A 44,316-nucleotide genomic window follows, 5' to 3' on the forward strand; every position below is an offset into this window, starting at 1 on the left:
GTGTGAATACCTATTGGCTCAGTGTGCCGCTGCGCACCGGTTTTACCCACAAGCACAATGTATATGCTGAGGGTGGAGAAGGTAACGTGAGATATGGTATTGGATTGAACTACGGAAAAGTGAACGGTGTGATGAAGGGTTCCGACCGACAGACTTTGGGCGGTAACCTCGACCTGATCTACCGTACAGGCAAGTTCCAGTTTAGCAACAAACTCTCCATCGACTATCTGGAGACCAACAATCCTACGGTAAGTTTCGCTGAATATGCCCAGGCTAACCCTTATTACAAGAAGTATGGGGAAAATGGAAAGATCAACAAATATCTCTATTATCCGGAAGATGGATTGAACGACTATCCTGTATCAAACCCTCTCTGGAATGCCCATCTCAACAATTATGACAAGGGACAGCGCTTCGGCTTTACCAACAATTTCATCGCCGAGTGGTTTGCCACAGATGACCTCCGTGTGCGTGGCAAGTTTGGTATCACCAAGTATGATGATACCCAGGATCAGCGACTCTCTCCAGAGCATACAGACTTCGATGATAAGGAAGCAACCCAGAAGGGACTGTTCAAGCACAGCCTGCAGAAATATCTCTATTACGAGGGAGACCTTTCTGCAACTTATGGTAAACTGATAGCCGAAAAGCATCAGATTAACGCCGTTTTGGGATTCAACTTCAGCAATACCAGCAGCAAGACAAATGGCTATTCGGCTACAGGTTTTACGGACGACCAATTTGACGCTCCATCCTTTGCCAACAACTACCCTACTGGTGGCAAGCCAAGTTACCGTGAGAACATCAAGCATGCATCCAGTTTCTATCTGAATGGCGGATATGCTTACGACAACCGCTATCTGCTGGATTTCAACCTGCGTAACGACGGCGCCTCTATGTTTGGCACCGACAACCGTTTCCGCACCACCTGGTCTGTGGGTCTGGGTTGGAATATCCACAATGAGAAGTGGATGCAGGAGAATGATATCTTCCAGATGCTGAAGCTGCGTGCCTCTGTGGGTAACCCAGGTAACCAGAACTTCTCGGCTTATCAGGCTTACACCACCTATATGTTCAACAGTCTGATGACTAACGTATTCGGTACCGGTGTCATCATCAATGGCTTGGGTAATAACGACCTGGCTTGGCAGGAGACCATCAACTACAACATTGGAGCTGATATCACCACCTTAGGCAACCGTCTGAACCTGACGCTTGATTACTATATCAAGAATACAGACCCATTGCTCGCCATCATTACGACACCAGGTTCTATGGGCGTAACCAGCGAAGCTCTGAATGCCGGTAAGCAGAAAACCAACGGTTGGGAAGCCACCATCAAGTTCTCTCCTATCTACATGCCACACGAGCGCATCAACTGGAACATCTCCGTGAGCGCCACTCATTCCAAGTCGAAGTATGCCAACATCGGCAATGCCTTCAGTGCTTTGAATGAGAGCGGAAAGACGGGTCTTCACAACACTACCCGCTATTACGACGGAGGAAGTCCTACCGCCATCTGGGCAGTGCGTTCTGCGGGCATCGATCCAGCCACAGGTAAGGAGCTCTTCATCAAGCGCGACGGAACCTATTCGTTCACCTATGATGCCAACGACGAGGTGGTATGCGGTGATACCGAACCGGATGTAGAGGGTCTGTTGGGAACCACCTTCTATTATAAGGGATTCTCATTCAGCTGCTACTTCCGCTATCAGTATGGCGGCCAGCTCTTCAACAGTTCGCTCTTCGACAAGGTGGAGAACATCGGAACAGCTGATGTATATAACAACCAGGACCGCCGTGCCCTCTACGACCGCTGGAGCATCAACAACCGCAATGCACAGTTCAAGGGCATCTCTATGGTGCAGAAGACCGACAAGTCATCCCGCTTCGTGATGGATGAGAACACCCTCACCTGCGAGTCAATCAACTTAGGTTACGAGTTTCCACTCAACATCGCCAAGAAATTTGGCATGCAAGCCCTTTCCGTTCAGGCCAACATGAACGACATCTTCCGTTGGTCAACCGTGAAGGCAGAGCGAGGCATCGACTATCCGTTTGCCCGTACCGTGTCATTCTCTATAGGTGCAACATTCTAAAAAGCAAGAAATGAAAAAGATAATATATTCAATGATTATAGCCTGCAGCACGCTGATGGTTTCGTGTGACAACTGGTTGGAGGTAAAACCTTACGACCAGATTTCGGAGGGCGAACTTCTCAAGTCTGAGGAAGGCTATCAGAAAATGCTCAATGGCGTTTATATCGATCTGAACAGTACTGCGCTCTACGGTCAGTCTCTCTCGGTAGAGATGATCGAGGTGATGGGCGGTGCCTACACCATCGGCAGCGACAACAGTGTATGGGGCAACTACAAGGACCTGGCGTCCTATCAGTATGCTACTGAATATTGGCGCAACCGATTGGATCAGACCTGGAACAAGGCATACGCCCTGATTCTCAACTGCAACAAGATTCTGGAGACCATTGATGGCAACCAGAACCTCTTCAGCGGTGGCAACTATTACGTTGTCAAGGGCGAGGCATTGGCTTTGCGCGCCATGCTTCATTTCGACATGCTGCGCCTTTTCGGTCCGGTTTATTCCAAGGACAGTGATAAGAAGGCTATACCTTATTATAATAAGCAGACCAATTCGCCTGAACCAATCCTTACCGCCAAAGAGGTGGCAGAGAAGGTGACAGCTGATTTGGAAGAAGCACGCACCCTGCTCGCCAACGACCCAGTGAAGACAGAAGGAACCCTGATGAGCGGTTCGCAGGACGGCACCAGCAACTTTATGCGCTATCGTGCACTTCGCCTGAATTATTATGCAGTGGAAGCACTCCTGGCTCGTGTATATCTCTACATGGGCGACAAGCCCGATGCGTTCAAGTATGCCACCGATGTCATTAAGACAGCCGACCAGGGCATCTTCCCATTTGTAGATAAGAGTCTTGTAACCGGTTCTCCAGCCGATCCAGACCGCATATTCTCGTCGGAAGTACTCTTCGCCCTGACCAATACCAGTCGTGGAAACATCCACAAGAATTTCTACGATCCATCCCGTCTGCCAAACTATGTATTCCGCATGGATGACAACCTGATGAGCAATATCGTATATGGCGGAGCTGCGACAACTGGCGGCTATCAAGACGACTACCGCTATCGTGCCAACTGGATAGCTACGGGAAGCAACCGATATTTCTACAAGTATAGTGACATGGTGGCCAACGGAAGCATTCAGAACACGATGATTCCGATGGTAAGATTGGGCGAGATGTTCCTGATTGCTGCAGAGAGTCAGAGCGACAATCTGGCTAACGGCTTGCAGTATGTGAATGCCCTGCGCAGAAACCGTGGTGTAGCAAACCTGCAGACCCTGACTCCAGACTTGCTGAAGTATGAGTATATCAGAGAGTTGTATGGCGAGGGACAGTTGTTCTATCTCTACAAGCGATTGAACTGCGACATCATCACCTCTTCTAACAAGAACAAGAATCCAAAGGCAAGCGTCTTGATCTTCGTGGTTCCATTGCCAGATTCTGAGACTGAGAACTGATCAAAAATTAAGATTAAAAAGTTCAAAGTCAAGCGTTAATAATTAGGAGTTTTCCAGATTAATTTAACATACGAAATTATATGAAATATCAGATAAAAAACCTCTTAATTGGGGCGATGATGGTCATCGCATTCGGTTCATGCAGTGAGCAGGAGCCGGATGTATTCCAGGATATCAATGGCGTTTATCTCAACAATCGCACCAATACCAATATCCTGCAAGATAAGACTAACGTGACCTTCGTTTATGAAAAAGGCGACGAAATGCAGGTGCCGGTGAAGATTCAGTTGGTGGGCAGACCTTCCGACCAGCCTCGCGAGATTGCCCTGACAGTAAGTTCGGAGGATGCACTGGAAGGCGTGGATTATGTTCTTCCAGAGAAGGCTGAGTTGCCAGCAGGCGAAACAACCTTGGAGTATATGATTACCCTAAAGCGTACAGCCATTCTGAAATCGCAGCAGAAGCACATCCAGGTAAGTTTACAGCCAAATGCATTCTTCACCCTGCCCGTGACAGAGGAAACCACAGCTAATGGCGACGTGGTGACCACCCTGTCTTACGAGATTATCTTCTCCGACCAGTTTACCACAGCACCAAAGGCATGGAAAACTGATTTGCTCGGTGACTTCACTCAGCAGAAGTTTGAACTGGCATGCAAGGTACTGGAACTCGACCCAGGCGATTTCAACGATGAGTCGAAGATGACACTTGCCATGCAGAGCTATGTAAGTTCTGAAATGCAAAGCTATGTGAAGGAACAGCAGAAACTTCGCAACAGTGGCAAGACCTACGATGCCGATGCCTTCGATGCACAGGGCAATGCTTTAGCATTCTATGGTGAGTAAAGCCATGGGAAGACATTCACTCTCAAAGGAGAAATTAAAAGAAAAACATTAAGAATTATGAGAAATTATAAAATATGGGCAATGGCTCTGATGATGGCTACCATGTTAGCTGGTTGCTCGCAAGACGAGGGCAACTACGACTATCACAGCCTGAACGAGCCTACTATTACGGGCGTGCCAGAGAACATCTCAGTGCTCACCCATGCCAACATCGACCTCGATCCAAATCTGGGCGATAACATCACCGACCTGGATGCCTACAACTATGAATGGAAGGTAATCAACAAGTCGGGCGATAATGAGGTAACGGTACTCAGCAACGAAAAACATCTCTTGCAGGAAATGACACTTCCTGCAGGAGAATATATCCTCTATTTCACCGCCACAGAGAAGAACACCGGTCTATTCTGGCGACAGAGCTACAAACTCACCGTGAGCGACACTACATCAGAGGGTTGGATGGTGCTTTGCGATGTGGATGGCAAGACCCGTCTCGACATCGTTTCAAAGATTACTGGTCAGACCTATTTCGATGTCCTCAAGACTACCGGAATGCCAGAGCTGAATCATCCTTATCGCATCCAGTATGCACCCAATAGCGGATATACTGACTCTCCATTCTATCTCTTTACAGCCGATGGCGCTACCCGTCTTTCAAAAAACAGTTTCATGTGGCAGAAAGACTATGCCTTCAAGTACGAGGTGGCGAAGCAGCAGGATCTGCATCCTCAAAGCATGGTATGCGACCAGAGCGGCATGATGAGAATGATTGTAAGTGATGGTTATGCCTACTCTGCTTCCAACATGGGAATCCAGGGACTCTTTGCTGCTGTCAACAAACAGCCGGTGCTTGCCCCTGCCGTGGGAGCCAACATCGGAGCCGCCTCTTATGCATCCATCTATCTTCTTTATGATAATGTAAACAAGTGCTTCATGTCCTGCTGTCCGTTCCTGCCAGGATTGTCGCTTTCAGACGCCTCTTATCACACCATGAAAGAGATGGAAGAGATTGCTACGGGCTATAAGGGTTCTGAGATGGTAACGGGAAATGCTTTTTCGGAATACCCTACCGGTATGGACTTCGTTTATATGGAGAATACTAAGTATGACCCGGGAAATGCATTGATGGGCGTCACCTATACCATACTCCGCAGCGGAAAGAAATATGAAGTGTATGGCATCCAGTTGGGCGATATGCTCTGTTATGCCGACTGCACATTCGCACTGGGCAAGGCATACTATGGCGACCTGAGCGACTGTACCGACATCGCCAAGGCTACCTGCTTCGCCTTCAGTTCGCTGAAGAACTATATGTATTATGCCGTGGGCGGCACAGTTTATCGTGTGAATCTCTCAGAGAAGCCATTGAAGGCAGAGCGCCAGTTTAGCTTCAGCGGCGAGACCATCACGATGATGAAGTTCAACTTCTATCAGAATTCCGCATCAGCCAATGATTACGATCTTATCGTGGGCACAGAGAGCAGTAAGGGTTCCGGCACACTCCGCATCTACAACGGCATGAGTTCAGAGGGCGACTTCTCCAAGGTAATCCCTACCAGCTATTCAGGCTTCGGCAAGATTGTGGATGCTACCTATCGCGAGCGTACCAACTAATTACACCTTATTATATATAAGATGCTTTCAACAGAAAGAAAATTTTAAAACAAAATGAAAATGAAGAATAAGATATTGTCATTGCTTCTGTTCCTGTTTGCAGCAGTGAACATGCATGCCGCTGATGGCATTACGGTGAAGTTTGATGTCAAGAATCCGGTATTGACCAATGTGGTATTGGTTTACCACATGAGTGTCAACGAGTTTGCGCTCACCGACGGCAAAGCCACAGTGCAGCTCGACGGCATGGATGCACTCTATGCCAATGTATATTATGGCGAGAAGTTCAAAGTAGTCTATCTCCAGAAGGGCGACGAGATGAACATATCCTTCGATGCCCATGATTTCGACAACACCTTCGCTGTGAAAGGCGGCAACGAGAAGGCTGTTGATTACCTGAACAAGATTCAGTTGACGGCTCTTCCTAATGAGGCTTATGCCCAACCATGGAACGAGTTCAAGGCAGCTGTGGATAAGAAGATGGCTTCGATGAAACGCCTGTTGAAGGCACGCAAGTTTGCAGCCGACGATAAGTTCCTGAAGATGGAGGAAGGCAGAATCACTTATTTCTATGCCAACATGATGCTGATGTATCCTGTAAGTCATACATACCTCACTCAGGACACTACAATGGTACTGGGCAAGGAGTATTACGATGCCATCCGCCAGTATGTGAAGGAGGATGAAGATCTTGCCGACATCGATGAATACCGCAACTTTATGATTGAGACGGCTCATATCTTCGACGAGGCAGGCAAGGACATCCGCCAGTATTATCCAAAGGTATTGGCAGAGATGAGTTATATCGGCGAGAACATCCAGAGTGATAAGGTTCGCGAATCACTGATTCACTTCCTGGCATTCACCTACGTGGAGGGAAATGGTGTGGAGAACATCACCGATCTTCAGAACCTCTATTATACCTACGTTACCTCACCTCGCCTCAATGCCATCTTCAAACAGGCTTGTGCCAAATGGGACAAGGCAGCCGTGGGCCGTCCATCACCAATGTTTAAGGGCGTGGATGTGAACGGTAAGGAGATGACGCTTCGCGATTTCCGTGGCAAGTATGTATATATAGATATGTGGGCCACCTGGTGCGGTCCTTGCCAGAAGGAGTTGCCATTCCTCAAGAAGTTGGAGGAAAAGTACAAGGGCAGAAACATTGCGTTCGTAGGTCTTTCTATAGATCAGGACAAGGCAAAGTGGGCTGATCGCGTGAAGAGCGGTGCTCTGAGTGGCACCCAACTTTACATCGGCAAAGGCACCAAGTTCCAGAGCGACTATCGCATCAGCGGTATTCCTCGCTTCATCCTCCTCGATCCTAATGGAAGAATTGTCAATCCTGACATGACAAGACCATCCAGCGAGGATACAGAGAAGATTCTGAACAGTCAGCCAGGTTTGTAGTAAAAAAAGTATAATAATATTTTATTCATTAATTAAAACCAACGATTATGAAAAAATTGATTTCAATGATGCTGATGCTTTGTGCCATCATCACATTCTCAGCATGTTCGTCAGACGACGATGGTCCAAGCAACCCAGTGAGCAATCAGGTGGTTCCATCTTCTGCAAAGATTGGTTCCGAAGTAACTGTTCAGGGAAATGGTTTCGCTTCTGGTCAGACTATTTATCTCCAGCCTGAGCAAGGCGCAGAGGTAAATGCCAATGCCAAGATGACTTCTAATGGTGCAACATTCACCATCCCTTACACCATGACTCCTGGTAAGGTAAATGTAGTTTTGAAGGTGGCTAATGACAGCTTCACCTTGGGCTGCATGAATCTTCTTGCAGCTGACAATCCAATCTCTACCCTTTCATTGCCAGCCGACATGGCCATTGGTCAGGAGGTAACTATCGCCGGTATCGGTTTTGCTCAGGGCGATAAGATTGTTGTTGGTGACAAGACCATCGATGCCACAGTTACAGCTGATGGTGTAAAGTTCACAGTTCCTGCAGACTTGGCAGAAGGCGAGTATGCCGTATCCCTGGTTCGTGGCAATTCAACATGGGAATTGGGTAAGGTATATGCCTTCCAGCAGCGCCAGATAGAGAGCATCACCATTACAGATAATGCGATGCTCAATATGTATGCTCCAATGTTGGGTCTTGAAGAAGGCAAACTGGTTGTAAACTTCGCCTATAATGAAGATGGTTCCTTGAAGGGAATTTCTTCTAATGGTGGTGTAGAGTGGAATTTCGATTATAGCGGTAAGACCATCACAACCATGAGTTTGTTCGCTGGAGCGCCATTCACTTATACCCTCGATGATCAGGGCCGCATCATCAGCAGCACAGGTTACGATATGTATGGTGATGACGTTGCCTATACCTGGAACTACGATGCAAATGGTTATCTTGTAAGTGTAAAGAAGAATGGTGCAGCAGATAATGATGATGCAAATCTCCTGAACACCTATACAGATGGCAACCTGTCTGCTTATACCATGAGCCTGGCCAACGGGTTGACAACAGATAAGAGCATCCGTACATGTCCTAACACCGTGGAGCCTCTTTATCTGCTGAATGCTTTCGGCTGGATGCAGACACGTGAGGATTTGTTCCTGGGCTTCCTTCTCAACCGCAACGTGAAGGTATCTACCTATGTGCCAAGTCAGCTGATTGCAGCAGAGATGGATGAAAGTGGCACAGAAACCTCAGTTACTGCAGGTATCGAGAGTTCTTTTGCGAACAACACATTGACCATGCAGACCACTGGTAATGTTATTTCCGGCGCTCAGTCAATCTACTCCAACAAGGTAGTTGTTACTTACAAGAAGAAGTAATTTCGTTGTTACATACGAAAACAAATAAAAAATTTAAGGAGGGTGTGTCATGAATTTATGGCGCACCCTCCTCTCATTCCACAAAGAAAAACATTATTGGTTGAATAGATGACAGATTTCTTGATTTATTTTTCTTACTCTATCTTCTTCCACTTTAATAATTTTACGATCATATGTCATTAAGCCATTTACCTCTCCTTCCACATCCGTGGTCTGGGTATAGACGGCAGCAGAAAAACCTGTGTGAGCCAATTTCTTAAGCTTTTCGGCATACTTCACGTACTCGTCGGTAACTTCCTTTGCATTCTTGAACTGAACATATCCCCAGTTCTTATCAGCCTGCCAAAGATGCCCTTTGATAGGTAAGCCAATGCCACCATATTCTCCTAGAACAGTAGGTCTTTCTCCATCGGCTAGATACATCTCTGGACCTGGGTAGTTGTGAAGGTCGAGCATGTCTCCTGTATGATAGAAATTGCCACCACTGGCAGGGTTCACCAAGCGAGAAGTATCATATTTCTTGGTCCATTCTGCTATTTCGACCGTCTTGAACTGTCCCCATGCTTCATTGAATGGAACCCATGTAACAATAGAAGGATAAGAACGCAGGCAATCCATGATCTCTTTCCATTCCTTCTTGTAGTTGGCTTCGGATTCTGCAGAACGTATTACTTCTGAGCCATTGAAATACTGGTGATTCTGCCATTGAGGTGATTTGTCTCCACTAGGCATGTCTTGCCAAACCAAGATTCCTAATTGGTCGCAATAGGTGTACCAGCGTGCTGGTTCTACCTTCACATGCTTGCGAATCATATTGAAACCGAAGTCTTTGGCTTTTTGTATGTCATAGCGGAGTGCCTCATCCGTAGGCGCTGTATATAAACCGTCAGGCCACCATCCTTGATCCAATGGACCAAACTGGAAATAATCCTTGTTGTTCAGCTGTAAACGAACGATGCCATTACCATCTCTATGGGTTGAGATCTTTCGCATGGCAGCATAACTCTTTATTTTATCTTGCAATTTACCGCCACTGAATAGTTTTACCTCCACATCATATAACGAAGGAGATTCTGGCGACCATAGCTTAGGATTCTCAATGGCGATATCTATCGGCTGACCTACAGCACCTTTGGCATTGGCAACAACAGTGTTTCCGTCTTTGACTTGAATGTCAACAAGGTCTCCCCAAGTAGTTCCTTCTGTAGCAACATGAACGGTCAACTTTTGAGAGTCAATATCTGGAGTTGATTCGATATGGGTGATATGCTTGTTGTTGACAGGCTCCATCCATACGGTTTGCCAGATACCAGTAACAGGGGTGTACCAGATGCCATTAGGATTTGCATTTTGCTTTCCTACAGGTTGGTAACCATCCGTTGTCGGGTCCCACACTTTTACCACCAGCTTCTGATTTCCCGGCTTGAGATAATGTGTGATGTCGAAACAGAATGGAGTATATCCACCCGTATGTGAGCCGATTTTAATGTCATTCAGATAGACCTCAGTCTTCCAATCGACTGCTCCAAAATGCAGCAATACCGTCTTGCCCTTCCAAGATGATGGAACCGTAAACGTGCGCTTATACCAGAGTTCCTTGTCTTTGCCAACTTGCTTTTGTACACCAGATAGACTTGATTCCACGGCAAAAGGGACTAAAATCTTGCCCTCAAAGGCTTGTGGCTCTTTTTGTCCGATTGGTTGGATGGCGTATTCCCAAAGTCCATTTAAGTTGGCCCAGTTGGAGCGTTCCATGATAGGGCGGGGATATTCGGGCAACACATGGTTGGGATCCAAGGTCTCAGCCCATTTTGTCTTGATCTTGTCTCCTGCAGGTTTCCACGGAGAGTTGGGAGCTTTGGCCGTGGCGGTCAAGCTCATCAAAGCTAAAAATAGCCAGGTTAATGCGTTCTTTTTCATTTGCCTTTACTTTTTAAAATAGGGTTTGTTACTTTCTATGGTTGTTATGTTGCCAGCCACTTGCGGCCAGTCGTTGATCCATTCCACCTTGTCCATGAAGAGTAGGCGGCCCCCGTCTGGGTCGGATCTTAAGAATCCATGATAGATCATCCAGTCTTGTTGTTTGTCATCGGTGATAAACTCAGCATTGTGTCCTGGACCTGCAACCAAGTTGCTGCCATGTAGCAGTACATCGTAAGCTCCATCAAGCATATTCTTTCCTTCTTTCGTTGTGTAAGGACCAAAGAGGTTCTTGGAACGTCCATAGATGACTTGATAGGTGCTGTTGACTCCCTCGCAGCAAGTACCTGCCGAGCCAAAGAGATAATAGTAGTCACCATGTTTATGGATATAGGTGGCTTCCATCTGGTTGCCTGCAACTTGCACAGGTTTGGCGCCTGGCTTGAGGGCGAGTCCATCTTCCGTTAACTCTGCACCAAAGATGCCATGGAATGAGCCCCAAAACAAGTATTTCTTTCCATGATCCTCTATATAGAAAGGATCTATGCAGTTCTGTATGCCAATGTCTTGACTGATGAACAAGGCTCCATGGTCGATGAAAGGACCTTGAGGAGATGTGGCGGAGGCGATGCCAATACCGCAAGTCCATTCTCCTCCCCATTCTGATTTGGAGTAATAGAGCATGTAGCGTCCATTCACGACATTGATGTCTGGGGCCCAAATACCACCTTGCGGATTCCATTGTGGGCGTGAGCTATCAGTGAAAGCTGTACCTACATAGTTCCAGTTGACCAAGTCTTTGGAGCGATAGATAGGGAGATTGCGTATATTCTCCGTGGCATACAAATAGAAATAGCCATCGTCCGCCTTCGTCACTGTTGGGTCTGGGAGCGAAGTCGAAACTATGGGATTATGGTATTTAGCAACTTTTGGCTGTTCGGGAGTTGGTGATTGCTCGATGTCATTCGACACCGAGCAATTTGTGGTAGTAAGACCGAACACAATACATAAACCTAAACAACTTATCATGTTTTTATTCATTATCTGTTCAGGAATCCTTGATTACAATTACCAACCTGGGTTCTGGGTCAGGTTAGGATTACGCTCTATCTCTGATTGTGGGATGGCAAACACTTTGGCATGCTCACCCATATATCCGTTGGTATAGCGCTTGGTTCCCCAAATCTCAGTCATACCATTGGCACCATTCAACTGGGCAGGATCGCTGACAGTCGTACGGTTGGTACCGATCTTACGGTCCATCCAAGTATCCCAACGAATCTGTTTCCAGTAGAGCTGTCCTTCTCCGCAGAGCTCCCATCCGTATTCATTGCGAATGCGTTCTCTCAGGTCGTCTTGTCCTGACACTTGGGTCCATTCGTTGCTGTTCAACAAGGCTAGGCCTGGGATACGTTCTCTAACCCAGTTAACGTATTTGATGGCTTCTTGAGTCTGTCCTGTCTCATTCAAAGCTTCTGCCAATGACAAAAGTGCTCCTGCATAACGGAAAATAGGGGTGTCGATGTCGCTGTTCAAGGCATTCTTCATCTCTCTTCCTTCTGGTACGTACTTACGCCAGAGATAGTAGAAACGGTCGTTGGTATCGGTACGCAAGTCGTAAGGTGCGGCATTGTCTGAGCCGATATAAGGCCAACGGAGGGTATAGTCCCAGCAGTCGGCGGTAGCACCACCTTTATAAGTTGAGTAAGGAGTGATGAAGTTCATCAACATACGAGGATCTCTGTCCTTGTAAATCTTGAGAATTCTCTCCTCATTGCCATTCTTGTCATACTTGCTCATGTCTGATCCGTATGTCACCATTTGATCATAAGCAGCTTTCAACTTAGGGTCACTTGCATTAGGGTCAAGTCCATTGCGGAGGAAATATACGGAACGTTCCTTAGGTGTCATGCTAGAGTAACCAGGAATGGCCTCGTCCATTTTGAAAGGCTTACCGTTGGCATACTCGTATGAGTCAACGAAGTATGGGTTAGGAATCAAGTTGTTCCAGCAGCCAAATCCATCAGCGGTATAAGTGACACGGTTGCCCTGTGTACGTGCCAACAAGGACCCCATGCCATCTTCCTCAGAATATTGATACTGGAAGATGTACTCATCGTTTCGCTCGTTAGCTGCCTTGAACATGTTCTTATAGTCTGGGAACAACTCAAAGCCCATGGTTGTGATAGCCTTGAAGTCGGCAACAGCTTTGTCCCATTGCTTCAGCCACATATATACTTGGCCACGCAGATAGTAGGCGCAAGCTTTCGTTACACGGCCATAGTTGGAATCGGATGTAGAATACTTGTTAGGCAAGTTAGGCTCTTCGATGGCTTCGGTGCAGTCTTTGATGACTTGCTCCCACACTTCAGCCTCTGTGTTGCGGCCTTTGGTGTCTTGACCATATTCTACAGGCTCTGTATAGATAGGTACGCCACGCCAGAACACGTTGGCACGATAATATGCCCAAGCTCTCAAGAACTTGCATTCTGCGATGTCTCTGGCACGCTCTTCTTTCGACATGCTAGTACATTTATCGAGGTTGCAGACAACGTTGTTCGTACAATAGATTTCCTCATACAATCTCTTCCATAAGTTGGCGAAGCCCCAATAAGTGGAGTTGCAACGTCCGCGGCACCAGTCATAACCTCCCCAGTTGGCATCAAGGTCGCAAACATCGGTTGCGGCATCGAAGTTCTGCCAGTCTGGTGTCTCATATCCATTCTCATAATAGAAACGCTCGTATGCTCCGTTTACTACAGCATTGGCCATGTTGTATGTGCTCCAAACTAGGTCGGTACCTACACGGTCGGTTGGCTGGGTGTCTAGGAAGTCGGATGAGCAAGCTGTAAAAGCAGTTCCAGCAGCAACCATCAATAGGCCACCTAATATATGTTTCTTCATATTCGTTTTCATATTGCTGATATTTTATAATTTAGAATGTTACGTTAAGTCCAAAAGAAATCTGGCGCATGGTTGCATAACCTTCTCCAGAACGAGTCTCTGGGTCGAGGCCAGGGAAGTCTGTGATCGTCCAGAGGTTCTCACCTGAGAAGTAGATGCGAAGGTTCTCTGCATAGATACGCTTCGAGATGTTCTTTGGAAGTGTATAACCAATGGTGAGGTTACGCAACTTGATGAAATCGCAATTATAGAGATGGAAGGTGTTGTCAAGTGCGTCACTCATACTTGGGTTCTCCAAAGACATACGTGGGTTCTTGGAGGTGAGGTTGGTACGAGGGTCGGTTGGATTCTCTGGATCGTAGAAATAGTGATCGCTGGCAATCCACTGAGGAACAGACAAACCGAATACGACGTTGGTTGAGTTTTGACCAATCTCTCTCCAGTAAGTAGAGAAACCTGTAGCACCACCCCAGTTCATGGAGAGGTCGAAGCCATTCCATTCTGCGTGCATCTGGATACCAAAGTTGAACTTAGGAACCATAGACTTGCCGGTGAACTTCTGGTCGTAGTTGCCACCATATACCTTATCTCCGTTGGTATCAGCATAGATATACTCACCATACCAGATGGCATTCTTGGAAACATTATGCTGAGGCTCGAAATTATAGCCAGCTGCAATCATGTCTTGCACCCATTTCAAGTCTTTCTCTGTGCGTATCATACCGTCTTTAGGACCACCGTTAGGATCGACAGCACCACTGGCATCGTAATAATTGCCTTTACCAGAATAGATAGGATATACATAGAACTCGTTCATCATGTGGCCTTCCAACAAGCGCTGATTACCTCCTGATGACACCTCACCGAGATTAGAGTAATAAGCATCTGGGTCGTTAGGGTTTGCACCCCAACCCTGAACGAGCTTTCCCTTATACTTGGTGACGCGGTTCTTGTTCCATGAGCCGTTTACTGCAACACCGTAAGTTACTTTGCCCACCTTGTCTTCCCAACGGAGTGTAGCCTCGAAACCTTGGTTGCTTACACTGGCAAGGTTTTGCAACGGCGCTTGCTTGTCACCGAATACGAGACCGATGGTAGGACGATAGAGAATACCTGTGGTACGCTTGTCATAGTAATCAAGTACTCCCGACAGACGACCATTCAGTGTGGCGAAATCCAAACCCAAGTTGAAGGTCTTGGTCGTTTCCCATGTCACATCCATGTTAGGCAAGTTCAGTAGATAGAAACGTGGAACCTTTTTGCCACCCATGATTGTGTAACCGGTCTCATACCAAGATTGGTATGCATAGTTGTCAACTGAAGAGTTACCCAACTTACCGTATGATACTCTGAGCTTCAAGTTGTCAAATGCACTGAGGAAAGAATTCTTGGCAAAGTTTTCCTCACTGATGCGCCATCCAGCTGATGCTGAAGGGAAGAAACCCCAGCGGTTGTCTGGAGAGAAGCGAGATGAACCATCATAGCGGGCATTGGCCTCAAAGAGGTAACGAGAATCGTAGGCATAGTTCAGACGTCCAAACCATGAACGATAAGTATATCCAGTGAAAGAACCTTTGATGTATTCTGCTGAAGTCAGGGTGTTCAGGTCGCTGATGGTTTGGTCTATCATACCCATCTTCTTGACATCTGTATTACCATTGCTATTCTTGCCTTCCTCAAAACCGACGAGTGCACCTACGTCATGTTTTTGGGCGAAAGTGTGGTTCCAGTTGAGGGTGTTGGTCCACTTCCAGTTGTAGTAGTGGTTGTAATACATGTATCCAGCCAAAGTCTCCAATGAAGTGGCAGAGCTAACCACTTCGTTTCTGCTGAAACTGAAGCTCTCATTGCTACCCTCTGTCAGTTTATGGCGTGTATTGTAGAAATCATATCCAAAGTTGGTCTTGAACGTAAAGTCCTTGAGGAACTTGATTTGTGCATACGCAGTGGAGTAGGCATGTGTCGTCTTCTTGTAGCTGTCGCCTTGGCCATTGAGAAATAATAATGGGTTGTGAGCGGCTCCATCTTCCATGGAAGTCTCGATGCCACCATATTTGCCATCGTAATAAGGATAAATGCCAGGTACGGTCTTCAAGAATTCCCAGCTGCTTAATGCATCTACGTTGTTTCTATCTTTATCGGAATGAGAACCCCATACTTGAGCACCAACTTGGAGCCAGTTGGTAACGTCTGAAATCAACTTCAAGTTGATGGAGTACCTCTTCATGCCTGAGCGTACAATCATACCAGGGTTGTCAAGATAAGTCAAGCCCAAGTTATAGCGAGTGCGTGTGTCTTTTCCTGACAAAGAGATGGAATGCTCCTGCATCACCTTGGTCTGATAGATCTCGTCATACCAATCTGTGTTTGGGTATGCCACGTAGTTAGGATAGCCCGACTCTGCCAATCCGTTTGGATTTGCCTCTGCGTCACGCCATTGCTGGATCACAGATTCTGGATATTTGCCAGCAGTGCCAATGTTCTCACAAGCTTCGTTGACGATAGACATGTAGTCGGCATAGTTGGACATGAAACGAATGAGCTTGGAAGGTGAGTTGATGGATAAACGACCAGAATAGCTGAGGTTGATCTTACCTTCTGTTCCACTCTTGGTGGTAACCAAGATGACACCATTGGCACCTCTGTTACCATAGATGGCACAAGAGGCAGCATCTTTCAATACAGAGATACTCTCTATATCCATAGGGTTTATTTCAGAGAGGCTCATTTCCATACCATCAACCAATACCAATGGGCTGGCATCATTCATGGTTCCCACACCACGTATGTTGACAGAGAAGTTCTCTTCGCCAGGTTTTCCTGAGCCTTGGATGATATCGAGACCGGCAGCCATACCTTGCAGAGCCTGTGCTGCGGTGGTGACTGGACGGGAGTTGGTTTCTTTGGCAAGATCTACTGATACAACAGATCCTGTAAGGTTTACTTTCTTTTGGGTGCCATAACCTACAACCACGACTTCATTCAGAGCATTCTGCTCTTCTTTCATGGTAACAGTTAGGTTGTTGGCAGCAGGCAACTTGACATCCGTGAATCCAATATATGAGAATTTAAGCATCGCATTGCTTTTCGTCATGTTGAGAGAGAAACTGCCATCTAGTCCTGTTACAGTTCCATTTTGTGTTCCCTCTTCCATGATGGTTACGCCGATGAGAGGCTCTCCATTGGTGTCGAGAACTTTTCCACTTGCCGTTGCTTTCTGCTGAAGAATGGCTGCAGAATGTGTAAAATACTTGTTTGGCGTCGATGCTCCTTCTGCCATTGCGGATGCAATAGACATGAGAGCAATGCTTGTTAGTAACAAATTCTTTTTCATATTCTCTTTTTGTATTAGGTTATGACTGCCTTTTGAGCAGGTCTTAAACGTTAGATAATTCATACATGATGGACTTCCTCTTATTTTTTGAGGAAGTTGTCAGTACGGTTTGGTGAGTACATTTCCCACAGTGATGCTACTGTCCAGCCTGGGGCGAAGTAATTGTTGTAGAATCCCTTGCCGTTCATACCGTAGTCCCAAGTTGTGTGCTGTACCACCTCTGGATAGAAGCCTGGTACGGCAATGCCACAGTTGCGCTCCTTGGTAGGCATCAATTGTGAGAGTGAGGTGAAGATGACATCGTAGATCTGCTGGAATCTTGGTTCGTTCACTTGCTTGCTCAACCATTTGACGATGTGAGGCAGCTCAAAGACGAATACGTCGATGTGGTTGTTTTCTACAGATACGTTACCCCATCCACGGGTCTTGAGACCTAAGTCGCCGTGCATTTGACCTTGCGCAAAAGGTACATCCCATAGATAGTACCATGATAGGGCGAAGTAGGCTGCTTTCTGGCAAAGGTCGATGTAGCGTTGACGTTCCTTACCCTTGGTCACGGAAGCCATGTAGTAGTTGGCAGTGACGGCAGATATGGCAGCTTCTTTGTCCTCGCAGTTGGCATCGAGGGTTGAGGAGAAATAGTCACTCTTTGAAATGATGTTCTTCTCCAGATAGTCGATGGTTCGGCGGGCTGCCTCAAGGTATTGCTTCTTGCCAAAGTAGCGATAGCCCATCACCAAGGCTGATGTGGCAGAAGGAGTGCTTCCACCTGAGGCGTCTATATCGGAACCGTCGTCGTGGAACTTTCTGGCAAAGTTACCGTCCTTTTTCTGTAGCTTGAGGAAACCATCCAAGATTTGCTTGATGTGATTCTCCCATTCTGCATGCTTGCGTCCTTGACTCTTCTCGTATTTCAGGTACAAAAGGATGGCATAGACGGCTTCTGATTGTTGGCGAATGGAGTGAACGGCTTTCTCATCGGTAGGGAATCCCTTATTGAAGTTCACGTCATCGTAGAAGTAGCCTGCACTGGTGAAACCATGTTGTAGGAAACTCTCAAGAATCTCATTTCCCATGTTCACCAAGTCTTTTTCCTGATGTTGCTCTCCATATTCTATTGCGTTGAAGGCATTGAGCAATACTCTTCCGCAGAAACCAATCTGCATGGCAGGATATGGCTTGCAATCATAAGTGAGCAATGTAGTTCCTGAATGATATTTCAATGGATAACGGTCTATGTAAGAGCGTCTGAAATAGTTGCATAATCCTTTTTTCATTTCGTCTGGTCCGAAGAGCGGAGTCAGAGGTCGTGGATTGTAGATGTCAAAGCATTTCTTCCACATGTTGGTTACGTGTTCTCCATAATTGTTGGCAGAGCCATCGATGATTCTCCAAGTGATGGTCTTGCTCTTTCCTTTTTCTAGCTTTGCGTATGTGAAGATTGGAGCGATAAGTGTTAGTTTTCGGATATAGCGCTTTGGGGTCTCTATATATGGATAACCAAAGGTAAGGGCTACGTCGTTGTGCTCGCTGTCGAAACCGAGATATCCCAAGGAGGTTTCTCCACTGAGAATGACTTCCCCGCTCGTATGGGTGGTCAGGGTCTCGCTGGAACTGTCAAGACAGCGCATGACGGCTATCGATTTTTTCTCACTCTCATTGAAGGCACTGGTCATCGGGGATGATAGGCGGTCTTCTCTGAAATTCCAACATTTCGAAGTGTGGAAGGCTGGCGCCTCTTTAGGAGAGCGAAGATTTAGGTGATACCAGAAACCAGGCAAGTAGAACTCGCTGCCATGGGATGGCAAACCTGTGTTGAGGCTGGCTTCGAAGTTGTAGAAGGCTGTTTGTCGTGCCGTCAGCGTAACCTGGTAGATTTGGTCTTTGCCGTCATTAGTTACTTGTTGCTTGATTTCGATAGGCAAGGCAGAGCCATTTGCTGATACCAATTGTCCGGCATCCTCCTTCAGTGAATAGGTGACGGCAGGATTGCCTGGCTGCTTGATGCTAATCTTCGTCTTGACATCAAGAGCATTGGAACATAGTGTGACAACTGTGAGTGCCACTGTAAGTAATGTTCGTCTGTACATAGTTGTATAATAGTTAGAGTTATTTCTTATATAAATAGGTAAACGTATTCTCTTCGATGGTAAAACTACCATTCTTGAAGTTCAATCCTACGAGAGCGGTCTTGCGAGGAGCTACCTCCGTGAAGCTTTGGTGCGTGTGGAATACGTACTTCCACTTGCCTGCATCATCTAGAAAAGCATCTCCATGTCCTGTTCCATAATACCCGATGTTAGTTCGTGAGATGATAGGTGCATTCTGCTTGGTCCATGGTCCGTATGGATTGTCGGCTGTGGCTATGCCCACTGCATAATCAATGTTACGAAAGTCGTTGGCGGAATAGAACATATAATAGGTGTCGCCGATATGCAAAACCGTTGGGCCTTCTGTCACTTTCCATGCCACTTGTTCGGTATCTTCCCATGGTAAGCTGGCGCTGATGCATTCCTTGGCGGTTTCTTCCTTGATGGAACTAAGGTCGTCTGTCATCTCGGCTACATAGATGCGATTGCCGTTTTGAAGTCTTACATGATAAAGATACACCTTTCCGTCGTTGTCAAACAATACGTAGGGGTCAATGGTCTTGCAAGGTGCTTGAATCATCTGCTTGTTGGGTTGACTGAATGGTCCCAATGGCGATGAGGCTGTGGCTACGGCAATTTGTTCATTGGCTGTATAGAACATATAGTAGGTGTTGCCTCGTTTGGCTACTTGTGGTGCCCAAAAACCTGTGGTTCCGAACGAAGTGCCGCTCGTGAGGCAAAAGCCGTTTTCCTTGCCAACAGGTCCTGACCATTCCTTGAGATCCTTCGACTGATAGACATAGAAGCCTTTGTCGGATTGAGCTCCTGTGCCATATAAATAATAGGTGCCATCGGTATCTCTGAAGATGGTAGGGTCGGCTTCTGTCAAGACAGTCTTTTCCTCCTTGTTGTTATCTTTATTGTTGATCTCAGGATATTGTGGCTCGTTTGAACTACAAGATGGTATCATGAATAGGGAGGCCATGCATGTAGAGAGTAGCCGTGCTGAAAGGATGTTTGTTCTTTTGTTCATAGTTATGCAATAATTAGGTTGTTAATTTCGATTGCAAAAGTACATAATATTTTAATGCCATCATGGGTAATATCGTCTTGGATATGGGTAATTCTGTCTAGTCTGGTCAAAAATACTTGTAAAAAGTGCAGGATTACCTATAAAAAAGGCTATATTTGCACTTGAAATAAAAGTAACATAGATGAAACAAATACTCTTGACCTTAGTTTTTGCTGTAGTCAATACATGGTCAGCATGGGCCTTGGACTTCTGCTTTCGACATCTCAATACCTCTAATGGCTTGCCTAATCAACAAGTGGAAGCCATCGTGCAAGATGCCGATGGATATATCTGGATTGGTACCCGAAATGGGTTGGCCAAGTTTGATGGTTATAATGTGCAGACTTATTACCATCAAGAAGGAAAGGTACATTCGTTGATACATAATTTTGTTCATGGACTGTTTGTGGATTCCAGAAAGGACTTATGGATTGCTACAGAAAATGGCGTGAGCCGTTATCGCTCCAAAACGGATGATTTCCAAAATTATGGCAATGTCAAAGGGTATTGCACTAGTTTCGTGGAAACGAAAGATGGCCGAATCCTGACGGGGCATGACAAGCTCTTTGTCTATGACAAGAAGACGGATGCCTTCTCCGTTTATCCGTCTCTCAACTATGGAGCCATCGCCTCCATGGCAAGAGACGGCAAGGGCAATATCTTTGTATCTACCAACAAGGCTGTTTTTTCTTTTAATGCAACGCTATCCAAGATAAGTCTTCACAAATTGGGTGGCTTGGGAAATTCTGGCATAGAGCAAAATACCATCAAGCCACTTTATGTGGATTCTCGGCAGCGCTTGTGGATTGGATGTGACAATGGGGGATTGGCATGTGTCTATCTTGCTACTGGCAAGGAGGTGAAGTATGAGGCGAAATGGCTTACAGGGGGAATCGTGAGAACCATCACCGAGGACAAGCGCCATAACATCTGGCTGGGCACGGAGATGGGTATTGCCGTGATTGCTCCTGATGGGCATATAGAGAGAATCAAAAAAGAGGCAAACAAGTCGAATAGCTTGACGGATAATGCGATCTATAGTATCTTGTCGGACAGGGAGGATAATATCTGGATTGGCTCCTATTTCGGAGGCGTGGATTACTTGGTCAAGCGCAACTCTTGGTTTATGCATGATTATGCCAATGGAAAACCTGGGGCATTCAATGCACGTATTCCTCGCTCAATAGTTGAGGCGGAGGGTGGATTGGTTTGGATTGCCACAGAGGATAATGGTGTCTTCATCTATGATATGCAGAACCATGTTTTTACTCCTTTTACGGGCATCCCAACACTTGGCTCCAATGTGCATAGTCTTTATTATGACCCTGTGTCTCGTGATATGTGGATAGGCTCACGCTTCAATGGATTGTTCCGTTATCAATTAGGTACACACCAATATTCACAATATTATTATACGAATGGTATCACATCGGCGGGAATCTTCGATGTCTGTAAGACTTCGAATGGCAGGATTTGGGTCGCTACCATGGATGGCCTACGCTATTATGATGCCAAGAACAATGTCTTCCGCAAGATAGGTCATCAACTTCTTGACCATGTGTTCATCTATTCGCTTTTTGAGGATAGTAAGCATCGCTTGTGGGCGGCAACTACTTCTTATGGCCTTTTCTGCATAGATCATGGTAAGGTGATACGCTACAGTAAGGAAAGCCATTGTGGGTTGACGGATAATTATATTATCGTCGTATTTGAAGATTCTCAAAAGAGGATTTGGATTGGCACGAACAATAGTGGCATGTTTTGTCTTGATACTACTGGCAAAGAGAAGATTAAACATGCATCCTGTGGTCTTCCACAGGAATGCACGATTTGTAGTATTGTAGAAGATGCCAATCATTGTTTGTGGATTGGCACGGATCGTGGACTTTTTCGCTATAATATTGTGGATGGTAGCACTCGTTGTTTCACTGCAAATGCAGAACTGCCGGTTAACCAATTCAACTTTACTTCATCCTATTACTCTCCTCGGGGCTTTATGATGATGGGCACTTTTGATGGCTTGCTCACTTTCTATCCTCAAAAGATAGAGGATAAACCTGTTAATTACCAAATACATTTTAAACAGCTTTATATCAACAATAAGCTCATGGGTGTGGCAAGTGAAGACTCGCCACTCAAGACCCGCCTTGATTGTACCGATGAAATCGTGTTGAGTTATGATCAGGCAAAGTCGTTCTCTATAGAATATGGTGTCATAATGCCTGGCTGTATGGAGAATGTCAGGTATCAGATAAAGGTGGATGGCATAGATAAGGATTGGCGAGACATGGGGACTGAGCATCGTTTTAATGGTTATTTGCTTCAACCTGGCAACTATCGTCTTCATGTAAGAGCCTACAATGGTGTAATGAACGAAGGAAATGCGAAAGAACGAGTCTTGAATATTGTTGTTAAGGCTCCATTCTATCGTTCCAATTTTGCGATATTCATCTATTTCCTTCTTTTGTGCGGCATCGCTTTTGGAGCGATTGCTTTTTATAATATGAGAATGAAGGAAAAGGCAGAAATCAAATATGTGAGTCTGGAAAAGGAAAAGGTGAAAGAGGTGGACAAGATGAAGTCCAACTTCTTTACAATGGTTTCTCATGAGTTAAAAACCCCGTTGGCTCTCATTAAGGCTCCTTTGAAGACGATAGCCGCATCACAACTCAACGAAGATGCTAAGACTTCGCTTGATATGGCGATACGTAATGCAACTAAGATGGAGCACATAATCAATGAATTGGTGACATTCAACAAGATAGAGTCCGACAACTTCCCTTTCTATGTTCAACAGGGTAATCCTGTGGAATTCATAGCCATGGCAGCTGCAAATTTCAAGGAAGTGGTTTCTTCTAAGGGGCTAAAGCTTGAGATTCGTGCCATTGATAATGGAGAGGAGGGATGGTTCTCACCTTCTTATATAGAGCATATCCTCAACAATTTGATGTCGAATGCGATGAAGTTCACTTCCACTGGTGGTGTCATTACCATTGGGGCGGAGATGGTGCGGAAGCCAGAATCTTCCGACTTGTTCCTGAAGATGGAAGTAGCCGATACGGGCATTGGCATCATGAAAGAAGAAATCGCTAATATCTTTGAGCGATATTATCAAACCAAGCGTGGCTTTAATGCCAATAGTAAAGGCTGGGGTATCGGCTTGTCTTTGGTTCGTCGCTTGGCAGAGATTCATAAGGGAAGTGTCGCTGTTGATAGTGAGTTGGGAAAAGGAAGTACTTTTACTGTGTTGATTGATGTGGCAGAAAATGCTTTCTCGGAAAAAGATAAGATCTCATCCGACAAGGAATTGGTTACAGTGAAAGATTATGTTAGTAAGGCAGAGCCTTTAGCTGTAGATTCGCAAGAAAGTGGCATGTTGCAAGTTCCAATGGAAGTAGAGAATGCCGAGGACAAGCATACGCTATTGGTCGTGGAGGACAATGTTGATATGTTGAGGTTCTTAACGGAACTATTGGGAAAGACATATCATGTCGTTACGGCAGAGGATGGACAAGAAGCTTGGAATATTGCTATCTCACGGCAGGATATAGAAATGGTTGTGTCTGATGTGATGATGCCAAAGATGACAGGCAATGAACTTTGCAACATGTTGAAGGGGAATATGGCAACATCACACATTCCTGTCATACTTCTGACCGCTAAAAGCGACCCTGACGACATCAAGAGCGGTTATAAGGATGGGGCGGATGTGTATATATCCAAACCATTTGACCCTATGGCTCTTTGTTATCAGATAGGAAATATCCTTAGGTTGGTTTGTAGCCGTCAAGAAAAGATTGTGGAGGGAGGTAAAGAGGCTGCTGAGGCAAATAAGGCCCTTACTCAGTTGGATAAAGATTTTGTAAAGAACATTTGTGATATGGTGGAAGCAAACTTGGATAATGCAAATTTCTCTATAGAGGATATCACTGTGAGCATGGGCATTTCACGTAGTCTCTTATATACCAAGATGAAGAGCCTCATGAATATCTCAATGGGTGATTATATCCGTCATAAGCGTATAGAGCGTGCCTGCCGTATGCTTTCTGAAGGTTATAATGTTTCAGAGACAGCATACGCTTGCGGATTCTCCGACCCTAATTATTTCTCAAAGGTATTTAAGAAGATAAAAGGGGTGGCTCCTTCCGATTATTCGTAACAAAACCTCATATGGAATAAATTGGCTAACCCCCAAAGCTTAACTAAACTTTGGGGGTTGGCGCAAATTCCGTATGCAATGTCTACATTGGATGCTCCTTGAAGTCTTGTTCTGAAGTGAATTTAGTTTGTTTAAAAAATCTCTCAATCATAATTGTTTGACTTGCTTAGAGAATTGAATTCTCTATTTAGATAATGATACAAAGAAACTTGGCAGGTTCTCCATTAAGGGAACGAAAACAATGTTGTTTCAATATACGATAGTTGTAACTTTACAGGCGTATTACAAACCTTTTAGAGTGATAGATTATGGCAAGATTACTTGGCGGATGCCACCCATCCCTTTATCCGTGTGGCAGATTATGCAGGCTAACTTCCCTCCCTCGTTCCACAGCTACGAAGGAACTTCGAACTTTCTCCGAAGAGCCTGCTAATGGCATTACTACGAGTGGCTGGAGAACGGCGATAGTGTATGTGAAAAGAATAGAAAAATAAGATTAAAAAACGAAAACCATTTTATTGATTTTTTTGGACATACTGAAGAAGCGCTTCTTTGCAACTTAAAGAAGCGCTTTATTAACACTTAACGAAGCGCATCATGAGACCTTAATAAAGCGCATCATTAAACCCTAACGAAGCGCATCGTTAGACCTTATAAATGCGCATCGTTAGATTTGATAAATATACTTTCTTTGAGGAAATGCTTTCTCATCGGATAGTGTGTCAAGATTTATGACTCTCCCTCATCCTCTTCTCCATGAAAGATGTTATTAGAAAGACTAACAAATATTTACTAAAAATCATATAAAACAATCTAATTTTCGAGAAATTAAGAGGAGTTTCGTATTATTTTCATTATATTTGCAACAAATTGAAATCAATGATGATTGTAATGACATTTGCAACAACAAAACATATATCAAATAAACTCCAAAGATGTAATGTTCCCCATTACATCCTTCATTGTAATCTTCGGAAATAATATCTATCTCATTTCAGATAACATATTATTAACGAATTAAAATTTACATGGGTTTAATTATTTTATATTTTTTAGGTGCTCTGTCACTATCCTTTTTATGCTCTGTCCTGGAAGCTGTGTTATTATCAACTCCAATGTCGTTTATCTCGATGAAGGAGAGTCAAGGCAACAAGACAGCCTCTTTGATGAAACAGTACAAGAACAACGTAGATCGCCCTGTGGGTGCCATTCTTTCGCTCAATACCATTGCCCACACCATCGGTTCTGCCGGTGTAGGTGCTGAGTCTATCAAACTCTTTGGTGAAGAATACTTCGGTATCATTTCCGCTATTCTTACCCTGCTGATTCTGGTGCTTTCTGAAATCATCCCGAAAACCATTGGTGCATCCTATTGGCGCTCTATAGCCATGTCATCTACCAAGATTATCAGGGTGCTCATTTTCATCACCTATCCATTGGTACTGCTCTCAGAACTGATTACGAAGATATTTACTCCTAAGAACCACCAGGCCACCATGAGCCGCGAGGAAGTGTCAGCCATGGTGGATGTAGGAACCACAGAAGGTATCTTCCGTGAATCAGAAAGCAAGATCATCAAAAGCTGTATTCGCCTGGCTGGAGTAAAGGCCAAAGAGGTAATGACTCCATCCATTGTGGTAGAATCTGCCAATGTGAATCAAACTATCAAGGAGTTTTACGAACAGAAGGAATGGAAATTCTCACGCATCCCTGTATATGATAATAACAAAGACTACATCGTGGGCTATATCCTGAAAGACATGGTGCTCAAGGAGGTTTCAGACGACAAGTTCCAGACCAGATTATCAGAGTTGGTGCGCCCGATTCTTTCTTTCAATGAAGATGAATCTCTATATCAGATATGGGAAAAGATGCTGGAAAAGCGCGAACACATCTCTATTATTGTGGATGAATACGGTTGTCTCCGTGGCGTAGTTTCTATGGAAGACGTGATAGAAACAATGACTGGCGTAGAAATTGTAGATGAAGACGATGTGGCAGTGGATATGCAAGTTCTGGCCAAAGAAAAGTCGCGCTTGATGATGAAGAAAAAGGGCGCATAATAAAATCTGTCTTGGCGAAACCTTCTACTGCAAGTATCTGATAGCAGGCGCATTGGCTACTTGAAGTTTATAGGCGCCAAGGCAATCCTACACCACCAATTGTTCCGCCTGAGTCGTCGGCATTAAAAATTGCTAACACTATACAGATGATTCCTATTGCCAAGGAGCCAAAATATAAAGGCACAAAAAACAAGAAGAAGCATAAAAACAATGAAGTATTCCACCATCAAGGGTGACAGAACTATTGCAGGAAAGAGATCCTTTGAAAAAAAGAGATTAATCTTTACATTTTCTATTTTACACTCTCCTGCATTGATTTCAATTCTGTATCAGTCATTTGTACATAGATGGAAACGCCATAGAGGGTTTCTCCATTGGATTTTACTCCCAATGGGTGAACCATGCAGAAAGTAGGTTGCTCACCCCTTGTCCAGCCAGTGATTTGAATGTATTTTTTATTGTCAAGCAATAGGACTGTGCGTGACGTTCCTTTGTATTTACGATTGAAAGTATATGCTACTTCACTCTTCTTTATAGCACTTCCAGCCATATTTGAACGATAGTAAATAGTTAATTTAGTGTTGCTATCAAAATAGTAATTATCTGGAGATACACCAATTATGTTGTGATAATATTCGAGAGGCAGTCTTTTGCCATACTTGTCTATTTCCCATGTGCCGTAGTGCTTCCAGCCATGACCAACAATCACTTTGTCAAAGTTTTCTTTGCTGATACCGCCACCATCACCAAAACATTTTCCATCGTCACTATAGTCGTAGTTGCAGCCATGATTATCCAATACCGAAGCCCATTGTTGCTCTAATGTTTCTTCGACATCATCATTGCAGAATACCACAAAGAGGGATGCAAACAGTACGAATGCTAATCCAATAAAAGATTTAATTGTCTTCATAATTATCACAATTTATTGTTCTTTTAAGTATAACGTTTCATCGTCTATTTTATTACGTCAGAAGAGCACTTTTTCCTCATTTTGATGAGACAAACATGCAAACAAATAGGCAAACAAACAAGAATATAATATTTTTTGTCCACTATTCTTAGAATGTTGATAAGTGACAGACACTTTTAAAAAAGATGAAAACAGAAATGCCTGTTTGAGAAAGAACAAATGGTTTTTTTGTTTTTTTAAATCTAATTTTCCCATGCTTTAGCAAAAATGCATTATCTTTGCAAGAACTAAAAAAATTATCGAGATGAAACAGATAGAGAGTTTGATGGGATGGCTCATCGCATTCATCATCAGCGGTCTGATGCTGACGGGATGCACGGAAAAAGCCAAGAAAACAGAAAAGAAATCCGTAAAGGTAGAAACGCTCTCCGTGGGAGATACCAACCTGGAGGGCACGAAGGATTATGTGGGAACCATTGAGGAAAAGATGGGTTCTACACTCAGTTTCGAAATCGCAGGCAACATCACTTCCATCCGTGTGGATGAGGGAGATAGAGTCAGCAAGGGTCAACTGCTCGCTACCATCAATCCTACCACTGTGAAGGAGGCACACCGCGCAACGCTCACTACTCTGAAACAAGCAGAAGATGCATACAGAAGATTCCAACCCCTCCATCAGTCTGGAACTATCTCGGACATGAAATGGGTGGAGATAGAAAGCAAATTGGAACAGGCAAAAGCTGCCGAAAGTATCGCCCGACAACAACTCTCCCACTCTACCATCACTGCCCCCTTTGCGGGTGTCATCGCTGCTAAAAACGTGGATATGGGAACCTACGTGCTTCCAGGGCAACCCGTGCTGAAACTGGCAGATGTCAAACAAGTCAACGCCAAAGTCTCTATACCAGAAGCAGAAATTTCACACCTCCATGTAGGAGACAAGGTAAAATTGACGGTTGCAGCCCTTGGAGGGGCCGTCTTCTATGGCACGATTTCTGAAAAGGGCATAGATGCCAACCCTATCTCACATACTTACGATATCAAAGTGGGCATCACCAACCCACAGGGCCGACTGCTCCCAGGCATGGTCTGCAATGCTCAGATACAGGGCAGTTCTGCAGCATCATCCAAAATCATCGTTCCCCCACAATGCATTGAACTCGATGTAGATAATTCCCGATTCGTATGGACCGTAGTGAACGGAAAGGCGCATCAGCAACCTGTCGTTACAGGCGAATTCGAGGGAGATGGCATCATCATTCTATCGGGTTTAAACACTGGTGATCAAGTCATCATCAATGGTCAGCAGAAAGTTTCTGAAGGGATGAAAGTAGATACCAGAAAGAATGAAAAACGATAAAAAGTGGAGGGAAAAGAAATGAATCCAGATACATATAAGCCAAAGAAGGACACCGCCCTTCACGACCACATCAAGGCTCGCATCACCAGAAAGCCCAACCGCATCATCAAGCGCTCATTCATAGAGTCGGCCATGTGCAACCACAACATCGTGATCCTGCTCATGGGGATGCTTGTCTTCTTGGGCATACTGGGCATCTGTATCATGCCAAAGCAGGAAATGCCACAATTTACTATCCGTCAAGGTGCCTGCGTGGCTGTTTATCCGGGTGCCACATCTGATGAAGTGGAAGAACGGGTGGCTAAACCGTTGGAGAATTTTATCTTCGGCTACAAGGAGGTGAACAAGAAGAAGACTTATACACAGAGCAAAGACGGCATGCTGATTGTGTTCATGGAACTCAACGATGACGTGGAGGACCGCGATGCCTTCTGGAGCAAGTTCAAACATGGACTGCAAGCCTTCAAAACATCCCTGCCATCAGGGGTTCTCGCCCTGCAAGCCGTGGATGATATCGCCGACACCTCTGCCCTGCTTATCACGATGGAAAGCAAACAGAAAACCTATCGGGAACTGAATACTTACATCGACCAACTGAAGGACAGGCTGCGCCGTATCGATGCCATCTCCAACCTCCGCACCTACGGACTGCAGAACGAGCAAATTAGTATCTGTCTGGATCAGAATAAGTTAGCAAAATATGGCATTGGATCCTACAAGGTACTGAATGATCTTGCCTTGCAAGGTTTCACTACCGTAAGCGGCAATTTGGAACTGAGCCAGCTCAATATGCCCATCCACATCACCGACTCCTACAACAACGAACGGGATGTGGCAGAACAAATTGTCTATTCCGACCCGAAAGGCAACATCGTCAGACTGAAAGATATTGCCCAAATCAAAAGAGAATATCCCAAGCTGAACAAATACATCGAGAGCAACGGCAACAAATGCGTACTCCTATCCATCGAGATGCGACCGGGCAATGATATCGTGAAAATGGGAAGAGACGTACATCAGGCAATGGATGAATTTGAGCAGACACTGCCCGATGATGTTCACATCAATACCATCACCGACCAGAGCAGGGTGGTAAGTGAATCTGTGATTACCTTCCTCCGTGAACTGCTCATATCGGTCATCTCCGTCATCATCGTGGTCATCCTGCTAATGCCACGCCGTGTGGCAGAGGTTTCAGCTCTCAGCATCCCTATCACCATCTTCTCGTCAGTGGGCATCTTCTATATTTTCGGCATGGAACTGAACACTGTTACTCTGGCTGCTTTGATTGTAACCTTAGGTATGGTGGTGGATGATTCTGTGGTGATTATCGACAATTACATGGAGAAGTTGGGACATGGTATGTCTCGCTGGCACGCAGCCATCGCTGCCCCTCGCGAATTCTTCATGTCGGTGCTTTCAGCCACGCTCAGCATCTCGCTCACCTTCTTTCCATTCCTCTTTACCATGCATGGCGATATGGGCGATTTCGTACAGTCGTTCCCTTGGGCAATGTTCATCATCCTGAGTATCTCGCTCACAGTTTCGCTGCTGCTTACACCCTATCTGCAGTATATGGTAATTCACCAGGGCATCAGCAGTCAACCCAATCCAAATGCCCGGAAAAAGCCGCTCGACTATCTGCAGATGGGCTACACCTGGTTGCTGAAACACTGTTTCTCATTCCCTCGCACCACCCTCATTACAGGATTGGCATTGATCATCATCGGAGGCTTTATCTTCGTGAACCTGCCGCAGCGAATGATGCCTATTGCCGAGAGAAACCAGTTTGCCGTGGAGTTCTATCTCCCTAACGGAACCACCGCCGAGAAGACGGCACAGGTGGCAGACTCGATGGCCCACATCCTGCAGCGCGACCCACAGGTAACAGCCGTAACCACATTTATAGGACAAGGCTCACCTCGTTTCCATACCACGTATGCGCCTCAGATTGGCGGACCGAACTTTGCACAGTTTATCGTAAATACAGTTGACAACAGCGCTACAGAAGAAGTGCTCGACCGATATGCCGACCGCTATTCCAACTATTTTCCTGACTGCTATATCCGTTTCAAACAGATGGATTACAATAACGCCACCTATCCTATCGAAGTAAGGGTGAGCGGCGACAGTATCAGGGATCTGAAGGCTGCAGCCAAGAAAATAGCAGCCTGCATGCATCAGATAGAAGGCATCAATCTGATTCGCACCAATTACGAAGAACCATTGCCGGGCATCAGAGTAACTCCTGACGCAACCGAGGCCAACCGACTGGGCGTGAACAAGACGCTTCTTTCGGCCGATCTTGCCATACACTTTGGCGATGGCATTCCAATATCCACCCTTTGGGAGGGCGATTATCCGGTAAAGATGGTATTGAAATCGCAGAATGATAGTGATCTTGCCAACGAATACATCCCTGTGATGGGAGGAACCTCGAGTGTTCCTCTCCGGCAGCTGGCAAAGATTTCACCCGATTGGCACGATGGAAGCATCGTACGCAGAAACGGCGTGCGCACCATTTCCATCATCGGTGAACCATTGAGAGGATTCAATGCCAACAAATTAGCCAACAAACTGAAGGAGGAAGTATCGGATCTCTCGCTCGATCCCGACCTTCATTGGGAAATAGGCGGTATGGCAGAGAAGGATGCCGAGACCTTGCCACAAGTTACCACTGGCGTGATGATAGCAGCACTGATCATCTTCTTCATCCTGCTCTTCCATTTCAAGCGCATCAGTCTGGCTCTGGTAAATCTCTCATCCATGACGCTCTGTATTTTCGGTGCTGCTATAGGACTCCTGATAACAGGATTCGACGTGAGTCTTACCTGCATCTTGGGTGTAGTAAGCCTGATGGGTATCCTGGTGAGAAATGGTATCATCATGTTAGACTATGCCGAAGAACTGCGCCGCGACAAGGGACTTTCCGTAAAAGATGCAGCTTTCCAGGCTGGCGAGCGCCGTATGCGTCCTATCTTCCTCACATCAGCCGCAGCCTCTGTAGGTGTTTTGCCGATGATGATAGAGAACAATACATTGTGGTCGCCGATGGGAGCCGTCATTTTCTTCGGAACCCTCATCTCAATGGTGCTCATCGCCACCATTCTGCCTGTACTCTACTGGATTGTATTCGACAAGCACGGGGAGTATAGTTGGAGAAAGAAAGGGAGTAGCTGCATAGAACGCAATAAAAAAACGATGTAACTATGCTCCGTCATTAATTAATTTAAGAGAATAAATAACATCAATATTATGATTATTGAAGAAATTATCAAGTATAACGAACAATTCGTAGCCAATAAGGGTTATGAGAAGTATTTAACCAGCAAGTACCCAGACAAGAAACTTGCTATCTTATCTTGTATGGATACCAGACTGACGGCACTACTGCCAGCAGCCCTCGGACTGAAAAATGGAGATGCTAAACTCATCAAGAATGCAGGCGGACTGGTCATCAGCCCATTTGATTCAGCCATGCGCAGCCTCCTGGTTGCCATTTATGAATTAGGAGTAAAGGAAATCATGGTCATCGCCCATTCCAATTGTGGTGCCTGCCACATGAACGGACAACAGATGAAGGAACTCATGGTCAAGAGAGGAATTCATCAGGATGTCATTGATACTATCGGACTTTGCGGTATCGACCTTGATCATTGGCTGGAAGGTTTTCACGATACAGAGGATTCTGTCAGAAATACAGTCAACGCCATTCGTAACCACCCTCTCGTTCCCAAGGATGTCAATCTGCATGGTTATATCATCGACTCCCAGACAGGAAAATTGACTGAAGTAAAATAATTTTTTAAGAAAAAGCCATCTATCTGCTTCATACGAAGCAGGAATGGCATTATAATGACAGGAAAAGAAAATATCTAAAAACTATTATAATAAAATGAGGATGTACCAAACATTACGTTTTGATACATCCTCATTTTTTCTATAATTCAGCCTCCAAAGAATCAAGTTTTTCAAGCATTTCCTCAGCATTCAGAGAAGAAAAAGCAATTTTTCCTTCTGGATCTATGAGATAAGATGTTGGAATCCATGAGATATGATAATCTTTAGATATCTGAGTTTCTTTCCATTTCTTGAATTCAGAATACTGCAACCATGAATACTGATTGGCAGAAAGATAACCATTCATCTTCGCCTTGTCTGTATCAAATGAAACACCGATAAGTTTGATTTTCTTACCATATTTTTCATCTATCTTCTTCACGGTAGGCATATCCTTACGGCAGTCAGGACACCAGGAAGCCCAGAAATCGAGAACCACCCAAACTCCAGCCTTCACCTTACCATCATCTGTAACTTGAGTGCGCAATTCAGAAAGGCTGAACAATTTCTTCCCCGTCACGCTATCGGTAACTGTAAAATCTGGTGCCATTGTACCCACAGGCAACAGCTCCTGCTTGGTTTGTGCCTTACAAACCATAGCTACTATCAAAGACAAGAATAATAAAAACTTTCTCATATCTCAACACATTAATTATATTTATACCTTACCTGAAAGTTACCACGCCTCCAACTGATCTGCGATTTCCGGCATCATATCCTTTTTGAAAACAGGATTCTTTCCCTCTTTCTTCTGCTTGCGATAATCCTGAAGCAAGAAAACCGCCTGACGGGAAAGCAAGACGATGGCTACCAGATTGCACAGGGTGAGCAATGCCATCGTGATGTCGGCAAAACTCCAGGCAAAATCAAGCGAGACAACGGCTCCTACCATGACCATCGCAGCCACAGCAAGACGATAGATGAAGACTCCTAACTTGGAATCCTTGATATATCTCACATTGGTTTCACCATAATAATAATTGCCAATGATACTACTAAAAGCAAAAAGCCATATCATCACAGCCACAAAAGGATTTCCAATACTACCGATTTCATGGGTCAAGGCATCTTGCGTCAGTTGAATACCATTAGAAGCCGTAACGTCCACACCACTTACCAGGATGATGAATGCCGTGCAGGAACAAACTACCAGCGTATCCGTAAAGACGCCAAGAGCCTGTATCAATCCCTGTTTTACCGGATGGCTCACGGTAGCAACAGCCGCCGCATTTGGCGCACTACCCTCACCAGCCTCATTGCTGAACAAACCTCTCTTAATGCCCTGAATCACGGTAATACCTAACACACCTCCAGCAGCCTGATTGAATCCGAAAGCATTTTCTATAATAGTCAGCAAAACCTTTGGCAGACTGGTTATATTCCAGATGACCACACCAACGGCTATCAGCAGATAGACTATAGCCATGAGAGGAACCACTGTAGAAGAGAATTTTGCCACACGCTGGATTCCACCGAAAATGATAAGCAAAGTGAGTACAGTGAGAACTATACCCATAGTAGCAGGTTCAAAACCGAAAGCCTTCTGCCATGCCAGACAGATGGTATTGCTCTGCACGGAATTGTAGGCAAAACCGAAAGTGATGATCATCAAAACGGCAAAGAGAATTCCCATCCATCCCTTTCCTAATCCATACTTCATATAATAGGCAGGACCGCCATAAAAAGAAGTCTTTCCCTTTCGCTTATAGAGTTGGGCAAGCGTAGATTCGATAAAAGCCGAAGCCGAACCCAACAAAGCAAGCATCCACATCCAGAACACAGCTCCTGGTCCACCAATGCTGATGGCAGTAGCCACGCCAGCTAAATTTCCTGTACCTATACGACTGGCGAGTGCCACCACAAAGGCCTGGAAAGAAGAGATATGCTTCATCTCCCCATCCACCTTCACATCCATAGAAAGTTCGTCATGTCCTATTTCTTCAGGTTGCACCTTATCTGGATGAAGCAACAACCTCACCATCTCCTTGATAAGACGGAACTGTACAAATCGGGTACGCCACGTAAAAAACACCGCACAGAAGATCAGGACAGAAATAATAATATACGACCAGAGAAAATCGCTAAACTGAATAAAAATGTTTTGTATTGATTCTACCATTTTCTAAAAAGCTGAATAATTTATCTATCAAACCTTATTTCCGCAACACTATAATTTAATATTTTTTATAAGCACCAGAGCAACAACAAGTTGCTCCGGATTTTGTCATGTCAGAAATTTCACTTATCTTAGTGTCGCAAAATAAATAACAAATAAAACTCTGAATGACATGGCAAAAATACAAATAAAATCTGAGAAACTCACTCCTTTTGGAGGAATTTTTTCTATTATGGAGCAAATTGATGCTCTTTTAGCTCAAACCATAGATTCCACCACATTGCCCTGCTCATTGGTCACCTTCCCACTTACAGCATTCACGCCCATTGCTTTTTGCGTTAGTTTTGTTTCCATCTGGAGCAGGAAACGGCTTTCTGAGGAATTGTGATTCAAGGAACTTTTAAACGCAGACAGAGCATGACAAACAAAACTATACTTTTTCGAGGGGGTGCTGGTATTTTGACAAAAAATAACATGTACTTAACTCAACAAACCTGGATTTTATTATATCTTTGCATAAAATTTGCTGCACTCGGCAATCTGAAAGTAAGCTTTCATTGCGCTGGTTGGCAGCATCTCTACAAAAAATAAGATTTTAATGACAAACAAAAACTATAGCTTTATGGAAAAAGAGAAACTTTCTGCAATCCTGTCAAAGGGAAGAAACGGAACCAAGGGATGGTTCCTGTATCGTGCATGGCCTGGCACCAAAAGTGCCATCTACGTCTATCTGATGTCCATGCTTGCAGCCTTTCCGGTTGGCATTGCAGCAGCTTTGAGCTGCGAATTTATCGAATTCCTGACGAAGACAACCATCAATAGCTCTGCATGGGCCATGGCAATTTATATGCTGGCAGCAGAGCTATATATGATTCATAAATGCCGGAAGAAATTCCATCTGCGTGTTCGCCTGGAAAAGATTCAGCAGATGCCTAAGACCATCATCTTCTTGCTGGCCTTTATAGTGGGATTGTTCCAGGCCATTCCGATATCTGCATTAGAAAGTTTCATGGATTTGCCTGATTACATAGAGCAGGAAATTGTTAACCTGGAACATAATCCGATTGGAATCCTGATGCTCTGCATCATTGCTCCTATAGCCGAAGAATACCTCTTCCGCGGATTGATGATGCGAAAGATGCTGAAATGGAACATCAGTCCCTGGTATGCTATCATCGGCTCAAGCATCATGTTCGGCCTCATTCATCTCAATCCGGCACAGATTCCAGGAGCCATCATTCTGGGAATCTTCATGGCGTGGATGTGTTACCGAACCAGGAGTTTGATTCCGAGCATCATCATCCACATCACCAACAATACGCTCTGTCTGATTCCAGTAGAATACTACGATACTTACATCGCCAGCACTCCAATGATGGAAGCAAGTCTCAGCCTGATAAGCATCGCAATCATCATCCTTTCGATTTGCCTCTTCAACAAGAAGACTGCTGCATCATAAAAAGACTTCATAAAAGGAAGTCTTCATAAGAAAGGCTTCCTTATCAAATTCTTCACCACAAGGGGAGAACTATTCCTCCCCTTCTATCTTGCAGCCATCGAACCCCATTTCCCTGGCTTTGTCTGGTCCGAAAGTAAAATAGACAGCTTCGCCCTCATCACAAACCTCGCCTTTGGAGTTCTCCAGGGTCAGGTGGATGGTAACGATGTTGCGGCGCTGACTGGCGATGTGACCACGCACCGTAATCTGAGAATCGGTAGTCATCACAGGCTTCTTGTACTTCACGTTGAGCTGCATCGTCACGCCGGTGGTCTGCAGTTTGCGGTTGATGACCCAGCCTGCCACTTCATCCATCAGCATACTGATGATTCCGCCATGCAGGGTATTGATCCAGCCCTGGTAATTCTCGCCGGGATTCCAGATGGTAAGAATGTCCTCACCCTCTTCCCAAAACTCAAGATGCAATCCTACAGGATTGTTGGGGGCACAACAAACGCAGTTGTAACCCTCCTTGTTCAAATATGGATTTAATATCTTCTTCATTTTCTAATTGATTAAACTGATTTCTAACTGATTAAACTTTTTAAAACAATGCAAAGGTACGAATAATATCTGATAAGGCAAAGTTTTTAAAAAATATTATTGTTTTTCCGTCTGACTACCTAAAAATAGGGGGTCAGACGGAGCCATAACTATTTAGAAGAAATAAAAAATACTTAGAAATGGGGATAAAGATGAGCACTTCATTATTTAGAATAAATAAAAATACCAATTATTAAGTATTGCTGGATTTAGAAATATCCTATACCTTTGCAGCATGAATTAGCGAGATGCTCGCGAGTGGCGAGTAAGTGAACAAGAAATGATACAAAACATGAAGATTATACAAAAACATAAAGAAATGAAGAGAATTATTTTTATTATTTTAGGCAGCATCAATATTTGCCTTGCTTATGCACAGAGCTTTAACGGACAATATATTTCTGAATGGCAATGGGACATGAACAAAAATACGAATCTGATCAATCAGCTGAGATTGGAACTGAGTGTACCGATAGGAAAAGGAAAGGATTCGTTCGAGGTGGCTACGCTGCATGTGGCAAAGACCAATGATGGCATTATTGATGACTGGCAGGGATTTTCTAACATAGATGCAGACAATAACTTCGCCATGCTTGCCGTGCTGGGCTACATGCACGAGTGGAATTCGGGCCATCTGTTTGTGGGTGTGAGAAACGTGAACGAGGATTTCTTCACCTCTGATGTTACGGCACTTTTCCAGAACAGTTCTGAGGGAATCTTTCCTACGGTTGCTTCCAGCTATCCGATAGCCAACTATCCGTATTCAGGCTTGACCCTTTACTTTGATGTAACCAAGGGAGGATGGACTTTCAGAAACAGTCTGTATAATGGTGCGGGATATAATGGCTGGAAAGCCCACGACAATCCTTTCCTGGTTCGCCCGAAGAAGGATGGAATCTTCAACATGTCGCAGTTGGAGTATGAACATAAAGGTGGAAAATATTTTGCGGGTGCTGCCGTCCATACCCGTCAATATCCAATCAACGAGGATGGCGAAATGGTTTCTGCCGATGAATCCAAGGGCAAAACAACCTGTGGCTGGTGGATTTACGGAGAGCAGAGCGTTTGGAAGGCTGGCGACAGGAACATTTCGTGCATGGTGCAATATTCCGAGAACACCAGTCATCAAAATGCCTGCTACCGATACGCAGAGTTGGGCGGCGCCTATCAGGACGAAAAGAACGAGTGCGGATTGTCTGGCCAGTACGCCCGCTTCCAGCAGGGTTCGGAATATTCGCTGGAAGTAACGTGGAAAAGACAGCTGACGGAATCCATTTCCCTTCAGCCATCGTTCCAGTACATCAAAAACGACAATGGAGATTTCACGGCACTCAGTGCCCGACTCTATGTCAGTTTCTAAAGGAAAGAGATAATTAGCAAAAAGTGTACATCATTTTAGCTTTTAGAAGCTAAAATGATGTACACTTTTTTTATATGATAAAACAGCAGCTATCTACTATTCTGAATGAAACTATAACATCTGAGATAATTCCCATGCCCTCACATGCGTTATGCCTTTGCGAGAAGGCAACTGAAGATCGTCAAGCGATACTACTACTTTTTCATAGTTATCCGCTATACATCGGAAGACTGGAAATGCACAAGTTCAGGATAACCACCATCCGCCATATACTGCAAATAACTCACTCTGCCGGCAGGAAGCTGATGAATACTCGCATATTCCTCGTAAGACAACGGGAATATGTGAAATTCCACATATCTACCAGATAGAAGAGTAGATAATTCTCCAGAGAACATCTTAGAATTAGAACCTGTGATAAATATCTCGTAATCTTCAGTATAATCTTGAGACAGCGAGTTGACTACACGTTCCCAACCATCAATATCCTGCACTTCATCTATAAAGATATAAATTCGTCCTTCAGGTTTCAATTCCTCCCGGTACAAACGAATAAAATTATCCAAATCTTTATAGTTCTCTATAAAATCAAACGCTGTTAGTTCACGGTTGATAAAGACAATATTATTGCTACTGACACCCTGCTGCACAAGATGCATGGCTGTTTGACGCAATATATAACTTTTTCCCACACGTCGCTGTCCCGTAAGTACCTTCACAACCTTGCTGCCAAGATACGAAGCGACACTTTCGGTATAAAGCGGACGGGGAAAACCGCAATCGATGGTGTTGCCAAACCAAAGATTATACTTCTTTACTGATTCTATATTTTCGTTCATACTTGATTTTTTGTGCAAAGATAGCATTTTTTCGTGTATAGCCGAAAATATCTCTGTTTTTAACAAGATTTTCGGCTATACACGAAAATTTCACTGCTTTTGCTAAGATTTTCGTCCATAGACGAAAAAAAATACAAAGATTGCTTCAATCTTATTTCCTAGCAATCCATTTCGGCAAAACCTATCCAAAACTTCTACAGCTATACGGAACACTGCCCGTATAAATGCAGGTATGACCGATGGCTGTAACCGAAGGAACATAAGGAATCATTGTATTTTTGCATGAAAAACCCTCGTGCAATAATCGTTTGAATCCTCCTTCACCATAACGTTTCTGATAACGATAGAGATAATCCCATCTCATCTGATCGACAACAATGCCCACTACCAACTTTGGGCGCTGAACAGCGGATGAATATTTCAAAGATATGATGGAAAAATGAAGAAACTATTAAACTCATCAGAACCAATCGGAATAAATCGCATGAGATAAGTATTTGCAATAAAAATTGGTAAATTCTTGCTAGCTATTTCAAAATATTGTATCTTTGCACCCGCAAAAGAAAGAAACGTAGCAGTAAAAATAATATTATTTCAGACAAAATGGGAGACAGAATAACAACAATGGAGCAAGGAATGCAGCGACGCACAGAACTGCTCTTAGGAAAGGATAATCTGGAGAAATTACAGTCGGCACGTGTGCTCATCTTCGGTATTGGAGGTGTGGGCTCTTGGTGTGCCGAGGGACTTTTGCGCAGCGGCGTGCGCAACATCACTATCGTGGACAGCGACCGTGTCTGCGTAACCAACTGCAACCGCCAGCTGATGGCAACAAGCCGTACCATCGGAGAAGTAAAGGTGGATGCACTGCGCGAACGACTGCTGGAGATCAATCCCAATGCCAACATCACGGCTTATCAGAAAATCTATCAGGCTGAGACTGCCGACGAATTCCACATGGAGGAATATGACTTCATCATAGACGCCATCGACTCACTCAAGGATAAGGCCGACCTGATACTCCGGGCCACTGCTCTTCCAAAGGAAATCACATTCATATCTTCTATGGGTGCTGCTCTCCGTCGCGACCCGTTCAAGGTCAGGAAGGCAGAGTTCTGGAAAGTAGAAGGTGATCCTTTAGCCAAAGCCTTGCGTAAAAAATTCAAGAAGAACAAATCCTTCCCTCGCCGCAAATTTCAATGCGTATATAGCGAGGAAACACCGATGAAGAATATGGGTGTAAACAAAGCCTGCGGAACAGGCGGGTGCCTATGTCCTAAAGCGAAACTTCTCAGCGGAGAACGGGGAACAGACACTGCCGTCTATGACGCTCCTGGCGATCAGAGTCTTGTAGAACATGAATGGTGCTCTACCAAGGCGCAGATCAATGGTTCACTCTGCCACATCACCGCTACTTTCGGTATGGCAATTGCAGGTATGGTAATCAATCACATCATCGATTGATTATCATATCATAGACTGATATTTACATCCCTCACAGGCGAATATCTCACATCTTGCTTTTTCTAAAGGTTAAACACGGATAGTGAAGTTCTTTCAGCATCCATGTTTTTGATAAGCTGTGGTATTTCGCATAGAGGGATATCCTCGTCAAGTAGCCAACGTAAGGATGATTCACCGCCATCACGCCAGCCTCGCGAGGACCACCCATCGCTACTTGCAGATAGTTGAAGAATACCACCGAGTTCCAAATCTTCTGCCTCATCGTCAGATCAGTCTCCTCTCCCACCAGCGAACGCTCAAACTTCAAGAAAGTCCGCATCCAGTTTTGCCGTTCCTTATTCTCATTGAGATAATCATCAAGCACCTGCTGCGTAAAGTTCATACACTCCCGATGCAGACGGCAATCTCCACAATCCACACATTTCCTCATCACAATAATGACTCTCGCCCAATATCATGATTCACTTGCCGAATATCCCCCCGTTGGCATAATCATTGCCGACGAAAGGCTGAAAGAAAATGTTGCTATTCATATTTTAGAACAATGAAACTATCCAATCCCAAACCATGGTTCCCAAGCGAATGGACCACGAAATTACCACATAAATCAACCAGCAAAGCACGACAATGAACACAGCCGTCCAGAAAGCCTTCTTGTTCACCTTGTTGATAATCTCCTTGTCATCCTCGATATAGCCTGTAATCAACTTCAAGTTTTCAACATACGAACGCTTGAATACATCCAGCACATCACCAATATAGAAAGGTATGGCTCCTATCAGCACATCCATCAAGATGTTATAGATGACAGCCAATGTCAGCGGAATAGACTTAACCACACACAGACTATAATAGATGAACGAGAATGCTAACACGCTCGACAAAGCATCACCGATACCGGCAGGAAGGACGAAACCAAGGATAGGATCCAAGAAATACTTGTCCATATACTTCGCCGTACCTACCATCAGACGATATGATGGCATATTCATCATCTTCTCACGCTTTGCAGCTTTTTTATCAGCCCTCGCCTGTTCTTTGGCAAGAGCAGCCTCTCGCTTTTGATCTTCCTTTGCGAAATCCATACCCAAATCAGCCTGGGCTTGCTGTCTTCTTGAACTTTTCATACACCTTATAATTCTATTTGTTTCTTACCATTTATAAATTCCGTGAACTCCTGTTCCGAAAGAGAGAAACCGCTCAAGTCGCTCATCAACTCCATAGCCTGCTTACGTTCCTCCTCACTACCAGCCAGATTGATACGCTTGAACACCTCACGAAGATAAGCACCCTTGTTGTCTATCTTAGCCATTTCACGCTTAAACTCATCAGCATGTTTCTTCAACTCCTTATCGTATGCAGCCGAAGCCAAGCTACCACTGAGCTGCTGCGCTTTGAGCTTAGCGAAACTATCAAACAGAGCAATACCTTTCTGTAAGGATTGTTCCATAGCACCAGTTAACTGCGCCAAGTCTTCCTCGCTATACTCTGCAGGTTTGTTCTGTTGTGCGGTCTTACCCTCTATCTTCTTATGGTCTTTCGTGTATGCTTCCACTCCATCGAGCAAATTCTTAGCCATATCCTTGTCGGCATGAAGATTATCTGCCAACATTCCTGTAAACAGAGAAAGGTTCTGCTCCACATCAGCAGGAAGCTTGGCTGCCTCCCGATAATCGGGAATATCTACCGTATGCACCAACTTCTCATCTATCTTGCTCTCCATGATTTCACGTCCAAGTTTCAACATGGCAACCATATCACGAAGATGTTTCAGCATCTTCAGCTTCAATTCATCAGAGCAAACTATCTTGCTTCTGATTTCCTTAGAAACCTTATCCAGTTCACTTGAGAGCTTGGCATACTCATTTTTGATACGGGTTTGTTCCTCACGATGCGATTCCAATTCCTCCTGATCCAATTTCAAATCTACCTGATAGCTCTCATATTCTCTTACAAGTGGGAAGCATACTGCATTCCATTCGGCGAAGTCACGATAGTAGTTCTTGTTGGCCATACCAAAGGTAATCCAATTCAACAGGAAGAAAGGCTTGGAAGGCTTCTTCGCCTTCGCTTCCATATAACTTCCCTGCTTTGATTCCAAGGTAGCGGTGATATCATTAATCAGCGAGGTATAGACATCGATGTTCTGAAGATGATCGTTCATTTCCATGTCCAGCGCCTTCATCTGCTGGAGCAAACTTCTTCGTTGCTCCTCTAATGGGCGAATTTTCTCATTCTCATACAAAGCATCAAACGTCGCTCTCAAGTCAGAATCTAACAGTTTTTCTCCATAACGCAAGAACACATTCGCCTTCGGAATTACCACATCATTGAGCGTCTTGCAGATTACCAACAAACGTCCCATATCAGCCTTGATCCGAGTTGCGTCATGCTTCACGCTCATCTGGAAAACTGATAAATCAGACTTCAATCGATTAGCGCGTTCACTTGCTCCCATATAGTGTTCGAGCATCGTCAAGCCTGCCATCGCCAAGCCCAAGGACTTGTTGCCGTTCGACAACGACTTATAAGCCTGCAGGGAACCCTGCAAGGAAGTACGGAAACTAACAGAAATCTCACCAATCAAAGCTGCACATTTTTCCGTGAGCTTGTTATATTCCAGCTCCACATACTTAAGCATCTCGTCCACATCCAGCCACTCTATTCTTTTAAAGTCGAACAGATCAGGTGAAACCATCTTAATAGAGTCGCCATAGATATCAATCAGTTTCAGGGCATAGTCACGATAAACCGTCCCGATATCACTACGCAAGGAAGTAAAATCTTCGATGTTTCCACGAACGCTATCCTCAGCATAGTGATAAGCCTCCACCATCTTGGTATATTTATCAAACATGGTGGAAGCCTTACTTCTAACATCTTTCACGCCATTCGTACCCATGACAATATCAGCCATCTTCGACGTTCCCTTAGCAAGAACCAGGTTAAGGTTCAATTCCACTTGCTCTTTCAACTGCTCCAAAGCAGATGAAGACAACGCCAGTTCCGTCTCGGCTATCTTCAAAGCCTCCTCCTTGTTGCCCTGTTCCAGACTGTCATTCAACTTGTATTCAGCCACAAGGGTTGTACGTGAATTATTGGAAACAAAAGCAATGGCGATATTGCCATTATCATGGAAATATCTGTAGGCATCAAATACCAGCTTACTCACCTCCGAGGAATCGGAAGCAATACCATACTTCTTCAGTTCAAAAGCCAAATCTGCACGAAGATACGTCTTATTCTCTTTGCAGAGCTCATCAGCAATCGTCTTGATTGCCTGATAAACATTTTGATTATCAGCCATACTTTTCATCGTATTTATATTAATTTATTCTTTATCACAACCTACGACTATTCTTTTTCATTGTTACATTACCTTATATAGTTATACATTCGATTTCGGCTGCAAAATAACTATATAAGTGTGTCAAATAGTGACAGAGGTTCCAATATTATTATTTCTATTTAAAACTTTCTGTGGTACTGACTATTTGCTATTATACTTTTTATTAACAAAAGACATAATTAATATTGCCTTAGAATATCTTTAACTCATAAAAGCATAGAGATCAATATATTTATGCACCTCCTTGGCTCCATTGTAAAAAGGGGTGGCGGTGTGCTGCATGGTTGTTACTGTCACTACCATATCGGGAGTGAGGACAATACCATTTGAGTGTTTGAGGCGCTTTGGCTTTACTTGAAATACTCTACTCATAAGCATTCGGTTTTTAAGTTGTTATATATGGCTGCACCGGCTTTTCAGCCGAAACAGCTAGTTGTTTACTTCATTTCGCAAAGATTGTACAAACGAGCGCAATGAAAACTTGCTTTCAAATTGCCGAGTGCAGCTAATCTTCTGCAAAGCTAGAAAAAATCTGATAAGCCACCAAATTTTTAACAAGAAATCTTATGGATTCCTCTTATATTTCACATCTCAGGGACTCCACTCCCTCCTTCTTCCTACATCCATACCTTGTAACTACTCAGCATCCCTATTGAAAACTTTGAAAAGAAAAGCCTTGAAATATG

At 44.5% G+C, this 44,316-nt stretch carries 31 protein-coding genes and 1 pseudogene (1 of these 32 cut by a window edge); 16 read left to right on the plus strand and 16 right to left on the minus strand.

Features of this window, described 5'->3' with window-relative positions; translation table 11 throughout:
* The 6 genes from KUA50_RS16555 to KUA50_RS16580 all read left to right on the plus strand — a co-directional run.
* Positions 1–2,099 carry the 3' portion of a SusC/RagA family TonB-linked outer membrane protein gene (locus tag KUA50_RS16555; RefSeq protein WP_218456574.1) on the plus strand. 1,009 nt of this gene lie to the left of the window's left edge, so only the last 2,099 of its 3,108 coding nucleotides appear in the window; the start codon falls outside the window, past its left edge; it ends in the stop codon at positions 2,097–2,099.
* 10 nt (positions 2,100–2,109) lie between these two features.
* Positions 2,110–3,558, plus strand: coding sequence for a RagB/SusD family nutrient uptake outer membrane protein (locus tag KUA50_RS16560; protein WP_218456575.1), 1,449 nt, complete (start codon positions 2,110–2,112; stop codon positions 3,556–3,558).
* A gap of 80 nt (positions 3,559–3,638) precedes the next feature.
* Positions 3,639–4,403 carry a DUF4843 domain-containing protein gene (locus KUA50_RS16565; protein ID WP_218456576.1) on the plus strand — a complete coding sequence of 255 codons (765 nt, stop codon included), beginning with the start codon at positions 3,639–3,641 and terminating at the stop codon, positions 4,401–4,403.
* 57 nt (positions 4,404–4,460) lie between these two features.
* Positions 4,461–6,017 (plus strand): PKD-like family lipoprotein, encoded by a 1,557-nt coding sequence (locus KUA50_RS16570; protein ID WP_256624207.1) that lies wholly within the window; start codon positions 4,461–4,463, stop codon positions 6,015–6,017.
* A 60-nt stretch (positions 6,018–6,077) separates the two neighbouring features.
* Positions 6,078–7,427, plus strand: coding sequence for a TlpA family protein disulfide reductase (locus KUA50_RS16575; protein ID WP_256624208.1), 1,350 nt, complete (start codon positions 6,078–6,080; stop codon positions 7,425–7,427).
* A 47-nt stretch (positions 7,428–7,474) separates the two neighbouring features.
* Positions 7,475–8,806, plus strand: a complete 1,332-nt coding sequence (locus KUA50_RS16580; protein ID WP_218456577.1) for an IPT/TIG domain-containing protein — start codon at positions 7,475–7,477, stop codon at positions 8,804–8,806.
* A 93-nt stretch (positions 8,807–8,899) separates the two neighbouring features.
* On the opposite strand, the gene KUA50_RS16585 is transcribed toward KUA50_RS16580, so the two are convergent.
* The 6 genes from KUA50_RS16585 to KUA50_RS16610 form a co-directional block, all read right to left on the minus strand.
* The gene (locus tag KUA50_RS16585) at positions 8,900–10,726 is read right to left on the minus strand and encodes a glycoside hydrolase family 2 protein (RefSeq protein WP_218456578.1); all 1,827 of its coding nucleotides are present in this window, start codon (positions 10,724–10,726) and stop codon (positions 8,900–8,902) included.
* A gap of 6 nt (positions 10,727–10,732) precedes the next feature.
* A complete protein-coding gene (locus tag KUA50_RS16590) occupies positions 10,733–11,767 on the minus strand; it encodes a family 43 glycosylhydrolase (protein ID WP_218456579.1) in 1,035 nt (344 codons plus the stop codon).
* A gap of 27 nt (positions 11,768–11,794) precedes the next feature.
* On the minus strand, positions 11,795–13,630 hold the full coding sequence (locus KUA50_RS16595) for a RagB/SusD family nutrient uptake outer membrane protein (protein WP_218456580.1): 1,836 nt from the start codon (positions 13,628–13,630) through the stop codon (positions 11,795–11,797).
* 31 nt (positions 13,631–13,661) lie between these two features.
* Positions 13,662–16,964 carry a SusC/RagA family TonB-linked outer membrane protein gene (locus tag KUA50_RS16600; protein WP_256624209.1) on the minus strand — a complete coding sequence of 1,101 codons (3,303 nt, stop codon included), beginning with the start codon at positions 16,962–16,964 and terminating at the stop codon, positions 13,662–13,664.
* An 80-nt stretch (positions 16,965–17,044) separates the two neighbouring features.
* Positions 17,045–19,054 carry a hypothetical protein gene (locus tag KUA50_RS16605; RefSeq protein WP_218456581.1) on the minus strand — a complete coding sequence of 670 codons (2,010 nt, stop codon included), beginning with the start codon at positions 19,052–19,054 and terminating at the stop codon, positions 17,045–17,047.
* A 19-nt stretch (positions 19,055–19,073) separates the two neighbouring features.
* Positions 19,074–20,087: a glycoside hydrolase family 43 protein gene (locus KUA50_RS16610; RefSeq protein WP_218456582.1), complete on the minus strand. Its 1,014-nt coding sequence runs from the start codon at positions 20,085–20,087 to the stop codon at positions 19,074–19,076.
* A 181-nt stretch (positions 20,088–20,268) separates the two neighbouring features.
* Here KUA50_RS16610 and KUA50_RS16615 point away from each other — a divergent pair, with 181 nt between their 5' ends.
* From KUA50_RS16615 to KUA50_RS16625, 3 genes are all read left to right on the plus strand, one after another.
* Positions 20,269–24,285 (plus strand): two-component regulator propeller domain-containing protein, encoded by a 4,017-nt coding sequence (locus KUA50_RS16615; protein ID WP_218456583.1) that lies wholly within the window; start codon positions 20,269–20,271, stop codon positions 24,283–24,285.
* Positions 24,286–24,593: 308 nt separating this feature from the next.
* Entirely contained in the window at positions 24,594–24,779 is a 186-nt protein-coding gene (locus tag KUA50_RS16620; protein ID WP_218456584.1) for a hypothetical protein, read from the plus strand.
* Between the two features lie 534 nt (positions 24,780–25,313).
* Complete coding sequence (locus tag KUA50_RS16625; protein ID WP_218456585.1) at positions 25,314–26,348, plus strand: CNNM domain-containing protein; 1,035 nt, start codon at positions 25,314–25,316, stop codon at positions 26,346–26,348.
* Between the two features lie 292 nt (positions 26,349–26,640).
* On the opposite strand, the gene KUA50_RS16630 is transcribed toward KUA50_RS16625, so the two are convergent.
* Positions 26,641–27,261 carry a hypothetical protein gene (locus KUA50_RS16630; RefSeq protein WP_218456586.1) on the minus strand — a complete coding sequence of 207 codons (621 nt, stop codon included), beginning with the start codon at positions 27,259–27,261 and terminating at the stop codon, positions 26,641–26,643.
* 304 nt (positions 27,262–27,565) lie between these two features.
* Here KUA50_RS16630 and KUA50_RS16635 point away from each other — a divergent pair, with 304 nt between their 5' ends.
* Genes KUA50_RS16635 through KUA50_RS16645 form a run of 3 tightly spaced genes read left to right on the plus strand, consistent with a single transcriptional unit; the run spans position 27,566 to position 32,422 of the window.
* Positions 27,566–28,621: an efflux RND transporter periplasmic adaptor subunit gene (locus KUA50_RS16635; protein ID WP_218456587.1), complete on the plus strand. Its 1,056-nt coding sequence runs from the start codon at positions 27,566–27,568 to the stop codon at positions 28,619–28,621.
* Between the two features lie 18 nt (positions 28,622–28,639).
* Positions 28,640–31,828: an efflux RND transporter permease subunit gene (locus tag KUA50_RS16640; RefSeq protein WP_218456588.1), complete on the plus strand. Its 3,189-nt coding sequence runs from the start codon at positions 28,640–28,642 to the stop codon at positions 31,826–31,828.
* Between the two features lie 51 nt (positions 31,829–31,879).
* Positions 31,880–32,422 carry a beta-class carbonic anhydrase gene (locus KUA50_RS16645; protein ID WP_218456613.1) on the plus strand — a complete coding sequence of 181 codons (543 nt, stop codon included), beginning with the start codon at positions 31,880–31,882 and terminating at the stop codon, positions 32,420–32,422.
* A 139-nt stretch (positions 32,423–32,561) separates the two neighbouring features.
* On the opposite strand, the gene KUA50_RS16650 is transcribed toward KUA50_RS16645, so the two are convergent.
* Both KUA50_RS16650 and KUA50_RS16655 read right to left on the minus strand, forming a co-directional pair.
* Positions 32,562–33,098 (minus strand): TlpA family protein disulfide reductase, encoded by a 537-nt coding sequence (locus KUA50_RS16650; RefSeq protein ID WP_218456589.1) that lies wholly within the window; start codon positions 33,096–33,098, stop codon positions 32,562–32,564.
* Between the two features lie 39 nt (positions 33,099–33,137).
* Positions 33,138–34,580: an alanine/glycine:cation symporter family protein gene (locus KUA50_RS16655; RefSeq protein ID WP_218456590.1), complete on the minus strand. Its 1,443-nt coding sequence runs from the start codon at positions 34,578–34,580 to the stop codon at positions 33,138–33,140.
* Between the two features lie 169 nt (positions 34,581–34,749).
* Here KUA50_RS16655 and KUA50_RS16660 point away from each other — a divergent pair, with 169 nt between their 5' ends.
* Positions 34,750–34,965, plus strand: coding sequence for a hypothetical protein (locus tag KUA50_RS16660; protein WP_218456616.1), 216 nt, complete (start codon positions 34,750–34,752; stop codon positions 34,963–34,965).
* A gap of 234 nt (positions 34,966–35,199) precedes the next feature.
* A complete protein-coding gene (locus KUA50_RS16665) occupies positions 35,200–36,036 on the plus strand; it encodes a CPBP family intramembrane glutamic endopeptidase (RefSeq protein ID WP_218456591.1) in 837 nt (278 codons plus the stop codon).
* A gap of 69 nt (positions 36,037–36,105) precedes the next feature.
* Here KUA50_RS16665 and KUA50_RS16670 read toward each other — a convergent pair whose 3' ends face one another.
* Complete coding sequence (locus KUA50_RS16670) at positions 36,106–36,579, minus strand: PaaI family thioesterase (protein ID WP_218456592.1); 474 nt, start codon at positions 36,577–36,579, stop codon at positions 36,106–36,108.
* A gap of 358 nt (positions 36,580–36,937) precedes the next feature.
* Here KUA50_RS16670 and KUA50_RS16675 point away from each other — a divergent pair, with 358 nt between their 5' ends.
* The gene (locus KUA50_RS16675; RefSeq protein WP_218456593.1) at positions 36,938–37,978 is read left to right on the plus strand and encodes a carbohydrate porin; all 1,041 of its coding nucleotides are present in this window, start codon (positions 36,938–36,940) and stop codon (positions 37,976–37,978) included.
* A gap of 215 nt (positions 37,979–38,193) precedes the next feature.
* Here KUA50_RS16675 and KUA50_RS16680 read toward each other — a convergent pair whose 3' ends face one another.
* A complete protein-coding gene (locus KUA50_RS16680) occupies positions 38,194–38,817 on the minus strand; it encodes an ATP-binding protein (protein ID WP_218456594.1) in 624 nt (207 codons plus the stop codon).
* A 205-nt stretch (positions 38,818–39,022) separates the two neighbouring features.
* Positions 39,023–39,250 (minus strand): annotated as a pseudogene (locus tag KUA50_RS16685) (alkaline phosphatase family protein); the annotation flags it as partial.
* A 170-nt stretch (positions 39,251–39,420) separates the two neighbouring features.
* On the opposite strand from KUA50_RS16685, the gene KUA50_RS16690 reads away from it, so the two are divergent.
* Positions 39,421–40,281 carry a ThiF family adenylyltransferase gene (locus KUA50_RS16690; protein WP_218456595.1) on the plus strand — a complete coding sequence of 287 codons (861 nt, stop codon included), beginning with the start codon at positions 39,421–39,423 and terminating at the stop codon, positions 40,279–40,281.
* Between the two features lie 46 nt (positions 40,282–40,327).
* Here the strand turns inward: KUA50_RS16690 and KUA50_RS16695 are convergent, their stop codons facing one another.
* The 4 genes from KUA50_RS16695 to KUA50_RS16710 all read right to left on the minus strand — a co-directional run bounded on the left by KUA50_RS16695 (position 40,328) and on the right by KUA50_RS16710 (position 44,002).
* The gene (locus KUA50_RS16695; protein ID WP_318346090.1) at positions 40,328–40,663 is read right to left on the minus strand and encodes a hypothetical protein; all 336 of its coding nucleotides are present in this window, start codon (positions 40,661–40,663) and stop codon (positions 40,328–40,330) included.
* A gap of 154 nt (positions 40,664–40,817) precedes the next feature.
* Complete coding sequence (locus tag KUA50_RS16700; RefSeq protein WP_218456597.1) at positions 40,818–41,408, minus strand: DUF4112 domain-containing protein; 591 nt, start codon at positions 41,406–41,408, stop codon at positions 40,818–40,820.
* 5 nt (positions 41,409–41,413) lie between these two features.
* Complete coding sequence (locus tag KUA50_RS16705; RefSeq protein ID WP_218456598.1) at positions 41,414–43,588, minus strand: hypothetical protein; 2,175 nt, start codon at positions 43,586–43,588, stop codon at positions 41,414–41,416.
* A gap of 243 nt (positions 43,589–43,831) precedes the next feature.
* Complete coding sequence (locus KUA50_RS16710) at positions 43,832–44,002, minus strand: hypothetical protein (RefSeq protein WP_218456617.1); 171 nt, start codon at positions 44,000–44,002, stop codon at positions 43,832–43,834.
* Positions 44,003–44,316 lie beyond the last annotated feature (314 nt).

The organism is Segatella hominis, assembly GCF_019249725.2.
GTDB lineage: Bacteria > Bacteroidota > Bacteroidia > Bacteroidales > Bacteroidaceae > Prevotella.

Coding starts and splice junctions, on each gene's coding strand:
- KUA50_RS16655 (WP_218456590.1), bottom strand. CDS start 34,580: ATGGTAGAATCAATACAAAACATTTTTATTCAGTTTAGCGATTTTCTC.
- KUA50_RS16620 (WP_218456584.1), top strand. CDS start 24,594: ATGGCAAGATTACTTGGCGGATGCCACCCATCCCTTTATCCGTGTGGC.
- KUA50_RS16710 (WP_218456617.1), bottom strand. CDS start 44,002: ATGAGTAGAGTATTTCAAGTAAAGCCAAAGCGCCTCAAACACTCAAAT.
- KUA50_RS16695 (WP_318346090.1), bottom strand. CDS start 40,663: ATGAACTTTACGCAGCAGGTGCTTGATGATTATCTCAATGAGAATAAG.
- KUA50_RS16605 (WP_218456581.1), bottom strand. CDS start 19,054: ATGTACAGACGAACATTACTTACAGTGGCACTCACAGTTGTCACACTA.
- KUA50_RS16665 (WP_218456591.1), top strand. CDS start 35,200: ATGGAAAAAGAGAAACTTTCTGCAATCCTGTCAAAGGGAAGAAACGGA.
- KUA50_RS16680 (WP_218456594.1), bottom strand. CDS start 38,817: ATGAACGAAAATATAGAATCAGTAAAGAAGTATAATCTTTGGTTTGGC.
- KUA50_RS16615 (WP_218456583.1), top strand. CDS start 20,269: ATGAAACAAATACTCTTGACCTTAGTTTTTGCTGTAGTCAATACATGG.
- KUA50_RS16585 (WP_218456578.1), bottom strand. CDS start 10,726: ATGAAAAAGAACGCATTAACCTGGCTATTTTTAGCTTTGATGAGCTTG.
- KUA50_RS16675 (WP_218456593.1), top strand. CDS start 36,938: ATGAAGAGAATTATTTTTATTATTTTAGGCAGCATCAATATTTGCCTT.
- KUA50_RS16625 (WP_218456585.1), top strand. CDS start 25,314: ATGGGTTTAATTATTTTATATTTTTTAGGTGCTCTGTCACTATCCTTT.
- KUA50_RS16575 (WP_256624208.1), top strand. CDS start 6,078: ATGAAGAATAAGATATTGTCATTGCTTCTGTTCCTGTTTGCAGCAGTG.
- KUA50_RS16590 (WP_218456579.1), bottom strand. CDS start 11,767: ATGAATAAAAACATGATAAGTTGTTTAGGTTTATGTATTGTGTTCGGT.
- KUA50_RS16570 (WP_256624207.1), top strand. CDS start 4,461: ATGAGAAATTATAAAATATGGGCAATGGCTCTGATGATGGCTACCATG.
- KUA50_RS16705 (WP_218456598.1), bottom strand. CDS start 43,588: ATGGCTGATAATCAAAATGTTTATCAGGCAATCAAGACGATTGCTGAT.
- KUA50_RS16630 (WP_218456586.1), bottom strand. CDS start 27,261: ATGAAGACAATTAAATCTTTTATTGGATTAGCATTCGTACTGTTTGCA.
- KUA50_RS16610 (WP_218456582.1), bottom strand. CDS start 20,087: ATGAACAAAAGAACAAACATCCTTTCAGCACGGCTACTCTCTACATGC.
- KUA50_RS16595 (WP_218456580.1), bottom strand. CDS start 13,630: ATGAAGAAACATATATTAGGTGGCCTATTGATGGTTGCTGCTGGAACT.
- KUA50_RS16635 (WP_218456587.1), top strand. CDS start 27,566: ATGAAACAGATAGAGAGTTTGATGGGATGGCTCATCGCATTCATCATC.
- KUA50_RS16600 (WP_256624209.1), bottom strand. CDS start 16,964: ATGAAAAAGAATTTGTTACTAACAAGCATTGCTCTCATGTCTATTGCA.
- KUA50_RS16650 (WP_218456589.1), bottom strand. CDS start 33,098: ATGAGAAAGTTTTTATTATTCTTGTCTTTGATAGTAGCTATGGTTTGT.
- KUA50_RS16560 (WP_218456575.1), top strand. CDS start 2,110: ATGAAAAAGATAATATATTCAATGATTATAGCCTGCAGCACGCTGATG.
- KUA50_RS16670 (WP_218456592.1), bottom strand. CDS start 36,579: ATGAAGAAGATATTAAATCCATATTTGAACAAGGAGGGTTACAACTGC.
- KUA50_RS16565 (WP_218456576.1), top strand. CDS start 3,639: ATGAAATATCAGATAAAAAACCTCTTAATTGGGGCGATGATGGTCATC.
- KUA50_RS16660 (WP_218456616.1), top strand. CDS start 34,750: ATGGCAAAAATACAAATAAAATCTGAGAAACTCACTCCTTTTGGAGGA.
- KUA50_RS16640 (WP_218456588.1), top strand. CDS start 28,640: ATGAATCCAGATACATATAAGCCAAAGAAGGACACCGCCCTTCACGAC.
- KUA50_RS16580 (WP_218456577.1), top strand. CDS start 7,475: ATGAAAAAATTGATTTCAATGATGCTGATGCTTTGTGCCATCATCACA.
- KUA50_RS16690 (WP_218456595.1), top strand. CDS start 39,421: ATGGGAGACAGAATAACAACAATGGAGCAAGGAATGCAGCGACGCACA.
- KUA50_RS16700 (WP_218456597.1), bottom strand. CDS start 41,408: ATGAAAAGTTCAAGAAGACAGCAAGCCCAGGCTGATTTGGGTATGGAT.